Here is a 57,671-nt window from a genome sequence, read left to right as displayed (position 1 = left end):
TGTAAACTGGATCTGCTAAAACGTCTCTTTTAGTTACATGTCCTTTTCTAGGCATTATTTAACTCCTCCTTAATCTTTCTTAGCACCGTACTTAGAACGGCTTTGTTTTCTGCCATCAACACCAGCAGTATCAAGGGCACCACGGATAATATGGTAACGTACACCAGGAAGGTCCTTTACACGACCACCACGGATTAAAACAACCGAGTGCTCTTGCAAGTTGTGGCCTTCACCTGGGATGTAGGCAGTAACTTCGATTAAGTTAGAAAGACGAACACGAGCGTACTTACGCAAAGCTGAGTTTGGCTTCTTTGGTGTCATAGTACCAACACGAGTTGCAACACCACGCATTTGTGGAGCTGGGTTGAATACTAATTCTTTCTTCATACTGTTGTAGCCGTAGCTTAAAGCTGGTGACTTTGATTTAGTCGTCTTTGAGTGACGGCCTTTTCTTACCAATTGGTTAATAGTTGGCATTAACTTTTTCCTCCTAAAAAAACTGTTTATTCTGTTCACACATCCAGGAGTTTCTTTTTTAGATCCTGAACTATCATCAAAACATACAAAGACTATTGTACTCGCTTTTGCAGATAAATCAATCTTTATTTATTTAAAAAGTAGGATTTATCTTTTTCTGCGTACCTATTAATGAGGTAACAAAATGAACTGGATTTACACATTAACTAATTTTTTAATCGGGACTTGTCTTGCTTCCCACGCCGCTGTTGTTTATGAGCATTGGGAGACTTTCGACTTTTTCATAACCCGCTCGCGCTGCAACACCTGTCAAACTGAACTTAGCTTACTTGATGAATTACCCATAATTTCTTATCTTTGGCTGCGCGGCAAATGTCGCCACTGCAATAGTCAAATTCCGGTTAAATTACCAATTATTGAAATTTGTGGCGGCCTTGCCTTTATGCAAATTGACTTTAGCCAGCTTCAAGACTTGGCAACTGCCATTCTGATCTTTAGCATCTTACTGGCAGCAATCAGTGATTACGAACAGCAAGAATTTCACTTAGCAATGCTTTTCCCAGCGCTATGCCTAGCTCTATTTAAAAGTAATAACCTACTTCATTTTCAGCTTTTAGATTACGTTGAATTATTACCGATTTTGCTGCTATTAATTTTCTATGTTTGGCAAAACAAGCTAGGCAGCGGCGATTTACTTATTTATCTCATCCTAGCTCTCTACTTCAGTCCCCAGACGGCAAATTTTATTTTCCTAATAGGTGCATCTCTATTGATTGTTCATTTTTGTCTAAAACAGCAAAAGGGACAAAAGCAAACTACCATTGCCTTTGTCCCCTATCTTTTTCTGGGATTAACCATTCAACTTTTCTTTAAATAAAAATAGCGTTCCTACTCACGTAGAAACGCTATTTATTTTGAACTATTTTTGTGGTTCCTTAGCCTTGTCAGCTTCCTTCATCTTTTTCTCAATATCAGCAATTGAGTAAACAGATTGTGGTCGCTTAACGTCAGCTTCAGGTTCCATGTTACGGTAAACAGGAAGACCAGTACCAGCTGGAATAATCTTACCGATGATAACATTTTCTTTCAAACCAAGCAGTGGATCATTCTTGCCTCTGATTGATGCATCAGTCAGAACACGAGTTGTTTCCTGGAACGAAGCGGCAGACAAGAAACTGTTAGTTTCAAGGGCAGCCTTGGTAATTCCCAAGATAACACTTTGTGCAGTAGCTGGAATACCACCAGAAATAATGACTGACTTGTTTTGTTCCTTGAAGTCGCCAATATCCATTACGGCACCTGGCAATAAGTCAGTTTCACCTGGATCAAGAATCCGAACCTTTTGCAGCATTTGACGAGTTAAGACTTCGACGTGCTTGTCAGAAATGTCAACCCCCTGCATTCTGTAGGCTTTTTGAACTTCAACTAAGATGTATTCTTCAGTTGTCAAAGTATCAGTTACTTGAATTAATTCCTTAGGATCAACAGAACCTAAAGTCAACTTGTCACCACGGTTAACGAAGTCACCTTCAGCAACTGCAACAGAAGCAGTATAAGGAACACTGTAGCTTCTAGTATCAATCTTACCCTTAACAGTAATCTCACGAGTATGTTCAGCTGGGTTTTCTTGAATTGAATCAATTGTCCCATCAACTTCAGAAATGATTGCCCGACCTTTAGGGTTACGAGCTTCAAACAATTCTTGCACACGAGGAAGACCTTGAGTAATATCTTCGGCACCGGCAACCCCACCGTTGTGGAAAGTACGAAGAGTCAACTGAGTACCAGGTTCACCGATTGATTGTGCGGCAACAGTACCAACTGCTTCACCGACTTCAACTTCTTCACCAGTAGCCAAGTTCATACCGTAACACTTGCGACAAACACCGTGAGGTGTATCACAGATTAAGATTGAACGAATCTTGACGTCAGTAACACCAGCATCACAAATCTTATGAGCTAAGTCTTCATCCATCATTTCGTTTGGACCAGCAAGTACTTCACCAGTCTCTGGGTTCTTAACAGTTTCAGCAGTGAAACGACCAAGCAAACGATCGTATAATGGCTCGATTAATTCGTCACCTTCCATGATGGCGTGAACATGGATACCACGGTCGGTACCACAATCATCTTCACGGATGATAACATCCTGAGCAACATCAACTAACCGCCGTGTCAAGTAACCAGACTGAGCAGTCTTCAAGGCCGTATCAGTCATTCCCTTACGGGCACCGTGAGTGGACATGAACAATTCCAAAACTGACAAACCTTCCTTGAAGTTTGAAGTAACTGGAATTTCGAACAACCCACCGTTAGGGGTGGCCATCAAACCACGCATTCCGGCTAACTGAGTAAAGTTAGAAATGTTACCACGGGCACCGGAATCGGCCATGATTGTAATTGGGTTACGTGGATCATAGATCTGCGCAATTTCGTTTTGAACTTGATCCTTACATTCGTTCCAAATGCTGATAACACGATCGTGCCGCTCTTGCTCAGTAATCAAGCCGCGTCTAAATTGCTTAGAAACAACATCAACTTGCTTGTGGGCCTTAGCTACCTTTTCGTCCTTATCATTAATTTCTGGAACATCGGTCATCCCAATTGTAATACCAGAAGTAGTTGAACTGATGTAGCCTAACTTCTTCAAATCATCAAGGTATTCTGATGTTCTTTGAACCTTGTAATACTTGTAGATAGTCGCAATTGAATCAGATAAGAATGACTTCTTAAATGGTGTTGCAACTAAGTCATCGCCAACATTATCAATCTTTTCATGAATATCTTCACCAGGCTCTAAGAAGTACTTAGTATCTAGTGGATTATTCGAGTTTTCTTCAGTTGGCTCATTGATGTAGAAGTAATCTTCTGGTGCAATTTGATTGAAAATTACCCGACCATAGGTAGTAACAAAAATACCATGTTCGTAACCCTTAGGCCATGCCTTCTTTGGCATTGAATCAGCTGACATACCAATAATTGTGTGGTAGTGAATATCACCATTATTGTATGCGATTGTAGCTTCTTCAGGTGAATTGAAGATCATGCCTTCACCTTCACGGCCACGTTCAGCTTGAGTTAACCAGTAGTTACCCAAAACGACATCCTGTGATGGTGTAACGATTGGCTTACCATCCTTAGGAGCCAAAATATGATGCGCAGCAAGCATCAACAGCCGTGATTCAGCAACAGCTTCATCTGATAGTGGAACGTGGATAGCCATCTGGTCCCCATCGAAGTCGGCATTGTAAGCTTCACAAGCTAATGGGTGCAGCCGAATTGACTTACCAGGAACTAGAACTGGTTCAAAGGCTTGAATACTCAAACGGTGCAAAGTAGGGGCACGGTTTAACAGAACCGTTCTTTCCTTAATTACATCTTCAAGTACATCCCAGACATCATCGTCTTCACGATCAATCTTACGCTTAGCACTCTTGATATTAGAAGCAATCTTACGTTTAACCAATTCGTGCATTACAAATGGTTTGAATAATTCCAATGCCATTGGGCGCGGAACACCACATTGATATAATTTCAATTTTGGTGAAACGTCGATAACTGAACGACCTGAGTAATCAACACGCTTACCAAGCAAGTTTTGACGGAAACGTCCTTGCTTACCCTTAAGCATGTGTGACAGTGACTTCAATGGTCGGTTACCTGGTCCAACAACTGGACGGCCACGACGACCGTTATCAATCAAAGCATCAACGGCTTCTTGCAGCATCCGCTTTTCGTTTTGAACGATAATGTTTGGTGCGTTTAAGTCAAGCAGTCTCTTCAAACGGTTATTCCGGTTAATTACCCGGCGGTAAAGGTCATTCAAGTCAGAAGTGGCAAAACGACCACCTTCTAGTTGAACCATTGGCCGCAAGTCCGGTGGGATAACGGGAACAGCATCAATAACCATCCATTCAGGCTTATTACCTGAATCCTTGAAGGCATCTAAGATATCTAACCGTCTAATTGCCCGTGTCCGTTTTTGACCAGTTGCAGTTTCCAATTCTTTCTTTAAATCGGCAACTTCCTTGGCTAGGTCAACTTTCCGTAACAAATCACGGATTGCTTCGGCACCCATCTTGGCAGTAAAGCGATTACCGTATTTAGCTTTTTGCTCACGGTATTCAGCTTCGGTCATTAATTGTTTAAATTCAAGGTCAGTATCACCAGGATCGATTACGATGTAAGCCGCAAAATAAATTACTTCTTCCAGTAATCTTGGTGACATATCAAGAATTAATCCCATCCGAGATGGAATACCCTTGAAGTACCAGATATGAGTAACTGGAGCAGCCAACTCAATGTGACCCATCCGTTCTCTTCTGACTTTGGCAGAGGTAACTTCAACCCCACAGCGATCACAAACGATTCCGCGATAGCGAACGCCCTTGTATTTACCACATGCACAGGCCCAGTCTTTAGTTGGCCCGAAAATCCTTTCATCAAACAGACCGTCTTTTTCTGGCTTTAAAGTACGGTAGTTAATTGTTTCTGGCTTCTTAACTTCACCGTATGACCAGCTGCGGATCTTGTTAGGTGATGCAAGACCAATTTGCATGCTTTCAAACTTATTTACATCGATCAAAAGTTTAACCCCCTACTTATTTAGAAATCTTGTTATCGTCGTCAGATTCATCAACGGCAGTTTCGGTCTTCTTTGGTTCCGCAACTGATTCGTCTTGATCATCAGATTTGGCAGTTTCTTCGGCTAACTTCTTCTTTTGTTGTTCTTCAGCCATCTTCGACAAAGTATCAATATTCAAACGTTCATTTGAATCATCGTCCATGTCGCGTAATTCAATTTCATTATGATCCATGTCAAGTACGCGAATATCCAATCCTAATGATTGTAATTCTTTAACAAGAACACGGAATGATTCTGGAACACCTGGCTTAGGAATTCTTTCGCCCTTAACAATTGCTTCGTATGCCTTTACACGACCAACAACATCATCTGACTTATAAGTCAAAATTTCTTGCAGAGTATATGCGGCACCGTAAGCTTCAAGAGCCCAAACTTCCATTTCACCAAAACGCTGTCCACCAAATTGTGCTTTACCACCAAGAGGTTGTTGTGTAACAAGTGAGTAAGGCCCAATTGAACGAGCGTGGATCTTATCGTCAACCATGTGGGTCAACTTCAGATAGTGCATGATACCAACGGAAACCCGGTTATGGAACGGCTCACCTGTACGGCCATCGTAAAGAACAGTCTTACCGTCTTTATCGATACCGGCTTGGTGAACTGTGTCCCAAACGTCATCTTCACTAGCACCATCAAATACTGGTGTGGCAACATGGATACCCAAGCTATTTGCAGCCCAGCCCAAGTGCAATTCCAAAAGCTGTCCAATGTTCATACGTGAAGGAACACCCATTGGGTTCAAACAAATATCAACTGGAGTACCATCTGGCAAGTATGGCATATCTTCTTCTGGAACAACTGCGGCAACCGTACCCTTGTTACCATGACGACCAGACATCTTGTCCCCGACTTGAATCTTACGTTTTTGAGCGATGTAAACTCGAACTAAGGTATTAACACCTGGTGATAATTCATCGCCCTTTTCACGCGTATAAACCTTAACATCGCGAACAATTCCGCCGCCGCCGTGTGGTACACGCAAGGAAGTATCACGAACTTCACGTGCCTTTTCACCAAAGATAGCGTGCAGCAATCTTTCTTCAGCTGACAATTCTGTCACACCCTTAGGTGTAACTTTACCAACTAAAATGTCACCATCATGAACTTCAGCACCGATGCGAACAATTCCTTCTGCATCAAGATCCTTTAACGCATCCTCACCAACATTTGGCAATTCACGTGTAATTTCTTCTGGGCCCAATTTTGTGTCACGAGCTTCGGATTCGTAATCTTCAATACTGATTGAAGTGTAAACGTCATCCTTAACAAGCCGTTCTGACAACATAATCGAGTCTTCATAGTTGTACATGTTCCAAGTCATGAAGGCGATAACTGGGTTTTGACCCAAGGCCAATTCACCGTGACTCATTGTTGGACCGTTAGCAATTACTTCGCCTTCAGCAACTTCATCACCCAACTTAACATTTGGTGTTTGGTTGTATGACTTCGAGTTGTTTGACCGACGGTACTTTTCAAGAACATATTCATCTAAAGTACTGTCAGCACGTCTAATGCGGATAGTGTTGGCATCAACGTATTCAACTTTACCTGCAGCCTTAGCAATTAAAGCAGCACCAGAATCGTGAGCAGCACGGTATTCCATACCAGTTCCAACAAGAGAACTGTGTGGATTAATTAATGGTGCAGCCTGACGTTGCTGGTTAGCCCCCATCAAAGCACGGTTAGAGTCATCGTTTTCCAAAAATGGGATACATGCAGAAGCTACAGACACAACTTGCTTAGGAATAACGTCCATATAGTCAATCTTGTCTGGACTAACTTCGACGTTATCTTCCTTTGAACGAGCCAAGATCAATTCATCCTTAAATGAACCATCTGGATTAAGCGGTGTGTTAGCTCCGGCAATAATATAGTTATCCTCAACATCAGCTGTTAAGTAGTCAATCTTGTCAGTAACCTTGTGGGTCTTCCAAGAAACGCGACGGTATGGTGTTTCAATAAAACCATACTTGTTAATTACAGCGTATGTTGCCAAAGAGTTAATCAAACCAATGTTTGGACCTTCTGGTGTTTCGATTGGACATAGACGACCATATTGCGTATAGTGCACGTCACGAACTTCGTATCCAGCACGGTCACGAGTCAAACCACCAGGCCCTAAGGCAGACATCCGACGCTTATGCGTTAATTCACCCAGCGGGTTATGTTGGTCCATGAACTGTGACAGTTGTGAGGAACCAAAGAATTCCTTGATGCTGGCAACGATTGGACGAATGTTGATTAATTGTTGTGGGGTAACAGTTGATGGGTCTTGAATTGACATTCTTTCCCGAACAACACGTTCCATTCTTGCTAAACCAATTCTAAATTGATTTTGCAATAATTCACCAACTCGACGAATACGACGATTACCCAAGTGGTCAATATCGTCAACATTGCCGATTTCATCTTGCAATAATAAGAAGTAGTTGATTGAAGCCAAAACATCAGCAGGAGTCAAGTACTTAACGCTCTTGTCAATGTGACCATTGGACATCATCTTAACAACGCGTTCTGGATTTACTTTTGAGTAAACCTTGATTTCTTGAACACTGATTGGGTCTGGCAGAACCCCTTCCTTAGATGGTTCATAAGTAACCATCTTAAAGTCATCGCGGTCAAGGTACTTCTCTAGAGTATCCATTACTTCATGAGTAACAACAGTACCCTTCTTAGCGATAATTTCACCAGTGTCAGGATCAGCCAAAGTTTCAGCCAAAGTTTGACCGTATAAACGGTTCTTCAGTGACAACTTCTTGTTGACCTTGTAACGACCAACTGGTGCCAAGTCGTAACGACGTGGATCAAAGAACCGAGCATAAAGCAAGGACCGTGAAGAATCAGTCGTCTTCGGCTCACCTGGACGTAATCTTTCGTAAACATCCTTCAATGCTTCGGCAACTCTTGAGTCTGCAGGGTTCTTATGAACATCCTTGTCCAAAGTAAATTGTAAAGTATCACTTTGACCAAACATGTCTAAAATGTCGCTGTCAGAGCCAATACCCATTGCTCTAATTAATACAGTCAATGGCAATTTACGAGTCCGGTCAATCCGAACATATGAAACATTCTTCGCATCAGTTTCATATTCAAGCCAAGCCCCACGGTTAGGAATAACAGTCGTACCAAAAATTTGGCGGCCGTTCTTATCATAGTCACCTGAGTAATAAACACTTGGTGATCTAACTAACTGTGAAACAATAACTCTTTCAGCACCATTGATAATGAATGAACCAGATTCAGTCATTAATGGCAAATCGCCAAAGAAAACATCTTGAGTCTTAATTTCACCGGTTTTTTGGTTAGTTAACTTCAAAGTAACGTGCATTGGTGCGGAATAAGTCGCATCATGATCACGGGCTTCATCAACGGTATACTTCGGCTTTTGCAGTTTATAGCCCATGTATTCCAAAGAAAGCTTACCCGAGAAGTCACTAATTGGCATAATGTCGTCAAAGACTTCTTTAATACCTTCATCCAAAAACCACTTATATGATTCGGTTTGAACATCAGTCAAGTTAGGTAGTTTCAGTACTTCTTTAATCCGTGAAAAACTACGTCTTGTTCGGTGTTTACCATAGTTCACTACGTGTCCATTTAACAAGGAGAAAACATCCTTTCTGTCAGAGAAAGCAAATATTACATTTCGTTTACAAATTCAAAAGGCCGGAATTTTAAGCATAAAAAAGACAAAAACAACATTGTCGTTTTTGTCTTTTATTATTCTGCTGGACAATATATCAGCAAAATTCTGAACTTCAGCCTTTTTAATCAAGCTTCAATATACCAAAATTTATTAATATTGTCAATTAATTTAATTAGCCCCAACCAATTCTGAATCAGCTGCCTTGACAACTTCAAATTTTAGTTTGTCATGACTGCTGCCGATCTTAAGTAGGTCGCCAGACTGCAGCTCATCTTTAATCAGCATCGAAGCAATTTCATCTTCAATATCAGTTTGAATTGCCCGTTTTAACGGTCGTGCACCCATTTCTGGATTATAACCGTCCTTAGCAATCTTATCCATTGCCGCACGCGACAACTTAAGCTGGATGCCCTTCTTAGCCAGGCGATCAATCAACTTGCGCGTTAGCAGAGTAACAATTTGCCGTAATTGCGTCGCATTCAATTCATCAAAGATAATCGTTTCATCAATCCGGTTCAAAAATTCTGGGCGGAAGAATTGCTTAAGTGCTTGCTTAACCCGTTCACGCCGCATCTTAATTTGATTAGAACTATCAGCACTAAAGCCAACTGCCTGCGTCTCAAATAGTGAGCGTGAACCCAAGTTAGACGTCATAATGATAATTGTATTTCTAAAGTCAACTTTGCGACCCTTTGAATCCGTTAAAAAGCCGTCATCAAGAACCTGCAATAGCAAATTGAACACATCAGGATGTGCCTTTTCCACTTCATCAAGCAAGACAACTGAATATGGGTGACGTCTAACCTTTTCAGATAATTGTCCACCTTCATCATAGCCAACATAACCAGGAGCTGAACCAATCAGCTTGCTGCTGGCAACCTGATCCATGTATTCAGACATATCAATTCTGATTAAATTGTTTTCTGAGCCAAACATCGCAGCTGCAATTGCCTTGGCCAGTTCCGTCTTCCCAACACCAGTTGGACCTAGGAATAAGAATGAACCAATTGGACGTTTTTCATCCTTAATGCCGCTGCGGCTGCGGCGAACTGCCCGACTAACTGCCGACACGGCCTTCTCTTGACCAATAATCCGCTTATGTAAGTCACTTTCAAGATTTGCCAATTGCTTTGATTCATCACGGTTCATCTGCGTAACTGGGACACCAGTCCAATTAGACACAACCTTAGCAATATCTTCCGGTCTAACAACGGCTTTACTATCAACGCGTTCTTCCAGCCGATTAGCCAATTTATCCCGCTTTAACTGCAGACTATTTTGCCGTTCCTGCAGTTTAGCCGCTTCAACAAAGTTTTGGTTGACGGCTGCCTGATTCTTTTGATCAATTACTTGTTTAATTTGGTCATTGACCTGCATTAATTGGTTGTCAGGCGACTTATTCGTCTTAATCTTGACAGCAGCACCAGCCTCATCAATCAAGTCGATGGCCTTGTCTGGTAAGTAACGGTTAGAAATATAGCGACTAGATAGGTCGACTGCGTCTTCTAACGCTGCCTTAGTAAATTTAACGTGGTGGAATTTTTCATATTTAGCTTGCAATCCTGTCAAAATTGCCAGAGATTCCGCTCTTGATGGTTCATTGAGGCGAACCTGCTGGAAGCGGCGGGCTAAAGCCTGATCCTTTTCCACATACTTTTGGTATTCATCAAAGGTGGTTGCCCCAATCATTTGAATATCGCCGCGAGCAAGTGATGGTTTCAAAATATTAGCCGCATCAATTGAACCTTCGGCACCACCAGCGCCGATTAATGTATGCATTTCATCAACAAAAAGAATAATTTTACCGTCTTTGGTAATTTCTTTAATAATCTTTTTCATCCGGTCTTCAAACTCGCCGCGGTACTTGGTACCAGCCACTAGACCGCCTAAATCAAGCGAAATTACCCGCTTATTCAGTAAATCATGTGGTGCCTTCTTAGTCACAATTGCGGTTGCAATTGCTTCAGCCACCGCAGTTTTACCGACACCTGGTTCACCAATCAAAACCGGATTATTCTTAGTCCGCCGCGACAAAATTTCAATTACCCGGGCAATCTCCTGATCGCGACCAATTACGGGATCAATCTGACCATTTTCTGCCCGCTCATTTAAGTTAACCGACACTTGATCTAAGGTCGGCGTCGTACTTTTAGGTTTATTCGTATTTAAATCGGTTGGCGGCGCACCAATCCAATCACTGTCGGTTTCTGGATTATCTTCTTGGCCAAGGCTGCGCTGAGCATCATCTTGCAATCCCTGAATATTAATATTCAAATTACGCAAAATTGTAGCTGCCAAAACTTGCTCACTAGAAATTAACCCCAGCAAAATATGACTGGTTTTAACCTCAGTTGAGCCGCCACGCTCTGCTAGTGTCTCCGCATATGCGAGTGCCATACTCAGGCGTGGCGACATCTCCATATAACTGGTTTTAGCGGCAGAACCGTAACCGGTATAACGTTCAATTTCTTCACGAATGGCAGTAGGTGTAGCACCCCAAGCCCGCAAATCCTTGCCGGCTTCGCCATCTGATTCAATCACCATCGCCAAAAGTACATGCTCAGTACCAATTAGGCGATGATGGAAATTCTGTGCTTGTTCACGTGCAATTTCTAATACTTGATTTGCACTTTTACTGTAAGAGTTCTTCATCATAGCACCACCTTAAAATGACATGAATATTGCCAATCCCTTTATAGCCAATTGTAAGACCATTTACTGCAAATGGTTACTTTCATATCAAAAACATTGCAACCATTATAGCAAAGACATTATGCTTACGCTAATATTCCTTACTACCAATCATTTGCAGACAACAAAAAAACTGTCTGTTACCAGACAGTCAATCATCGGGAAAACAGGATTCGAACCTGCGACCTCTACGTCCCGAACGTAGCGCTCTACCAAGCTGAGCTATTTCCCGTTTCAATAAAAAGACTCACCTGAGCGGTGAGTCTTTTTATTATAGAGCGGAAGACGGGATTCGAACCCGCGACCCCCACCATGGCAAGGTGATGTTCTACCACTGAACTACTTCCGCAAGACATTTATTATTATAGCAAATGAATTTGATTTTGCAAACCTTTTTTGCAAGAAAAAAAGGAAATTCTTCAAAAAGAATTTCCTAATTGCCTAAAAAGCCTAATCTAACAGCTTATTCTGCTGAATTATTTTTTGCTTTTTTCTTTAAATCTGCTTGAACTTCGCGATCAATGTCTTCGACTTTTTCCGGACGCATGGTTGGGAAGAGCAAAACATCCCTAATTGCTGGTGCATCTGTTAACAGCATTACCAACCGGTCGATTCCGATTCCCAATCCACCTGTTGGCGGCATGCCGTATTCCATTGCCCGCAAATAATCTTCATCAATCATATCAGCTTCATCATTACCAGCTTCACGTTCAGCCATTTGGGCTTCAAACCGTTCACGTTGGTCATCTGGGTCATTTAATTCTGAGAAGGCATTACCATATTCCTCACCCATAATGTAAATTTCAAACCGATCAGTGAAACGTGGATCATCAGCATTCTTCTTAGCTAATGGTGAAATTTCAACGGGATGACCGTAAACAAAGGTTGGGTCAACAATGGTTTCTTCACAATACTTCTCAAAGAAAGCATTGATAATGTGACCAACTTTCCAGAAACTTTCGACCTTGATGTCGTGATCTTCAGCAATCTTAGTTGCTTCTTCAACACTCATCTTTTGCCAGAAGTCAACGCCAGTCTTTTCCTTGATTAAATCAACCATGTGAACACGGCGATATGGCTTGCCTAAGTCGATTTCTGTACCTTGGTAAGTAACCTTACCATCTGGTGAAACAACTTCAGCAGCAGCCCGAATAATGCCTTCTGCTTCATCCATTACATCGTGGAAGTCCCAGTATGCGGCATACGTTTCAAGTTCAGTAAATTCAGGGTTATGGTGGGTGTCCAAACCTTCATTTCTGAAGACCCGACCAATTTCATAGACGCGTTCCATATCACCAACGATTAACCGTTTAAGTGGCAATTCCAGCGCAATCCGCATGTAAAGATCGATATCTAACGCATTGTGGTGGGTAATAAATGGACGTGCTTCAGCACCACCAGGAATATTATGCAAAACTGGCGTTTCAACTTCTAAGAAATCCTTCTTATTCAAGAAGTCACGGATTGCCTGAATAATCTTAGTCCGGTTAACAAAGCGCTTGTAGCTGTCTTGATTAGTAATCAGGTCAAGATAACGTTGCCGGTAAATTTGTTCAACGTCCTTTAAACCATGGTACTTATCAGGTAGCGGACGCAGTGCTTTAGACAAGAAAGTAACGTGAGTTGCACGAATGGTCAATTCGCCGGTATCGGTCTTCATTACTTCGCCGTCGATACCTAAGAAGTCACCGATGTCAGACTTTTTGAAAATCTTGTAGTTGTCTTCACCGACAATATCCTTACGAACGTAAATTTGTACCTTACCAGTCCGATCATAAAGATCAGCAAAGCCAACTTTACCCTTACCACGTTTAGCAAGCATTCTGCCGGCTACCTTGGTCTTAGGCATATCGTTATTTAACTCATCTTTGTCATCATCACGATACTTTTCATTTAAAGTCTTCGCTAAATCTTGCCGGTGAAATTTACGCATGCCAAAGGGTTCAATCCCGTTCTCACGTAATTCCTCCATCTTTTGGCGACGAACAATTAATTGATCGTTCATTTCATTTTTTGCCAATTACTTTTCCTCCATTACTCTATAGTTGCGACACGTCGAGCCGTCTTTTGTGCCTGACGCTTCTCATAATCCTCAACAAAGTTATCCAGCAAGTCATAAACTTCTTGTGCTGTCGATACTTCATTTATTTTAGCACGAGTCCGTGCCGAACGGGGAACGCCCTTCAAATAGTAGGCTGCCTGCTGACGGAATTCTGGTACCGCAATTTTTTCACCCTTTAGGTCAACTAAGCCTTGTAGTTGGTGCTTAGCAGTTGCGACCTTTTCACGAACTGTCTGCGGCGTTAACCGTTCACCCGTTTCAAGATAATGAGTCATATCCTTTAAAATCCACGGATTACCTAGAGCAGCACGACCAACCATGACAGCAGTTGAGCCAATTTCTTTGAGCGCCTTTGCGGCTAATTCAGGCGTTTCAATATCGCCATTAGCAACAAAAGGTACGTCCAGTACTTGGGCAACATCATGCAATGTCTCCCAGTCCGCATGCCCTTGGTACATCTGTTTACGTGTTCTACCGTGCATGGCAATCATACTTGCACCGGCTTCTTGGGCAGCTAAGGCATTTTCAACCGCAAAAATATGCTTACGATCCCAGCCAATCCGCATTTTTACACTAACTGGCTTAGACACATTCTGGACAACTGCATGAACCATTTGATAAATCTTGTTTGAATCAAGCAGCCACTTAGAACCAGCGTCAGTTTTTGTGATTTTGGGTACTGGACAACCCATATTAATGTCAATAATATCAGCATCAGTATGCTGGTCAATGTACTGCGCTGCCTCAAGCAGAGTTTCTTCAGTTCCCCCAAAAATCTGAATACTCATTGGGTGTTCTTGCGGATCAACCTTCATCATTGACATTGTTTTTTTATTACGATAAATGATCCCATGATCCGAAATCATTTCACAGACAACCATTCCCGCGCCGAATTCTTTACAAATCATCCGAAATGCCGAATTAGAAACTCCAGCCATCGGTGCAACAACAACGCGATTAGGAATAGTAATATCCCGAATCTTCCAACTATTATCCACCAAATCATCCTTTCAAATACTTTAACATCATAACAAAAAAGACTAAATCAGCAAAATTTCACGGTGTCAACCACTTAAAAGAACGATTGTGGTTAATTACTTTTTCAAGAAAAACTTCCCGGGAGCAACCCGATTATAATAACGCAAGTATGCTTTTTTACTGCGATCATCAACAGAAAAGTTAATTACACCAGCATTTTGGATTTCGCCAATTAAGGCAATATTAGGAATCCCCAAAATATTCTGAACCATTGAGCGTGAAGCTGTCCCGTGAAAGACAAGTAATACTGCTTCATTTTCATGCTGCTGAATAAGGTCATGCCAAAAGTCCATGAGCCGTGCGCCTAACTGCTGATAGCTTTCACCAGTTGAGTAATCACTGTAATTTTCCTTAAAATAACCTAGTTCATCAAAGACCTGCGGATATTTATCACGAATTTCCTGTGTATCCTTACCGTCCCAATTACCATAATTCATCTCGGTCAGCCGCTTATCGGTAATAACCTCACGCTTGCCCTGCGCCAAGATTTCGGCAGTCTGCTGCGCCCGCTTCAAGGGACTAGCATAGACACAATCAATTTGATTAATATCAAAGCTATCCCGCAAGGTTTCAACTTGCTTAATACCTGTCTGATTTAACGGCAAATCAACTGAAGAACCGTTGATTGCCCCCATCTTGTTCGTATCAGTCTCACCATGACGCACAATATAGACGTTTAACATGTTGTCACACTCCTTTTCATCTTTGTTCAACCCTTACATTATAATCAAAATCGGTATTAACCGCACCTTGATTTTGGATAAATATTGGCTTGACATTAATAAGAACAAGTGTGGCTTCTACCATGCCAAAAGCAATTAATATTCTTTGTCTTCTTTTTTCTTCCCTAAAATAGCATTTAATTCAGCTTCTGTATAGTGATACTTACTGCCGCAAAAGTTGCACGTCAATTCAGCACCATGATCTTCATCAATCATGGACTGCAGTTGCTCGACTTTTAAAGTTTCTAAAATTTCAGCATACTTTTCCTTTGAACAATCACACTTCCAGGCTACTGGTTCTTTTGCCAAAATCTTGCAGTCAGTTCCTAAAATCTTGCGCGCCAAGTCCTCTGGTGTCATCCCTGCTAAAAATGATGTTGACAGTGCCGGCAAATCATCAATATGCTTAATCGTCTTAGTAATCAAACTCTCACTAGCACCCGGCAAAGCCTGCAGCATAAAGCCGCCAGCTTCGCCAATTGTATTATTCGGGTTAACAAAAACTGACAAACCAACTGCTGACGGAATTTGTTCAGACTTAGTCAGGTAATAGGCAACATCCTCAGCAATTTCACCAGATACAATTGGCACTTGTCCTGTGTAAGGCTCCTTTAAGCCCAAGTCTTTGGTTACTTCTAACCAGCCCTGACCAACTGCCTTTTTAACATCAATATGACCATCTTCGCGCGGCGGTAAGGCAATGTGGGGATTTTTAACGTAACCCTTCACTGTCAAGTCAGCTTGCGCTGTTATTACTGTGGGGCCAACCGGACCGTTGCCCAGTAAGCGCACCGTCAATTCTTCCTTATCGGTCAATTCAGCTCCCGCTAATAAGACACCGGCAACTAAACTCCGCCCTAAAACTGCAGAAGATGCTGACCAAGTGTCATGTCTAGTCTGGGCTTCTTGAACCAAGTCCTTAGCTGTAACGGTTAATAACCGTAAATTTTTTGTTTTATCAATTGCCTTAATTAAATAATCACTCATCTTAGTTCTCCTAAAAAAATAGAGCCTGTAACTAGGCCCTATTAATTATTAATCTTATTGATCATCTGAAAAATGGTCGTTATCCTTAGGTGTAGAATCTGCATCAGCTTTAGGAGCCTTTTCTGGATTTTCCGGATTGTGCTCTTCTACTTCTTCATTCTTCTCTAAAGGAGTTTCTGCCTTTTTTTCATCATGAACATGTTTATCTTCATTAGCTGTAGTAACTGCTTTTTGATTTTCCTTCTTTTCAGCAGCTGCCTTAGCCTCTTCATAAGTCAAAGCCTTAGATTCACTTGGGTATTCTGGCATTTTTTCTGGCATCTTACCCGTTGTATACAGTGACATAATTTGCTTTTCATCTAAAGTTTCATACTTCAACAATGCTTCCGCAATTACGCGGTGCTTGTCGCGGTTTTCTTTGACAATTTCTACAGCTTTAGCATGAGCTTCATCAAGCAATTCTTTAACTGCTTCGTCGATTTTGGCTGAAGTTGCTTCACTATACGGCTTAAAGCCATAAGGATTAGTTTCGCCTTCTTTTTCAAGCTCAACCATTCCTAGAGAATCAGTCATCCCGTAGTTAACAACCATACTGTGAGCAATTTGCGTTGCCTGTTCAAAGTCGTTAGAAGCACCAGTTGATTGGTCACCAACTACAACTTCTTCACCGGCACGACCACCCATTAACCCAACAATCTGTTCCATCAATTGCTTCTTGGTCAATAAGAACTGGTCGTCTTTTGGCAGCATCAAGTTATAACCACCAGTACGACCGTGTGGGACAATCGTAACCTTACGAACAGTCCGTGAATCACTTAAAACTAAACCACAGATTGAGTGACCTGCTTCGTGGAAGGCAACACGTTCTCTTTCTTTCTTAGAAATCATGGTGTTCCGCTTAGCTGGTCCAGCAATCACACGATCCTCAGCTTCATCAAGGTCTGTTGCCGTAATTTCAGTGCCGTTGCGCCGAGCAGCAAGCAATGCGGCTTCATTTAAGAGGTTAGCTAAATCAGCACCGACAAATCCCGGAGTTTGACGAGCAATCTCCTTTAAGTCAACGTCTGAAGCTAGTGGCATGTTCTTGGCATGAACCCGTAAAATAGCTTCACGACCACGAACATCCGGTGAACCAACTAAGATTTTCCGGTCAAATCGACCCGGACGCAATAGTGCTGGATCCAAAACATCAGACCGGTTAGTTGCGGCAATAACAATAACACCTTCGTTACCTTCAAAACCGTCCATTTCAACCAATAATTGGTTCAAAGTCTGCTCACGCTCATCATTACCGCCACCACTGGCATTACTGCCACGCTTACGGCCAATAGCATCAATTTCATCAATAAAGATAATACTTGGTGCGTTCTTCTTAGCGTTCGTGAACAAGTCCCGAACTCGACTAGCACCGACACCGACAAACATTTCAACAAAGTCGGAACCAGAAATTGAGAAGAACGGTACATTTGCTTCACCAGCAACTGCACGTGCAAGCAAAGTCTTACCAGTACCCGGAGGACCCTCAAGTAAAACACCTGATGGGATTTTTGCACCAAGTTTAGTAAATTTAGCCGGATTCTTCAAAAATTCAACGACTTCAACTAATTCTTGCTTTTCTTCTTCTTCACCAGCAACATCGGAGAAGCGTACCTTATTCTTTTTCGGATCTTCAGGCTTAACGTGTGAACGGCTAAAGTTCATAATGCCGCCGCTGCCAGAGCCGCCGCGACCGCCACCAGTCTGACTAATCATCATCCACAGCATGACGATAAAGAGAATTGTCGGCACTAACATGACAATTGTTGAAATCCAATTGCCTGACTGCGATTCTCCTTGAGTCGTCATCTTGGTGTCACTCTTTTGAGCTAAGTCTTGGACATTAGCGACGCTCGAATCATTCTGCAGCATCGTGGTTGAAAAACGCGTTACTCGTGAACCCGAATTACCATTAAAGAAGTCAAAACTATTTTTTGATTGGCTCTTATTTCCCTGTGCTGTTTTATAGCTGCCTGAAACGGTATAAACCCCGTTAGCAGGCTGAACATTAAAGTTCTTAACTTTGCCTTGACGTAAGTCTTTGACAAATTCAGAGTAGCTAATATTTTCACTGCCACCAGAATTATCAGAGCCGCCAAGAGCCCAGTTGATACCTCCCAATAACAGAAGGAAGACAACTATATAGAACAAGCCGTTCGATAACAGCCGATTCCGGTTATTCTTCATAAAAAACCTCCGCAAAGTTTCTAGAAATATACGAATAAAAGTTTAACACAAATTTCACTAATGCTCTAATATTTTAAAGGATCTTATCATTTAATGTTATAAACATAATATTGCTCAGCATCAGAGTCAGCTTCTTGATTGCTATAGGCATTTTCTACAAAAAGCACCTGCTTATTTTCAACTAAAGCTAAGCAATACGGTCGCAATACTACAGGAATGCCACTTTGAGCAAACTTTTTCTTGCTTTTAACATGTTGACCATTCTTCAACAGCAATTTTGCCCCTTGAGGCAAAGAGCAAGCTATTAATTGGCTCGCTGGCTTAACCTTAAACTGGCCTAATAACTGACCTGATACACAACTAGTCTTACTTACCACTAAGTGCCGCGTTCCCCAATTAAATTCGGTGTCGAGTTTAATTGGCTCTGACTTAGGGACTGGCGGCAGCTTAACCGGCATGATGTAGCAATATTTTTGATAATTTAATAGCTCAAAGCCAGCTAAATTTTCATTAACGCGAATATGCCACGTTTGCCAAATGAAGTTCTGCCAATAAGCAATCTGCTCTTGCTCAGAAAATTGGGCAAGGGCAGATTCCTGCTGCCGATAAGCAAAACCTAAAATCGGTTCAGGTGGTATAACTGCCGCAAAGGCTCTTGCTGCTAAGTCTGTTAAGATGCTCATCTGCTCGCTATAACGCAAGGCGTTAAGTCCAATTGCCTGATTTTCTTGCTTTAACAGCGGCACCACATGGTGGCGCAAACGATTTCGCAAAACATCATCAGCAGCATTGGTTGTATCTTCAACAAATGGCACTTGCTTACGACAATCATAGTCAAATAGCTGCTCCTTACTGTAAGTTAAGAGCGGCCGCAATAACAGAGACCCCTGCCAGCGGCTAACCGGCTGCAAACTATTCATTTCACTGGGATTACCCGAGCGAATAAATTTTAGCAGAATATTTTCCAGTAAGTCATCACCGTGATGAGCCGTTAGCAAATAATCGCCGTGTTCCTGCCGCATTACTTTTGCTAAAAAAGAATAGCGAAAACTTCGAGCAGCAGCCTCAATTCCCTTATGGGGGTGCAATTCAACTGGCCAAACAGCATTAAATATCTTAATCTGCTTATCAGAGCAATACTGCTTAATTACCCTAGCTTCCGCACTAGAATCGGGCCGCAGCTGGTGATCCAAATGAGCCGCAATTATCTTTAAATGATATTGGTCCTGCAAGTTATTAAGCATAGCCAATAACGCCATTGAATCTGGGCCGCCACTTGTCGCCACTACCAAGGTTTTAGTAGCTAGCGGCAATTTATTTTGCTTAAAAAAGTCCGCAATCTTAGTTGCCATAATTCGTTAATTCTTGGTGCAGCTTCTTAATTTCTGCTTCAGCATCCGTCACCGTTTTAGTCAGTACCTGCAAAAAATCTGCCTTCTCAACAGCAGAAAATTGGTTAGTGCGATCAACTAATGCAGGATCATTAACCCGCATCTTCGATAGACTGATTTTCCCCTTAAAATTGTGGATAATCACGGTGCGCACACTCTGACCCACCTGGTAATTATGCCGCTCACGATCCCAATTATTACCAAAATCGCTGTGGTGGATCAGGCCCGAATGCCTTTTAGGTAATGATACAAAAATGCCGAGGTCGGTTATATTGTTAACGACACCTGTTATTCGCTGTCCTACTTGATATTTCATTAATTATTATCTTTTTCTTCTGGAATATTGTAGATTGTTTCATTGGGTTTGGAATATAAAAACTTGAACCGCACCAATTTGGCTACGTAATCCGGATCCTTAAGATCATCCCGCTTAGCAGACAGAGCTTGCTTTTCCTTATTAATTGTACTTAGCGATCTTTTAGAAGTCTGCACCTGACTATTAATGCGGTTAGTCTGCGCGTGTGTAATTCCAATCTGCACACTCAAAAAAACAAAGATAATCGCAAAAACCGCAATTATCCGGTTGCGCCGCACCCGGTGTACCTCTTGTGCTCTTTTTTCCTGTTTACGTTTTAAACGTGCCATTCGCTCTTCTGGACTAAGCGAATTATAAATGCGTGGTCCTTTCATTTTTGATCCCCTATTATTAAAACAATACTATTTTAATTATAACAAGGCCACCTATAAAAGTCATTAATATCGAAAACGATTAATCAACTAGTTCATAAAGCTCACTTGCTTCAGCCTTTTTGGTAGTTTCGCGAATTGCGCACACCTTGGCCTTAACTTGTCTTGAACCATAACCGACTTCAATAACGTCACCGACTTTAACATCATAGCTGGACTTAACTACCCGGTCGTTAACCTTAATTCGCCCTTGATCTGCCATTTCCTTGGCAATCGGCCGTCTCTTAACTAACCGCGAAACTTTTAAAAATTTATCAATTCGCATTTTTAACCCTCTATTCTTGAATAATATCACTTGCCGCAGTCATAAACGTCATCAATTCATTCGTCAGCATGCGGCTATTCTCCTTATCTGGCAGTTCTAGCAGAACCACCAGCCGCTTTTGCGGCGATAAGCTTATTCTAGCCTTTAAATTAACGTGTTCCAAGGCTTTGAAAATATTTGGCCCTTCTAATTCCCGACTAGCATCAGGGGCAAATTCCACTTTAACCCGATTGGCTGTTTTAACAATATTTAAAACCTGAGCTAAATCAGTCTCAATCTTCAAGTTAGCCATTGCCAGCAGGTTCTCAACCGGCTGTGGATAATCGCCAAATCGGTCAATTAATTCATCCTGAATTTGGTCAAGCTCATCGGCATCAGCTGTTTTAATTTTCTTGTAGAACTCAATTTTTTCTTCTTGATCGCCAATATACGTGTCAGGAATATAGGCTTCTAAGCCTAAATCAATTTCCGCATTAGTCTTGTTAACGCGCTTTTTGCCCTTACGTTCACGAACCGCATCAGCCAGCATTTGTGAGTACAAGTCATAGCCGACGCTATCAATGAAGCCGTGCTGCTGGGAACCAAGCATATTGCCGGCACCTCTAATTGACAGATCACGCATTGCAATCTTAAAGCCGGAGCCTAATTCAGTAAAATCACGAATTGCATCCAACCGCTTTTCACCAATTTCGGTTAAGACCTTATTAGGCTGATACAAAAAGTAGGCATACGCCAATCGCGCGCTACGACCGATCCGGCCCCGCAACTGGTAAAGCTGGCTTAAACCATAATGATCCGCGTCTTCCACAATCATTGTGTTTACATTGGGCATATCAATCCCCGTTTCAATGATGGTTGTGGTTACCAAAATATCAAATTCCCGATTCAAAAAGCGGTACAAAATGTCTTCCATCTGGTTCTGACTCATACGCCCATGCACACTAGCAATGCGCGCCTGCGGAATCAAATTTTGCAATTGATTAACAACATCGTCGATATCACCAATCCGATTATGCAGGTAAAAGACCTGCCCTCCGCGCTGCATTTCACGTAAGCACGCATCCTTAATCACGCTTGGAATCTGTTCCATGACATAGGTTTGAATCGGATACCGATTAGACGGCGGCGTTTCCATAACCGATAGGTCACGGACACCGACCATTGACATATGGAGCGTTCGCGGAATTGGCGTTGCCGTCAAGGTCAGTACATCAATATTGGCCTTGAGCTCCTTCAGTTTTTCCTTGTGCTTAACGCCAAAGCGCTGTTCCTCATCGACGATTAACAGTCCCAGATTTTTAAACTTAACATCCTTAGACAAGATCCGGTGTGTACCGACTACTAAATCAACCTTACCATCTTTCAATCCGGCAACGATTTCCTTAGCTTCTGCTGGAGTTTGAAAACGTGACAGCATCGCAAAGTTAACCGGAAAATCTTTAAACCGATCCTGGATTGTCTCGTAGTGCTGCTGCGCCAAAATCGTTGTCGGTACCAAAAAGGCGACTTGCTTATTGTCTTGAATGGCCTTAAAAGCTGCCCGCAAGGCTACTTCCGTCTTACCAAAGCCAACATCCCCCACAAGCAGGCGGTCCATCGGCTTATCCTGCTCCATGTCATGCTTAATTTCCTTAATTGACCGCAACTGATCTGGCGTCTCCACATAAGGAAAGGAATCTTCAAATTGCCGCTGCAAGTCATCATCTGGTGAAAAGGCAAAGCCCTTTTCAGACTCACGCTTGGCATACAACTCAATGAGATCATCGGCAATATCCTCAACCTTTGACTGTACCTTGCGCTTCGTCTTCGCCCATTCACTGCCGCCTAACTTGTTAACGTGAGGAGATTTACCTTCCGAAGCAACATACTTTTGCACCAAGCTTAATTGATCGGCAGGCACAAATAATTGGTCGCCGTGCTGGTAGGTAATGGTAATGTAATCTCGTTTAACACCCTGATTTTCTAGTGTTTTAATTCCTTCAAAGCGGCCAATCCCGTGATTAACATGAACGACATAATCGCCCGGCTTCAGTTCAGTATAGTTACGCAAGCGCTGAGCATTTTCCAGCGTTTTTATTCGCCGTTTATGGTGCGTTGTCTTATTAAACAACTCGTGCTCGGTCAGATAAACCAAACTAATTCCAGGCAGTGTAAAGCCATTGGTAAACCCGCCAACAATAATCTGCGTTTGGTGCTCGCTAATTGCACCAGCATCAACTACCGGCACATCAAGACCAAATTCCGCCATTGTTTGACTGATCTGGCGTGCCCTTTTATCGTTGTCCGCCTGCAAAATCACCGTTTGCCGCGTCTTCTGGTAAGATTCAATTTCGGTCTTAATTAGTGGCATCTGACTAAAGAATTGCTGCGGCTCACGTGTCTGCCAGTCAAACAATTGCCCCAAGCGAATACGGCCCATACTCCGTTGAAAGAGTGAAAAATAAATGTGGTCGTGCTGATCCTTGGTCCAATTTTGATTAAAATTAGCACGCAATTCCTGTCCCGGCAGCATTGCTCCGGTCTTTAATTCATCATCAATAAAGCCGGCATTCTGCTGATCCACGGTTTTAACTGCCTGATCGATTAGCGGCCAATCATCTAGTAGCACCACACCACTTGGCGCGAGGTATTCCAATAGATTGCTCGGTTCTTTAATTAAAAAATCAACCAAAAAGGCGTAATTTTGTGGTAAAGTGCCGTCTTTGAGCTCATCTAGCGTTTGCGCAAAGTGATCCTTAACTGCTTCTACTGGCGCCGGCGCATCAGCCATCGCTTTAGCAATCGCAGCCCGTGCCCGTGCAAAATCATCAGCTGTAAAGACCCGATCCTGTGCGGCGGCAACGGTGACTTGGTCTAAGGTCTTTTGACTGCGCTGACTAGCCAAGTCAAATTCTTTAATCGTATCAATTTCATCACCAAAAAATTCCATTCGCAGCGGATTTTCGCGATCTAACGGATAAATATCTAAAATATCACCGCGTAAAGCAAATTCACCCGGACGCGCGACCAAGTTTTCCCGGCGATAGCCTGTCTGCACCAGCCAACTGGTTAACGCAGCCAAATCAAATTCTTTGCCTGGGGCAAACTCACGCCGAGCCTGTTTAAATGCAGCTGGATCTGACAGCTGATACTGCAAGCCTTGCGGGGTTGTTACTACAATTCCCGGCTGTTCACTTAATAATAAGTTAAGTGCTTGAATCCGGCCGCTCAATTCATCAGGTGAACTTACCGCGGTCTGCGTGGCAATTGTCGCGTCAACCGGAAAACTTTGCACCATGCCACTAGGCATAATGGCACTTAACTCACTGGTTAATTTTTGTGCCTTACTCTCATTTTCTTCAATTAACAGCAATGGCTGGTTTAATTCATGAACAATTTGTTTTAACAGCAGACTAAAAGCACCGGCAGTAGCGCCAGTGATCAAAGAATTATTAACTTGAGTAGTTTTTTTAATAAAATCTGATAAACCTTGATCTTGTTCAAGTAAATTTGTTAAACGCATTTTAGTTATATTTATTCATTAAATATTGGCTGCTTTGACCAGCAATAAAATCAGCGATAATCTGACTACTTTTAGCAAAGGCAGCTGACATTAACTCCTGTTGCTCCTTATTAAATGGCGACAATACCCAAGAAATTACACTTGCTTCTGTGACTTCTGCAGGGTGGCGAATACCAATCTTCAAGCGGTTAAAGTCACTTGTTCCTAAGTCGCGAATAATGCTTCTAATCCCATTATGACCTCCCGACTTACCATTGGCCCGGACCCGGATTTTGCCTAAAGCCATGTCCATGTCATCTTGAATAATTAAGATATCTTGTGGTGCCACTTTAAAAAAGTGGGCTACTTGGGCAACGGAGCGACCCGAATCATTCATGTATGTCTGCGGTTCAAGCAAGATAACATCTGCCCCATTGATTTTTTGTTTTGTAAATTTGCCTTCAAACTTATCACGTTCAAGCGTGAGGCCATTTTCTGACAAATAATGATCTAGTGCCATAAAGCCTGTATTATGCTTAGTACCATCGTATTTTTTGCCTGGATTTCCCAGACCTGCAATAATTTTCATTAAAATTCCCCTTATATTTAATCGTATTAATGATAGCACATTCGCGCCATTTATTTAGCTTAACAGCTATAATCCAGCAACTAGTTTTCAATTGAATTTATCAGTTTGACAATTTATTTTAATGTTTATTTAATCGTAAAACCATCTATGTTATAATTACTTGGATTATTATACAAATGGAGGCAATCTCATGCTTATTAAATCTTTAGTTATTAAAAAAGATTACCTAGTAACGGTTAACGAGCACGCCACACTCGAAGAAGCACTTAAAACTCTAGAAGATTCCGGGTTTCGGTGTGTGCCGATTCTTGATGACACTGGCACTATTTTCCGTGGTAATATTTACAAGATGCACATCTACCGGCACAAATCCCAAGGTAAGGATATGAGTCTGCCGGTCACTGAATTACTGAAAAATGCCACTAAAACAATTAAAGTAAACTCACCATTTTTTAAAGTTTTCTTCACGATTAAGGACTTACCTTATATTTCGGTTTTAGACGAAGGCGGCAAGTTTTACGGTATTCTGACCCACTCGCGCTTACTTGACATGTTGTCTAACGCTTGGAACATTAAGACTGGTTCTTATGTCTTTACGGTACTGACCGACAACGACCGCGGTAACTTGGCTAAGATGACCAAGGTCATTACTAAGTATTCAAATATTGCCGGTGTTATGAGTTTAGACGCAACCGCAGCTGAAAACGATGGAACTTTTGTCCGCCGAATTCTATTTACACTGCCAGCCGGTATCAGCGAAAGCACCTTGAAGACCATTGTCAGCAAGCTAGAACATAAAGGCTATGTTGTTTCTGAAATTGAAGACTTGCAAGCCGGAATGACCATCATGAGCGATGAAAATCCCGGAGTTTACATTGACAATGCAGAAAGCAATAATTAAAATTCACTAATCTAATAAAACCGTTACTAGGAATAATCTAGCAGCGGTTTTTAGTTTAATAAATTAATTATTCGTGATCGTAAATTCGTGGCAGGCGGTCATCAAGTAAACAGGCCACCTCATAGTGAATTGAATCAACGTAATCTGCAGCTGCCTTAATATTATTAGGTGCAGCAGGATCATTAGAAATTAATACCACTTTGGTGCCAGCTGGCATCTCATGCGGCAATAGCACCATCAACTGATCCATGCAGACGCGGCCAACAATGGGACAATATTCGTCTCCCACTTTAACTTTAAAACCCTGGAACTTCCGAATGAAGCCATCAGCATAACCAACAGGAACCGTACCAATGATTTGGTCCCGATCAGCAATATAAGTTGAACCATAGCCTACACCTTGACCTTGGTGAATTGTATGGACCTGCACTAATTCACTTTCAAATGACAAAGCTGGCTGCAGCTTAATCTTAGTAGATAAGTCCGCGCTATTTGGATTAGAGGACGGATTAAGTCCATAAAGACCAATCCCGAAGCGTACCAAATCGCTAGGGATTTTTTTATCAAAAACACTGGCTGCAGTATTATCAACATGAATCCATTTTGGCTTTACTTTAAGCAGGCTCTTCAGGTGGTTAAAGCGCACAACCTGCTGCTTGAAATAAGTATCATCACTGCTATCGGCAGATGCAAAGTGAGTGAACATTCCTTCAATGATAAAATGCTCATTAGCAAGCAAAAAGTCATTGGCAGCCACAAATTCATCATCACTGCTAAAACCAATGCGGCCCATACCAGAGTCAATTGCCAAGTGAATTTTCAACTGTAAATCGGTAGTCGCCAAGTTTTGTGCTGCTGCTTTTAGCCAAGCTAAATCCGGTACAGTCAAAGAGACACCATTAGCTGCTGCTAACGGGGCATATTCAGCTGGCGTCACGCCCAAAACCAAAATGGGTTGGACAATCCCAGCTCGCCGTAATTCTAGTGCTTCATCCAAAATTGCCACACAAAAGCCCGCAGCACCAGCTTTTGCAGCAACCTGCGCGACCTTGACTGCTCCGTGACCATAGGCATTAGCTTTAACTACCGCAAACAACTTCTGTCCCGGTTCTAAATGATTTAATTCTTGCTTGATATTTTGTCTGATTGCATTTAAGTCAACACGGACTGCTGCCGGACGATGTATTCCTGGAACCATTTTATTTCTCCAACACAATTAATGTAATAATTTCATGATTGTCGTGGGTAATACTAGGGAAAATTTTGCCATCGAATTTGGTTGAAGTCGTTACTGGATGCCCCAGATCATCCCATAGGGTCTCTACATCCTGTAAGCCAAGTGACTTGCCAAGTCCAGTACCCATTGCTTTAGAAAAGGCTTCTTTAATCGAAAACCGACCGCCAAGATATTCCACCTTGCGTTTACCCTGCATTTCCTGATATTGGGCAAACTCCTTAGGGGTCAGTGCCCTTTTAGCAAAATTATCGCCCTTAGCAACAATCTTGGCAACCCGTTCGACTTCAACTGCATCAATTCCCACGCCAACAATCATTTTTTGTACCTCACATTTCAAAATTATAATACAAAAAGTGAGTTGTTCATTAGAACAGCTCACTTTTAAATAAATCATTAATCTTTTTTATTCTTAATCACAAAATTGTGATCACCGCCGCTGCGACGTGAATGACCACCGCGGTAATTGCCGTGACCATGATCGCGATCGCCGCCGCGATGATTACGGTCACCACCACGGTAACCGCCGCGACCACCATGACCATTTCTTGAGCCGTGGCCATAATGACCACGTCCGCGGCCGCCGCCACGACGACCGCCACCCTTATATGGCAATGGCTTTTCAGAACTAATCTTAACTTCAACCTTTGAAGAATCTTTAGATAAATTCTTCAAGAAGGCAGAAACAAGATCAACTGCTGAATAGTTTTCCAAGAGTTCATCAGCATCTTGGGTATATTTAGTCAAGTCTTCCTTCATCAGGTCTTCAATCTTAGCCTTGGCAACCTTCAATTGGCCGCGCAAAGCTTGATCGTCTGATGGTGGACGAAGTGGTTCCATCTTCTTCTTGGTCAATTGTTCAATTGTCCGCATGTAACCAATTTCGTTTGGTGTTACAAAGGTAACAGACATCCCATTTTGACCCGCACGACCAGTCCGTCCGATACGGTGAACGTATGAATCTGGATCTTGTGGAATATCATAGTTATAAACGTGGGTCACACCAGAAATGTCAAGTCCCCGGGCAGCAACATCAGTTGCAACCAAAATATCAAGCTTGCCGCTGCGGAAACGTTTCAAGACGCTCATTCTGCGTGCTTGTGACAAGTCACCATGAATACCTGCAGCATTGTAGCCGCGAGCTTGCAGGCCGCGGTTAACTTCGTCAACCCGACGCTTGGTCCGCACAAAGATAACTGCTAAGTCAGGACTTTCAACATCAATCAACCGACACATAATGTCGAATTTTTCTGAATCTTTTGAGCGAACGAAATATTGGTCAATTAAGTCAGCAGTTAATTCCTTAGCCTTAATGCGAACAATCTCTGGGTTGTTCATGAATTTTTCGCTGATACGTAAAATTGGCTTCGGCATGGTTGCACTGAACAGTAAAGTTTGCTTACGGTTTTTAACGTAGCTCAAGATACTTTCAATATCTTGAATAAAACCCATGTCAAGCATTTCATCGGCTTCATCAAGCACAATCGTGTTGACATTTTCTAAGTCGATTGTCTTACGCTTTAAGTGGTCAAGAAGACGACCTGGAGTCCCAACTAAAATTGCTGGCACTTGCTTTTTAAGTGAGCGGATTTGCCGGCCAATGTCAGCTCCACCATAAACTACTTGTACACGTGCCTTTTCATCGCGGCCTAAGCGGAAAAGTTCTTCTTGTGTTTGAATAGCAAGTTCACGTGTTGGTTCAATAATTAAGGCTTGGATTGTCTTTTCGTGACGATCTAAGTTTTGTAAAATTGGCAAAGCAAAGGCAGCTGTCTTACCAGTACCGGTTTGTGCTTGACCAATTACATCTTTGCCTGCTAAGGCAAGTGGAATTGTTTGTTCCTGGATTGGAGTTGCTTCCTCGAAGCCTGAACGCTTAATCGCTTTTAGAAGCTCATCATTTAATCCTAATTCCGAAAATTTCACTAAATTCTCCTTATCTAAGCCGCTCTAATACTTTCTCAAGGTGCATCCCATGTGAACCTTTTAAGACTACAATGTCGTGCGGCTTAATATCATTCTTCAGTGCTACAATCATTTGCGGCATCTGATCTTCTTTATAATAATGTAAATTCTCTGGCGCGTATTTGCTCTTTAAAGCAGCAGCTAAGTTATTCATCTCAGCGCCAAATAAATATACTTCGTTAATCACTTGGGGATCAAGGCTATCGGCTAAATCCGCATGTAAACTTGCAGAACGCTTGCCAAGTTCCAGCATATCACCCAAGACGGCAATGCGGCGACTGCCTTCTGGAACCTGAATTTGACCAAAACTGGTTAAAACAGCCCGAACAGCGGTTGGATTGGAGTTATAGATATCACTCATGATATCTTCACCAACGTCGCCTTTTTCCCATTCCATTCTGTTGGCAGTCGGCGTAAAGTTAGCCAATGCCGCAGCAATTTCCTCATCACTTTCGCCAAAATGTCGACCAACGCAAAGAGCTGACATGGCATTAGAAACATTGTGCTTACCAATCATTGGGATTGAAAACTGCTTTTGCGAACCGTTAATTGTAAAGGTAGCGTGGTGCTTATAACTTCTAAAGCCTGTCGCATAAACTGTATCATCTTTTGCAAAACCAAAGGTAACTTTTGCTTGGTTAATTTTGGCACTGCGTTCACGTAAAAGCGGTTCATCCCCATTATAAATGAGTTCCCCGTCCTCACGCAAAAAGTCAGTAATTTCCATCTTGGCATCAGCAATACCTTCACGGGAACCCAAAAATTCAATGTGAGCTTCACCAATCATGGTAATGACAGTTACGTCAGGATGCGTTAACTCACTTAAATGATGCAATTGACCAGCATGATCCATACCCATTTCCAAAACCAAAATTTCTGTATTTGGCTTCATTTCCAAAATGGTCATCGGCACACCGATTTCATTATTAAAGTTAGCATCGGTCTTGTGCACGTTGAAACGTTTAGCAAGTACCGCAGCTGTCATATCCTTGGTTGTTGTCTTACCATTAGATCCGGTAATGCCAACAACAGTAGGGTTAACCTTGTTTAAGTAGTATTGCGCTAATTTTTGCATGCTTAACAGCGGATCATCGACTTCTAACACGGCAATAGCTGTCGGTTTGTCAGCATGGCCCTTCTGCCATAAAGTTGCGCAAGCACCATTAGCAATTGCACTATCAATGAAGTCGTGACCATCGCGTTCGCCCATTAATGGAACAAACAAGCCGCCGTCTGTAATTTTTCTTGAGTCAAAGGCAACCGAAGTAATAACTGTTTGTTCATCGCCTTCACAAGTTGAATTGATTGCTTTGGCAATCTCTGCCAGTTGCATTTTCATCTATATTCTGCTCCTAAAAAAGAAAGTCCGTACAGCAATTATTACACTTAATCTCGATTTGGTATAACAATTTAGCTTCACATAAAAAAACAGCCCCAATGGGACTGCTTCCACCAGATCAAAGGTATTACTTGTTGTTCATACCATACTTCTTGTTGAACTTTTCGATCCGACCATCTGCTTGAGCAAACTTTTGCTTGCCTGTGTAGAATGGGTGAGAATCTGAAGTGATTTCAACGCGAATTAATGGGTAAGTTTTACCTTCGTATTCTACTGTTTCCGTTGGCTTCAAAGTTGAACCTGCAACGAACTTAGCACCTGTAGCTGAGTCCATAAAGACAACTTCTTGGTAATCTGGATGAATGCCTTGTTTCATGTTTATTACTCCTTTTGCCATGACCTTATTTCAAGCCATAGATTAATCGATTAACGTTAACTACTCTAACATTTTTGTCAGTAAAATTCAAGCCTTAATCTTTTTTGGATCTAGGTTAATTTAAAACAATATCACTTGGCTTAATTTCGCTGCCAAAGTATGGCTTTAATTCTTGATTATAATCATTAACAAAGAACTTTTGTCCATTCAACTTAGTGATTTCCTTGTTAGTCCAAGTTAATAAAGACTTGTTGCCCTTCTTAACCGCTGGAGAAATAAATTGGTTCGGGCCAATGTTCTTAATGCCGACAGTATAACTTGGGTTCTTCTTAACCCAGGCATAAAGGTAAGAATTATCATCAGCTAAGGCTGCTGCCCGCTTATTCTTAATTGCATTAAATTGCTGGGTCTTGGAGTCAAACTTCAATAAGTTAACGCCGCTCTTCTTAGCAAAATAGTTTTCTGCAGTAGTCCCCTTAGTAACAATTAAGCTCTTGCCATTCAACTGGCTAACCTTAGTGATTGGCGCATTCTTAGGTGAAATCACCCCAACAGAGACTTTCATGTAAGGTTTGGCATAATCAACAACCTGCTTACGTTCCGGTGTAACCGTGAAGTTAGCCAAAACTAAGTCGGCCTTATTGGAATTTAAGGTGTCGACACGGTTGTTGGCGTTGACTTGAATAAACTTAATCTTTACGCCCATGTCCTTGGCCATTTGCCGCGCCAATCGCACATCATAACCTACCCGCTTACCATTGGCATTAACCCAGCCATATGGCGGCAAATCGCCAAAGACAGCTACACGTAATACCCCGCGCTTTTTAATGGCAGTCACGCTGCTATCATTATTGCCTGCCGAATGATTACTTGATGCTTTAATTCCAAAGAAAGCTGCAATTGCAATAATTACAACAATTATCACACCAATAATTGTATTTCTTGTCTTATTCTTCTTCATTGTTTCTCCTTAAAAATCCATACTTGTTAAAAATTCTTGCGCCCGATCAGTCTGTGGCTTGGTAAAGAACTGCTCTCCTGGCGTATTTTCAATAATTTTGCCGTCTTCTAAAAACAATACCTGATCCGCAATTTGCGCAGCAAAGTTCATTTCGTGCGTCACGATAATCATGGTCATGTGGTCTTTTTTCGCCAAAGTCGTCATGATTTGTAAAATACCACGCACCATTTCCGGATCAAGTGATGCTGTCACCTCATCAAAGAGCATCACTTCTGGATGCATTGCCAAGGCCCGGACAATCGCAATCCGCTGCTTTTGCCCACCGGACAATTCGCGCGGATAAGCATCAACGTACTTAACTAACCCAACACGATCGAGCAGCTTTAATGCTTCATCTTTAACTTCTTCTGCTGGACGTTTTTGTACCTTAGTTGGTGCCAGCAAAATGTTTTCCATCACTGTTAAATTAGGGAACAAGTCATAACTCTGAAAGACCATACCGATTTTTTGACGTAACTCTTGCCAGTTCTGATCGGTTGGGGTGATTTTTTGTCCCTTAAAATAAAGCGTACCTTCATTAAATTGCTCAAGCCCATTAAGACACCTGAGCAAGGTGCTTTTACCTGAACCTGATGGCCCAAGCAAGGTTAACACTTCGCCTTCTTCTAGCTTAAAGTTGATGTCATGCAATGCCTGACGGTCGCCGTAAAACTTGTTTAAATGTTCAACTCGTAAAATTTCTTTTGCCATTTATTTCACCTACTTTTTCGCAGCCAAGCGTTTGGCCCAAGCTGATAATGGATAATCAATTACAAAATATAAAATAAAGATCAAGCCATAAATCCAAAAGACAGCATTTGGATACTGCTGGTTGTTAGCTTCAATAATCTGCTGACCAACGGCAATCACATCAATGATACTAATTGTCATCAACAACGAGGTCGTCTTAATGACCCGCGTTGCCAAATTAATCGTTGCCGGCAATTCTAGTTTGACTGCTTGTGGCAATAAGACATAGCGGAATAACTGCAGGCGACTTAACCCTAATGCTAAACCGGATTCTTTCTGCGATACTGGTACCGATTCAATTGCTCCGCGCACGATATCACTAAATTCTGCGGCAACCCACAAGGCAAATGCCAAAACAGCCATCCAGCTCGCCGGCCAGTTGATGTGCAGCTGCCGCGGCAGGATGTAATAGACTAAATACAGCAAGACAATTGTTGGTACAATCCGGAAAAATTCAAGGTAGAGCCGTAAGATAAAACGGACAAACTTATTAGGCAGCGTCCTTAGAACACCAAAAATAGTTCCTAAGATTAAGCCCAAAACTAAGCTAACGGCCGCAATCCAGACAGAAGTCCACAATCCCTGCATAATCCGGGCAAAATTGTCCCCAGCAAAGAAAACATTAATCGCCGAATGTGCCATAACGAACTCTCCTTTCCAAATAATTGAGGAGCAAGATAACCGGAATTAAGATAATTGCATAGGCAATAACTAGCACCAACAAGTATTCGTTAGAACGGTAATACATCCCAATTAAATCTAGCGCCGTATTAGTCAATTCTGGAATTGCAATTACTGAGAAGATTGAAGTTTCCTTAATTAAAAAGATAATGTTCGCAGTCAAAGCCGGCATACTGAGTGCAAACCCTTGAGGGAAAACAACGTAGCGGGCTAACTGCAGCTTACTCATTCCTAGTGCCTTGCCGTTATCAATTTGATTAGCATTGACTCCCGTAAATCCGCCGGTAAAACCTTCTGCCATATAAGCGCCACCCAAGAAAATCAGCCCGATAATGCCACATGTCTCTGCCGACATTTTCAAACCAAAAACGGGAAACGCATAATATAAGAAAAATAATTGAATTAACAACGGCGTGTTCCGTGCCAATTCGACATAAGCTGTAAAAATTTGACACAGTATGGGGACCTTAAAATATTGCACTAAACTGCTAACTATACCGACAATAATCGAACCTACAATCCCGACTAGCGACAGCCAGAGAGTCAATTCAAAGGCTTTGCCGAAGACTGGTAAACTCTGAGAGATAATCTGCCAGCTCATCTTTTTCCCTCACTTCCTAACAAAAAAGGACCTGTCAATTACGCAAATTAACAGGTCCTTATTAAAAAACTGCGAATACATTTAAATTCGCAGCTTTCCAACTATTAACGATCATTAAAGCGAAATTAACTGCAAAAACAGACTGTGGCCATTGATTTTAGTTGAACATTCAGTGAGACAGTTTTGTAATTTTTGCATGATGTTAATTCCTTTCTTACTTATTATCTGTAAGTATCTTATATGCTAAACTTGTACTTACTTTTTGTCAATTGTTTAGTCTTACTTCAGCGAACAACTTTGCGCTAGAACGAAAAAACCACAGCTTCCTATGAGTTGTGGTTTTAATTTCTACTATTATGAATTTATTCTTGTTTATTTAATTAGATAAATTCTGTTACGGCAGCGGCAACCAAAATAATGATTAAGCCGACAACCGTCACAGCCATTTCCTTCTTCGTCTTTTTCTGACCTAAGAACCAGATACCGGTTAAGGTAGCCAAAATAACCGAAGTCTGTGATAAGACAAAGCCAGTTGCCAAGCCGTTCATGTTAGGCTGGGCTGAAATCAAATAGGTTAATGCCGCAAAAGCAAAGAAGAACCCCGCAAAAATCTGCTTGTAGGAAACAAGTTCCGTAAAAGGATTCTCCCGTTTATCCTTAATAGCAACATAGATGCCATACACAATCCCCGTCAATAACATCCCAATCGCTTGCGGTAAAAAGGCATGTTGGCCATTAACGTGGGCAGCTTGCGGTGCAGCAGAATATGCCCAGTAACCAATCTCACCAAATAACAGCCAAAGCGTTGCCTTTTTAAGCAAACTTGATTTTTGCGCAGTCTTCTTTTCTGACCAAACTGTCATATAGGCGCCAAGAATGATTGCTACTAAGGCAATTGCTCCAACTATTTTAGCTGGGATTCCCGGCCAATCACCAAGGGCAATTACGCCCCATAATGAAGCACCTAGCAATTGGAAGGCTGTCGTAATTGGCATCGCCCGCGAAGAACCGACTAAACCAAAGGACATGAACGTCACAATCTGAGCACTTGCCCAGCCAATTCCAGAAACAATGGACAATAAGAGTGCCGTTCCAGCCGGTAATGTGTAGCCGCCTGCAATTGCATAGACCAAACCAAAGATAAAGGTCCCAAGCGTGGTACCTAAAATCTGGTTAGCAGGCTTGCCGCCGATTTTAGATGCGATTGTCGGGAACAGTCCCCAGCCAAGGAGCGGACCCAAACCAACTAATAATGCAGTAGTATTCAATTTTTTCTCCTAGCGTTAAAAGACAACGTTACTTTCAAGCAAAATATTCGCAAATGGCGTCATTTCACCGGTTCTGACAAAGGCCTTGCAATCCTTCAAGCTTTCTTTTAATTCCTCATGCGTAATAAATTCAATTGGCATCTCTGGCAGACGCTCCTTGATTTGCGCTAGCATTTCCGGATTTTCCGTTTTAATTTCACTAGCCAAAAAAATCCGCTGAATCCCCAATTCTTCAAGAACGTTGTTGAGCACGGCCATGAAGCTAGGAATCCCATTAGTGACAGCCAAGTCAATCTTTTCTGTACCCTTAGGAACCGGCGTGCCGGCATCACCAATTGCCAACTTGTCAAAATGCCCCATGGTGGCAATCACGCGCGATAAATCTGAATTAATCACTTTTGTCTTTTTCATTTCAATCCACTTTCTACTACAAAGTTACTTAACTTGATCGATTTCCTTCTTGTACGGAATTGACGGCTGGGCACCATAGCGCTGCACCGTTAACGACGACGCTTTGTTAGCAAACACAATTGCCTCACGCAAATTAGAAAAGTCTGGCTTTAACAAACTCGACATCGCACCAATAAAGGTATCGCCGGCAGCAGTTGTATCAACAGCCTTAACTTTAAAAGCAGGAACCAGTTCGCTCTGCCCATTAAAGTCATAAAAAGCACCCTTGGAACCAATCGTAATAATTACTGCAGCTATTCCAAGGTCATGTAACTTAGCAGCAGCCTGCTTGGCGCTAAGTTCATCCGTAACATGAACCCCAGTAATCGTTTCAGCTTCAGTTTCATTTGGTGCAATCATATCCGTCAATTGCAGCAATTCTCTTGGGATTTCAGTCATTGCTGGTGCCGGATTCAAAATTGTTTTAATTCCGTGAGCGCGAGCAATCTCAAAGCCCTTAATTGTTGCCGCAATTGGCGTTTCAAATTGAGCAATCACAAAATCACTGTCTGAAATCAATGCACTCTTTTGCGCAATGTCATCAGCACCAAAGGCATAATTGGCACCAGCATAAATCGTAATTGAGTTCTGACCTTCATCGTCAATCGAAATAAAGGCTTGACCCGTTGACTCATTCTCAATTGTCGCAATTCCAGAAACATCAATGCCTTCTTCTTTAAGCAAATTCAGCATTTCTGTTCCCGGTGCATCAGCGCCAACGGCACCAATAAAGCGGGTCGCACAACCAGACCGTGCTGCCGCAACCGCTTGGTTAGCACCCTTACCTCCAGCAGCAGAATAGTGTTCCTTTGCATGGATTGTTTCGCCCGGCTTAACCATTCGCTCAACCCGCAAGTTGGTATCCAGGTTAATACTGCCGATAACCGTAACCTTATTCATCTTTCTCTCCTCTATAAACTGCCAAAGCCTTTCGGCTAATTAGTCTCCATCCAAATAATAGCATACTTGTAATTGCTTTCAAACATGCTAAATATATTTATAAACATGTTTATGAACCGCAATCTTAGTCTTTTGCGTTAATTTAACCTATAATGTTGAAGTTATTTTAAATTATTAAGGACTTGATTATGAAAAGACAACTCACATTATTCGCCGCATTAGCTACGGTCATGGGAACCATGATTGGCGGCGGAGCTTTTTTCAAAATTGCTAGTGTTTCCGCATTGACCCATAATGCTTGGCTGAGTATCCTTGTTTGGCCGCTGGCTGGGTTCATCACCCTAATGGCTGGGCTAAGTGTTGCCGAACTTGCCGCTATTTTTCCCGAAGACGGTGGACCGGTCAAATACTTGCAAGAAATTTACGGACCCAAGATTGCCTTTCTCTTTGGTTGGTCACTAATCATCATTTACTATCCAGCTAATATTGCCGCCCTTTCAATTGTCTTTGCAACGCAATTAAAGCAAATTCCCAGCTTTAGCAATTTTTCTACTACTGGTGTGGCACTTGTTGTTATGGCGACTATCCTGCTGGTTAATTGGCTCGGCTCTAAACTAAGCAGTGAGGTACAAAAGCTGGCATTAATTATCAAGTTGTTGCCGATTGCCGCAATCATTATCTTTGCCGTGTTCAGCGGCAGTCCTAACCAATTAGCTAGTGCACCATTGCCCCACCTTAACTCTGCTAACGGCGCTGCCTTCGGCCAAGCTCTATTGGCGGTTCTTTTTGCTTATGACGGCTGGCTCAGTATTGGTAATTTAGCCGGCGAAATTAAAAATCCGGCAAAGACCTTATCGCGGGCCATTACTTGGGGCGTCTTCGGTGTTACCATCATTTATACTCTGCTCAATTGGGGTTATCTTAGAATTACTCCGTGGTCTAAAATTGTAGGTAATCAAGGAGCTGCACTGCTTACTGCTCAGCGATTATTTGGTAATTTTGGTGGACTAATTATCAGTATTGGCATCCTAGTATCGGTCTTTGGCGCCATTAACGGCCACCTCATGGTCGGCTCCAGAATGCCTTATACCTTAGGTAAACAAAATAAATTACCAGCCGCAAATTTTTTCGCTAAATTAAATCGTAAAACCATCGTTCCAACTAACAGCATGCTTTTTGAATGTGCAATCGCGGCAATCATGATTTTTTCTGGTACCTTCGACAGCTTAACCGATATGCTAGTCTATGTTTCGTGGATTTTTTCAATTCTATTATTTGTTGGTGTCTTCGTTCTGCGCCAAAAGGAGCCCGAGTTAATGAGACCATACAAAGTGCCCCTCTTCCCGTGGCCGCCAATTCTCGCTATTATCGGCGCCTTGTTTATCGTGATTAACACAACCCTAACTCAGCCCGTTTTGTCAGTTATCGGTATCTTGCTAACATTAACTGGCTGGCCAGTGTATTTGTGGGTAGAGAAAAAATAAAATCAAATAAAAAGGCTAAAAACATGAAGTTTTTAGCCTTTTTTTACTATTTAATAATGATACTTTCATCGCTAGATTCAGCCTTAATTGTTCCTACTGGCTTAGCTACTTTCTTAGTAAAACTAGTATAGTTAGTGAAATTACGACGAATTCTCTTACCACGGAAAGTTATCCAACCTTCTCTTGGCGCAACTAAATCATAGTTAACATTTGTTGGACTGTGTTTTATCATTAATGAACTCTGTTTAAGATTATTTTTACCAATAAATTTGTCACGAGACATGTGCAAACCTCCATCTTTGATAGAGACTTTCGTTGTGTCAAGCTGACTGTTATTTATTGTGACATCACCTTCATTAGCATAAATTTTACCATGATGAAATTCTGATGAATAAGCTTCAAAGCCACCAATGGCATGAATCATTATTTGCTTTTTTGCAACTAACTTATTTATTTCTAGCATACCTGAACCTGAGCTAATATTACTCTTATCAAAAGTACAATTATCAATATCCATATCAGACATATCAGTACTAATTTGTGCTTGTTTTACTTGCAAATTATGCAGCTGTAAGTCATCTTGTTCATTGTAATCAGCAATACCAACTACTAATTTTTGCAAATTTAAATCCGCGACTTTTAAGCTTCCTTGCGTATTATTGTCCTCAATCTTAGTTAACGCTGTCTTAGTTGGTACCGTAATCTCAACTTCTGGACGTTGCTTATAAAACTTCCAATCAATAGTAATTGGATAGGTTTGGTGCCGTTGACCTATTACTATTTTATCCTTTACTTTGCTAACAACAAGTGAATGTTCTTTAGTATCAATCACCTTAATTTGATACTTATTGCCGCGATGAATCCGATAATCGACTTCACCAGTATTTAGTTCAACCTGACTAAATTTCTTGTAAGGCAAAGTCCGCTCATGTGAAAAGGTTTTGGCATCAAGTACCTGAAAGTTAGTCAAATCCGTCCCAACGACTGGCTGCAAACCACCATTAATATAACCAGCAATTGTTAAAATTAAACCAATTATTAAAGTTGCAGCTCCTATTTTATAAAATCGTTTCATCATTTGGCCTCCTTATCAGTTTTAGTTTGGTAGTAACGCTTCTTAAAGATTTTTTTACCCAAAAAGCGTGCAAATTGTGCACATTTGGCAGCTAAAAAACGAACAGTTTGGATAATCGCTGGGACGATAAACAGGCAAATACTGAAAATTATTAGGCCAGCACCCAAATAAAAGCAGCCTGCAGCCCAAGAACTCGCAAATAGCAAGTTCAAGCCAATAACAATTCCAACCACACCACCGACCAAAAGACCTAGAGCCAAACCAATGAAGCCAAGCAGAATTCCAAGAAAGGCACAGAATAAGCCAAGAAAAATTGCAGTTAATGTAATTCCAATAATTATTCCCGTAGGAATTGCACAAATACCAACAAAAATCCGCCAAATTGTGTGCAGGCTTTGTGAAGAAGATGCAGTATCTTCAGTCGCAGCAGTTGTCCCAGTTTCAGGCTGATCGTTAATTACGTAATCAGCCACAATTTTACGTGCTAATTGTTGTGGCGTGCCTAATTCTTTTTCAATTGCAGCCCGATTTTGAAAATCACCATCTAACAAAAACTCACGGTAAAATTCCAACACATCATTGCGATCTCCAAGAGGCAAGGATGACAAATTTTCTTCTACTTCCAAAATGTAGTCATTAATTATTTGTTCCATTTTTCTCTCCCAATATTTGATTAACCTTCGTGCTAAAGTTTAGCCATTCTTCTTGCACAGCTGCTAACAAGGTCAAGCCAGTTTCCGTCAACTGATAGTAGCGGCGATTACGGCCCTGATATGGCTGATCGTAAGTTGTTAGATAGCCGTTCTTCTTTAGTCGTCTTAACACAGGATAGATTGTTGACTCAGAGATATCGAAAGTTCCTTGAACCTTCTGCGTCAACGCATAACCATACAGGTCTTCATCTTTTAAAAACGCAAGAACAGCACCATCAAGTAGTCGTGTTGGTATTTGAATTGCCATATTGTTTCTCCTCTCTATATTATATTTCATATAATATTATCGTAAATTAAAAAAGTCAACAGATATTTAAATAAGTTGGCTTTTTTCTCAATAAAAATGTTTAGATTACAACAAATAAGCCACTAATGAACTAAATTTCATTAGTGGCTTTATCTATTTAAATATTATTCCCATTCAATCGTTGAAGGTGGCTTACTCGTGACATCATAGATCACGCGGTTAATATTCGGCACTTCATCAACAATGCGGGTGGAAATCTTCTGTAAGACATCCCACGGCAGATGGGCAAAATCCGCGGTCATGCCATCAATTGAAGTTACTGCCCTAATCCCAATTGTATAGTCATAAGTTCGCCCATCACCCATTACACCAACGGACTTAATCCCTGGCAGAACAGTAAAGTATTGCCAGACCTTTTCTTGCAGTCCAGCTTTTTTAATTTCATCCCGCAAAATGGCGTCACTCTCGCGTACCAACGTCAGCTTATCTTCAGTTACTTCACCCAAAACGCGAATCCCAAGTCCTGGACCCGGAAATGGCTGCCGCCAAACTAGATCATGCGGGATACCTAATTTTTCACCTAATTCACGCACCTCGTCCTTAAATAACTTGCGCAAAGGCTCGATTAATTTAAAGTGCATATCTTCCGGCAATCCGCCGACATTATGGTGTGACTTTATTGTTTGTGCAGTGTTAGTTCCACTCTCAATCACATCAGTGTAGAGTGTGCCTTGAGCCAAAAAGTCAGCATCAGGGATTTTTTGTGCCTCTTCATTAAAGACTTCGATGAACTCCTTACCGATAATTTTGCGCTTTTGTTCAGGATCCGTAACACCCTGGAGCTTATTTAAGAAGCGGTCTTTAGCGTTAACGCGGACGATATTCACACCTAAGTCGCGGCTAAGAGCTGCCATCACCTCGTCACCCTCATTTTTGCGTAACATACCATGATCTACAAAAATTGCGGTCATTTGATCGCCGATTGCCTTGTGGAGTAGCGTCGCGGTCACGCTAGAATCAACACCGCCAGACAGTCCCAGAATTACTTTTTTATCGCCAACTTCCGCACGAATATCGGCAATTTTCAATTCAATAAAGTCAGTCATTGACCAATCAGCTTTAGCTCCGCAAACCTTGAAGGCAAAGTTTTTCAAAATATCAAGGCCATACTGCGTGTTGCGCACCTCAGCATGGAACTGAATACCGTAAAATTTAGCCGAATTGTTGGCAATTGCGGAGATTGGGCAATTCTTACTTGAAGCTACTGTTGTGAAGCCATCCGGCGCCTGTGTAACCAAGTCACCGTGGCTCATCCAAACATACTCATCTTCTGGCAGGTCACTAAACAAAACGGCACTTGGGTCCTCAACCTTGATGTCAGCGCGGCCATATTCAGAATTATTCGCCGGCTCAACCTTGCCGCCCAAGTAGTACGACATCAGCTGCATCCCGTAACAAATTCCCAAGATAGGAATCCCCAACTTGAAAATTTCAGGATCAACTTTTAGCGCGTCTTCAGCGTAAATACTGTTTGGCCCACCAGAAAAAATAATCCCCTTAGGATTAATCTTTTTAATCTCTGCCATACTAATATCATGTGGCAATAATTCTGAATAAATACCAAAATCACGCAGCCGGCGCGTTATTAATTGATTATATTGACTGCCAAAATCTAAAACAATAATTTCATCAAAGTCACTGATTTTTTTCTTCACGGCCATCCCCAAATCCTTTGTAAAGCTATACTGTAAATTAGTTAAACCATACTAGGAATTATGATTGCGGTCAACCATTTTCTTCCCAAAATATTTTTAAAAGCGAATTATATCCTATATATGCAAAAAATAATTCGTTTTTAAAATAAAGTTTATTCTTGCATGCCCTGCCTAACTCTGTTAGAATTCATTCAATACATAAATATTAATCTATATATTGTCGTAATCAGGTCGACAGTTTCTACTCAGAACCAAAATTCTGAACTATGGATTAAGCAGCAACTTTTAGCGGTCACACTGACCCCTTTTAGGGACCTCTTTTACCATAGTTTTGGTAGAAGCGGCCCCTATTTTTTTCAAGGAGGAAAACGTGAAGTTACTAGAAGATCGCATTAGACGTGATGGTGAAGTTTTACCCGGAAATGTCCTGAAAATTAACTCGTTCTTGAATCATCAAGTTGATCCAGAATTGATGATTGCCTGCGGGCAGGAATTTGCCCGCCGCTTTCAAGATAGTGGCATTACCAAGGTCTTAACTTGTGAGGCTTCTGGCATTGCACCCGGCATTATGGCGGCATTCGAATTACGCGTGCCCATGATTTTTGCCCGCAAGAAAAAGCCATCAACACTTAATGATGCGGTCTACTGGGCCGACGTTTTTTCTTATACCAAAAAGGTCACCAACAAAATCTGTGTTGAACAAAAATTCCTGCATGAAGATGACACGCTACTAATTATCGACGACTTTTTAGCTCATGGTGAGGCTGTTAAAGGCATGATTAATATTGCCGAGCAGGCTCACGCCAAAATTGCCGGCGTTGGTGTTGTCGTTGCCAAAACTTTCCAAGGCGGTAGTGATTGGATTAATGACCACAATTATCGCTTAGAAACTCTGGCAAATATCACTAGCTTAGCTGATGGCAAAGTTCACTTTGCAGGTGAAGAATAATGCCCAAACAAGAAGTTAGTCACCAAAAAGCTGCAGTACTTGGTCTCCAGCATCTCTTAGCCATGTATTCCGGCGCCGTAGCCGTGCCATTATTAATCGGCAGTGCATTAAAATTCAATGCCGGACAGATGACTTATCTTGTTTCCATCGATATTTTTATGTGTGGTCTCGCCACACTCCTGCAATTAATAAGCAACAAGTTTTTTGGTATTGGCTTTCCCGTTATTTTGGGGTGTGCCGTTCAAGCCGTTGCTCCTTTGCAAATGATTGGCAAAAAATTCTCAATCAATGATATGTATGGCGCAATTATTGCCGCTGGGATTTTTGTTATTCTAATTGCTGGTATCTTTGCCAAAATCAAGAAATTTTTCCCGCCAGTCGTCACGGGCACGTTAATTACAACAATTGGTCTAACCCTAATCCCTGTTGCTATTCAAAACATGGGCGGGGGCAATAGCAGCGCCAAAAATTTCGGCAGTGGTCAGAATTTGCTTTTAGCATTTGTGACCTTGGTGGTTATTTTAGCCTTAGAAATTTGGGCAAAAGGATTTTTACATTCAATTTCCGTATTAGTCGGGTTAATTGTCGGTACGATACTTGCGGCCTGCATGGGACTAGTTTCCTTTGAACCCGTTTTGCAAGCTTCATGGTTCCACTTGCCGCAATTATTTTACTTCGGTGTGCCGCACTTTGAATGGTCATCAAGCCTGACGATGATTATCATCGCGCTGGTTTCTATGGTCGAATCCACTGGCGTCTTCTTTGCGACCGGCGATTTAATCCACCATAACGTCAGCGAAGAAGACCTCAAAAAGGGTTATCGTGCTGAAGGATTAGCGCAAATCTTTGGCGGTTTATTTAACGCCTTTCCATACACTACTTTTTCGCAAAATGTTGGTCTGTTGCAACTATCGGGAATTAAGACCAAACGGCCAATTTATTGGGCTGCAGGATTATTAATGGCAATGGGTCTGCTGCCGAAAATTGGCGCGCTTGTTACTATTATCCCCACTCCCGTTTTAGGTGGTGCGATGCTTGTGATGTTCACCATGATTGCCGTTCAGGGCATGAAAACTTTAACTAAGGTTGATTTGAACAACAATAACAACGTTTTAATTATTGCCATCTCAATTGGCTTAGGTCTCGGGGTTACCATTTACCCGCAGATTTTCCAGAATTTGCCGGCAACTATCCAATTATTCCTATCCAACGGAATTGTGATTACCAGTCTATCAGCAACTATTCTTAACTTGCTGCTTAAGGGAAAAGCTGCCAAACAATAATCTTCTATATATAAGTAAATTTTCTTTTCTTAGAAAATACTTACCTGCACCCAAAAAGGAGCTACTTCAAATTGAAGTGGCTCCTTTTATTTGCTATACACTATTTATTTTTAATTATATTATTTGTTATAATTAATTGTCACTGCCAGCCCTCCTGTATTACCAGAAGGGAGGTGAGAAAATGAATTCATTTTTCATGGCTTTTGTGGTTGCTTTTATTCAAAAATTGGCCACATGGTCTTTTGAAGAAATAATAAAGTTAATATCACACTTTATTCGCAACCATGGTGGTGACAAGAAGTGATATATCTGCTCTTAAGTAGCAAAAAAGCATTACTAACTTCTACTTAGTAATGCTTTTTATTTTGCTTTGAGAAAACAAATTCATTTTTCTGGTACGCTTTTATTTTAGCACAGATTACTTAAGTTGTTAACATTATCGTTATTTGCAAGACTTCCCAGATTTTAACTACCTGCACTTTTTATTTACTATACACTATTTATTTTATATTATATTATTTGTTATAATTAATTATCACTGCCAACCCTCCTGTCTCACCAGGAAGGGAGGTGAGAAAATGAACTGGTCTATTAAAGCGTTTGTGATTGCACTTATTCAAAAATTGGCCATATGGTCTTTTGAAGAGATAATAAAGTTAATATCACGCTTTATTCGCAATCATGGCAGTGGTCAAAAGTGATAGTGTTATTCTTTCTGAATAACAAAAAAGCATTACTAAGTAGAAGTTAGTAATGCTTTTATTTTTGAGAAAATGTACTGGTTTATTCTCGCGTATCTATATTCTAGCACAGATTTGCTTAAGTTGTTAACATTATTGTTATTTGCAAAATTTTCTAGATTTTAACTACCTGCACCTTTTATTTACTATACGCTATTTATTTCCTGTTACATTATTTGTTATAATTAATTGTCACTGTCAACCCTCCTGTTTCACCAGGAAGGGAGGTGAGATAATGATCTGGCTTATTAAGGTTTTCGTGATTGCTCTTGTTCAAAAATTGGCTGTATGGTCTTTTGAACAAATACTAAGGTTAATATCACACTTTATTCGCAATCATGGCAGTGACCATAAGTGATAGTGTTATTCTTTCTGAATAACAAAAAAGCATTACTAAGTAACAGTTAGTAATGCTTTTATTTTTGAGAAAATGATCTGGATCTCTCTAGGTTTTCCTTATTTTAACACAAATTTGCTTAAGTTGTTAATAGACACATCAAATTTTCATTAGCATCTGTTGTCTAATTAATACCTTCTTTGCTTACAAAATAACACTAATTATTAATTTGAACTTATTTAGATTGCCAGATAGCCCTTACTTTTAATACAATAGTAGGTAAAGCAAACAGAAAGGATTTATTTATGAAACAAACAGAATGTACCACAATTTTAGTTGGTAAAGATGCTTCACTCGATGGCTCAACCATGATCGCACGTAGCGAAGATGGTGGCAGAACCATTATCCCTGAAGGATTCGAAGTTATTACACCAGACAAGCAACCTAAGCACTACGAAAGTGTCATCAGCCACCAAAAGATTGACGATGAAGACCTATTGGCTAACCCGTTACGTTACACCAGTGCTCCTGATGTCTCTGGCGAAAGCGGTATTTGGGCAGCTGCCGGAATTAATTCTGACAACGTTGCTATGACTGCTACTGAAACAATTACTACCAATTCCCGAATTCAAGGAATTGACCCATTAACTGCAGAAGGCGGCCTTGGTGAAGAAGACTTTGTCACTTTGACATTACCATATTTGCATTCAGCACTTGATGGTGTTAAGCGTGTCAGCTACTTACTTGAAAAATACGGCACTTACGAAATGAACGGTATGGCTTTTGCCGACAAGGATGAGATCTGGTACCTAGAAACTATCGGCGGCCACCACTGGATCGCACGGCGGATTCCAGACGATGCTTACGTAATTGCACCTAACCGCTTAAACATTGACGAATTTCACTTTGGTCAAGAAGGCTTCATGGCCTCAAACGATTTAGAAGATTTAATCGCTGAATACCACTTGAACCCTGACCGTGAAGGCTACAACATGCGTCACATCTTTGGCAGCTCAACTATTAAGGATGCCCATTATAACAACCCACGTGCATGGTTTGTTCACAACTACTTTGATCCTGAATTTGGCGGCAAGCCAAGCGACCAAGACCAACCATTCATCTGTCATGCTAACCGCAAGATTAGTATCGAAGATATTGAATGGGTTGAAAGTTCTCACTACCAAGATACACCTTACGACCCTTATGGCACTGGAACAGATGCCGAAAAGAAAACTTTCCGGTCAATCGCACTTAACCGTAACTTTGAAACCCATATTTTGCAAGTCAGAAATGATGTTCCTGCAGAAATTGCGGGTGTCCAATGGCTTGCCTTTGGACCAAACAGCTTCAACTGCATGGTGCCATTCTACACTAACATTTCAACCACTCCTGCTAGCTACCAAACTGGTGCTAAGTTCGACTTAAACAAGATTTTCTGGTTGAACAAGTTAACTGCACAACTCGGCGATACTAACTTTAAAGTTTACGGCGAATTGGAAACTGACTTTGAACAAAAATCGCAGTCTGAATGTCACATGATCCAACATGAAACTGACAAGAAAGCCAAAGATTTATCCGGTCAAGAATTAACTGACTTATTAGATCAAGCTAACCAAAAGATGGCTGACCAAGTGTACAACAACACGATTGAACTCCTTGGCAACATGGTTGACGAGGGGCACAGTCTAATGACTTTGAAGTATGACTTACTTGACTAATTATTTAACAATTTAACAGGCAGCAGAGTAATTACTCTGCTGTTTTTTGAACAAAAAAGCTTGAAGCAAATTGCTTCAAGCTCTTTTGATTAACTTATTTTTCTGGTACATCTTGAATGGTGACATCAGCACCAAGCAAGCGAAGTTTTTCCTGAACACGGTCATAACCACGTAAGATATTGCCCGCATTATTAATAACGGTCGTTCCGTCAGCCATCAAGCCAGCAATCATCAGGCAAGCGCCAGCGCGAATTTCGCCAGCGGCTACTGTTGCCCCATGCAGCTGCTTAGTTGGATGAACTAAAATAATATCATCCTCGGCTTTAATATCTGCACCCATCTTGCGCAATTGCTCGATGTGACCAATCCGTTTAGGATAAATGCGGTCGATAATGACACCCTCACCATTTTTAGCTGTTAATAAGAGCGGCGTTACCGGCTGCTGCAAATCTGTTGCAAATCCCGGATAAGCTGCCGTCTTAATCTGCGTCATTCTGAGTTCGCCAGCTGGATAAACAAACAGTGAATCTTCATCTGCATCGATGACTACGCCCATTTCTTCAACCTTAGCCAGGTATGAATCAAGGTGTTCTTCAATAATATTATGGATACGAATACCATTACCCATACAACCGGCTAATGATATGTAAGTGCCAGCCTCAATTCGGTCGGGAATAATTGTGTGCGGCGTTTGCGCACGCAATTGCTCTACTCCTTCAATCCGAATCGTGTCAGTCCCAGCACCGCGAATAATGGCCCCCATATTATTGAGAAAAGTTGCTAAATCAATAATTTCCGGTTCTTTAGCAGCATTATCAATTACTGTTTGACCATGCGCAGTTACGCTAGCCATAATAATATTCATCGTTGCCCCCACTGATGGCATCTTCAGGTGAATTGTTGCACCATGAAGGCCATTTTCGGGAGATTTAATTGTTATTTGATCGTTTTCATTTTTTACACATGCGCCTAAGGCTTCAAAGCCCTTAATATGCTGGTCGATGGGACGCGGCCCAATATCATCCCCACCGGGAAAGCCCACAACAGCCTTACCAAAACGGCCAAGCAACGCGCCCATAAAATAATATGAAGCGCGCAAGCTTTTGATTTTACCGCTTGGTAATGGGCTCATCTTAATGTTCACTGGGTTAATGTGCAATGTTGTTTCGTTAAAATCACTCTCAACATCCATTTCACTCAATAAATCCATTAAGTTGTCAACGTCAGCAATCCTTGGAACACCTTCCAAAGTTACCGGAGTACGCGACAAAATCGATGCTGGAATTAGTGCGACAGTTGAGTTTTTAGCGCCACCAATCCAGACATCACCCTGCAGGGGCTTTCCACCATGAATTATCATTTGCTTCATTGGCGAAAAAATCCTTTTCTATTTTCGATTAATCATAATAATGTTAAAGGAATTTTACAGAAAAAACAAGAGAAGACCTCTGTCTTCTCTGTTCAAAAATCAGATTTTTGTATTATTCAAACCGATTAAAATTTTTCTGCTGGCAAACCACTGGCAGCACCAATGAATGCTTGGTAAAGTCCTTCAGGTCTTTGTGGTCTACTCAAAAATTCTGGGTGGTATTGAGCAGCAACAAAGAACTTGTTCTTAGTAATTTCAACAACTTCAACCAAATGATTATCAGGTGAAACACCAGCAATCGTCATACCGGCCTTTTCAAAGGCATCACGATATTCGTTGTTAAATTCGTAACGGTGACGGTGACGTTCTTGGATGACATCTTGATTGTCGTAAGCAGCAGCAGTCTTAGTACCCTTCTTCAAGGCAGCTGGATACAGACCTAAACGCAATGTTCCACCAATGTTTTCTTCATCGCGCTTGTCAGCCATAATGTCAATCACGTTATGTTTGCCGTCAGGAGTTACTTCACCAGTATTAGCGTCCTTAATTCCTAAAACATTGCGGGCAAACTCAATTGTGGTTAATTGCATTCCTAGACAAACACCAAGGAATGGGATGTCATTTTCACGAGCATACTTAATTGCCGTAATCATTCCTTCATAACCGCGGCTGCCAAAGCCACCAGGAACAATTAAACCGTCTGAATCTTTCATGAAGTCAGCAATGTTATCTTCAGTTACATCTTCAGCTTGAACCTTGTCAACTTCAATCTTAGTGTTGTACAGGTAACCAGCATGTTGCAAAGCATCAGTAACTGAAATATAAGCATCTTCAAGTTCAACGTACTTACCAACTAATGTAATCTTAGTTGTGTACTTCAAATTCTTAGCACGTTCGTCGAGCTTCTTCCATTCTTCCATATCAGCTTCTTGCTTAGGGCTGTCTAAATGTAAGAAGTCACATACCTTTTGGTCCATGCCTTGCTTTTGGAAATCAAGCGGCAAGTCAAATAATGAAGGTGCATTAATTGATTCGATAATCCGGTCAACTGGAACATCAGTAAAGTTGGAAATCTTGTCCTTGTGTTCTTGATCAATTGGCATTTCAGCACGTAAAACCAACATGTTAGGTTGAATCCCAATACTGCGCAATTCAGCTACTGAATGTTGAGTTGGCTTAGTCTTCATTTCCTTAGCAGCATGTAAGTATGGTACTAATGTACAGTGAATGTACATGACATTGTCTTCGCCAACTTCACGACGCATTTGACGAATTGCTTCCATGAATGGTGTTGACTCAATATCGCCAACTGTACCACCGATTTCAGAAATAACAACGTCAGAATCAGTTGTAATTCCGGCACGCATAATCTTTTCCTTAATCATGTCGGTAATATGTGGAATTACTTGAACTGTTGCACCATGGTAGTCACCACGACGTTCTTTTTCCAAAACTTCCTTGTAGATCTTACCAGTTGTAACGTTGGAATACTTGCTAGTGCGCACATCTACAATTCGTTCGTAGTGGCCTAAGTCAAGGTCGGCTTCTGTACCATCATCGGTAACAAAGACCTCACCGTGTTGGTATGGGTTCATTGTTCCCGGGTCAATATTGATGTAGGGATCGAATTTTTGCATGGTTACTTTCAAACCACGGTTCTTAAGCAGACGTCCGAGACTTGAAGCGGTTATTCCTTTACCAAGGGATGAAACAACGCCACCAGTAACGAAGATATATTTTGTCATTAGCCAAACTCCTTCTTAAATAATATCCAGAAAAATAATTAATAAATAAAAAAGCTCCCAACAAAGGGAGCATAAACGCACATAAGGTGCCCAAATAAAATACTATCTATTTTGACCAGAGAAGTCAAGAAAATTATTCTTCTTCCTCGTCTTCATCTTCATCATCGTCAAGTTCTGACAATTGACCTTCAATGCCATCTGGCAATTCTTCTTCCTCGTCATCAGTTGTGGTGCCGAAGTCTTCGTCGTCATCACCAAAGTCGTCAGTATCATCAGCGGCAGTGGCATCTAAGTCTTCGTCTTCTGGATCATCGTTATCGTAGTCAATAATATCATCGCTACCAGTTGCGCTAGCCAAGAAGGCGTTAACCTTTTTATGGTGTGAACGAGTATCTTCCTCGTCCTCATCTTCTGGGTGGTTAACCTCTTCATCAACAGATTCGTATGGGAACCATGATCTTAATGCCCAAACATTCTCACCCATTGAGATGAATTCACCATTAGTGTTCATATCCGTATAAAATTGCGGCAGACGTTCACGAATTTCTTCGTCACTTTCACCTAAGAATTTTTGTACGGCATTTACTATATCGGCAAAAGCCATTCTCTTATTATTATCTTCTAAAATTGCGCGAGCAACTTCAATCATTGATAGTTCGTTACGATTTTTGTCTTTAAAGTCGTTTAATCCCACAATTGCATTCCTCTCTTTTACCAATCTTTATTATTTTACTAGGCGTTTAAGTAAAAATCAACGTGACAGTATAATTACCTACTAAGTATAGACCACTAAAGAGGTCATATTCAATTCGAAGTTCCTGGGAACCGTCATTTTTAGAGAAAAATTTAATTTGGTTGGTAGTACTGGTTAAGTCCATCTGGTAACCCGCGGCAACATAGCGACAGGCTTGCTGCTCACCCAAGCGAAAATGCAGCTGCGAATAATTCTGCTCGTCAGGTTGCCGGCGGATAATCACATCGCCGGTCTTAATCAAGATTTTAACCGGAATCTTGTCATCTTCAAGATAAGAGACTCTGGTAATTGCACCATCTTGCCTCAGTTCACCCACTGCTTTTTTAGTAAATGATTCTGTCTCCTGCTCCTGCCTAATTGTACTTGTAAACGTCACCGCTACTTTAGCCATCCTGCTAAAACCCCATCTATTCTTAAAACATCGCCTAATTTTTGCTATAATTTAGTCAGTTAAAACTATTCTAAACGATATTTACCCAAAAATTAATAGTCAAGCTTGAGGAATTTTGTGATGGCAGAATTTAGTAGTAAAAAATTAGCCAAAGAAGTGGTACTGCGTGACCCCGTCCACGGTTATATCCACATTGAAGACCAGGTTATTCTTGACCTGTTAAAAACCAAAGAATTTCAGCGCATGCGGCGAATTAAGCAGCTGGGACCCACGGCATTTGTCTTCCCGGGAGCAACGCATACTCGTTTTGAACACAATTTAGGCGTTTATGAATTAACCAGACGAATTTGTGACATTTTCGCTAAAAAATACCCTACTCAGCGCCCAGGAGACGGGCTATGGGACGATAATAATCGCCTGCTGGTAGAGTGTGCCGGCATGCTGCACGACATCGGTCACGGACCTTATTCGCATACTTTTGAGCACTTATTTGGCACTAACCACGAAAAGATCGGCCAAAAGATTATTACCGATCCTAATACCGAAATTAACCACGCCCTAAAGCAGGTTGCACCTAACTTTCCCGAACTAGTTGCTAGTGTCATTGCCAAGACTTACCCAAACCCACAAGTGGTGAAAATGATCTCTAGTCAAGCAGATGCCGACCGCATGGATTACCTTGAACGGGATGCCTACTTTACTGGTGTCACATACGGTGAATTTGACTTATCACGGATTTTGCAAGAAATCAGACCTTACCAAGACGGAATCTGTTTTACCGCGGGCGGGATGCATGCCGTTGAAGATTATATCGCCTCGCGTTATCAGATGTACCAGCAAGTTTACTTTCACCGGGTCGGTCGCTCAATGGAAGTCTTACTGCAACATCTGCTTGAGCGTGCTAAGACAATTTATCAACAGGGGCATTTGCAAGTAACGCCGAGTTTAGCCCACTTTTTAGCTGGCAGTTGGTCGCTTGATGATTATTTGAAATTAGATGACGGCGTAATGGAAACCAACTTCTCCATGTGGACTAAGTCTGGCGACCCCATCCTAGCTGATCTTGCTGGTCGCTACCTTTACCGCAAGCCGCTGGCAAGTGTCCGCATTAACCACGAAACTAAAAACCTGCTGCCAAAATTAAAGGACTTAATCAAGCAGGCAGGATTTGACCCGACTTATTACACAGCCACCAATTCCGCATTCGACGAACCCTATGATGCTTATAAGCCATCCGGCAAAAACGCCAATAGTCAAATTGAAATTATGCAGGATGACGGCCAGCTTATTGAATTATCGCAATTAAGTCCGCTGGTTCGGGCATTAAATGGCACTATCCAAGGTGATGAAAGGTTCTTCTTCCCGAAAACAATGCTGTCAGTTAGTGATGAACCCCAAATCTTTGATCCCTTATACGAACAATTTCAACGTTATATCAAAAACGGCGAGTTACGCTATTTAAGACGACCAAAAAGAACTACTGAATAAAAAACTGAGCTTTAATGGCTCAGTTTTTTTATTTGGTCACATCCACCCATTCACATGGCTGCGTGTATTCTTCTAATTCCGTTAACGTCAACTTAATTGCCGAATTGGGTAATCCAGCTGCCGGATATATCACGTCATGCTTTTTCAAACTTTCATCAAGGTAAACTTTAACTCCTGGCTTAAGTGCAAACGGACAAACGCCACCAGCTGGGTGACCGATTGCCTCCTCTAATTCATCAAATTTAATCATCTTCGCCTTCTGACCAAAGGCAGCCTTATATTTAGCATTAGCAATTCTGGCACCACCCTCAGTTACGACCACAATTGGTCCCGTTTTAAGCGTAAAGGCCATCGTCTTAGCAATCTGGTTAGGGTCGACATTTAAGACTGCCGCCGCTTCAGCAACAGTTGCCGTTGACTCTTCAAAAACATGGATGCGGTTCTCTAAATGGTACTTTTTAAAATAATTTACAACATTCTCATAGGACATTAATAATTGCCTCCTTGAATTATCTTAAATTATTATGAATTATTATTTAAAATAAGTAAAATAACTTTTTGAGGCAGCTAAGATAAATTTTAGATAAACAAAAACAGCCTGTCTCTAACTGCAAACAGGCTGTTTTAATTTTATTTATTTTCTTGGTATCTTGTATTAAACAAGGGACTCAGTGGTTCATGACGTTGAATACACTTAATAGCATCCCCCATCAATGGTCCAACTGAAACTAATAATGTCTTATCCAGTTTCTTTTCAACTGGTTGATTAATTGAATCAGTCAAAACCAAGTTCTTAATTGGTGAGTCATTCAATCGCTTGATAGCTGGTCCTGACAAAACAGCGTGAGTAGCACTAGCGTAAACTTCTGTTGCACCAGCATCAATCAATGCTTGCGCTGCTAAGGTAATAGTTCCCGCAGTATCAATCATATCGTCAATGATAATCGCACGCTTGCCCTTAACGTCACCGATAATGTTCATGACTTCAGCAACATTGGCACGTGGACGCCGCTTATCAACAATCGCAATCGGTGTACCCAAAAATTCAGCTAACTTCCGTGCTCGTGTAACACCACCGTGGTCAGGAGAAACAACAACTGCATCCTTCTCCAAGTGATTACTTAAGAAGTAATCAGCTAAAAGTGGTGCACCCATCAAATTATCAACCGGAATATCAAAGAAACCTTGAATTTGCGGTGCGTGCAGGTCAAGCGACAATACTCTTGTTGCCCCTGCTACTTGCAGCATATCAGCAACTAACTTAGCTGTAATTGGCTCCCGCGGCCGAGTTTTACGGTCTTGACGCGCATAACCATAGTAAGGCATAACGATATTGATCGTCTGTGCACTAGCCCGGCGAACGGCATCAATCATAATCAACAATTCCATCAAGTTATTATTGACTGGTGCACTCGTTGATTGAATCAAATAAACATCTTTGCCACGAACAGATTCATCAATATTAATTTGAATTTCACCATCGCTAAAACGTTGAACACTTGACTTACTGAGTGGTACACCAACGCGCTCAGCAATTTTTTCAGCAAGTGGAACATTCGAATTAAGGGCAAACAACATCATATTGTCTTTATAAGACATAATTTCCTCCGTAAAAACATGCTAACAACTTATTATTTTACCAAAAGTTGCCTGAAAAAGTGACTATCCATACTTTATTATTCAACTTTAATCCACAACATTCAAGTCTCTAAAATTAGAATAGCGCTTAATTGGGCAATTCTTATTATTTTTGCAGATATTAATTAATCACAATTTTCGCTAAAAAAAGCTTTATCCCTCCAGCTGAAGGATAAAACTTTTTTATTATTTATTTTGCAAAACTTGCCCAACATTACCATGATGCGCAGCTAATAATTTGGCTGCTCCAGCCTTATAAGTTCCTGTCTTAATCATGACAATTGCTAGAGCGACATTATTGTCTGTCTTCTTTAAAGCTGCCAAAGCTTCGTCAGTTGAAGCACCAGTAGTAATGTTAATAATCCGGCACGCACGATCAACCAGCTTAGAATTAGTCGGCTGCACGTCAATCATGACATTTTGGTAGACTTTGCCCTGCCGAATCATTACACCAGTTGACAGCATATTCAAAATCATCTTTTGCGCTGTCCCAGACTTCATCCGCGTTGACCCGGTAATAACCTCAGGACCAACAACTGCCTCAATGGTAATGTCAGCATGACGACCAATCACGGAATCAGGAACACAAGCAATCGCAACTCCAAGAGCACCAACTTGCTTGGCATAATCTAGGCAGCCAACCACATACGGCGTTCTGCCGCTGGCAGCTAACCCGATAACTGTATCAGCTGCCGTCAAATTTAGTTTGCGCAAATCCTGCTCACCAAGTTCAGATGAATCTTCAGCTCCCTCGACAGCATGATACATTGCTTCTTGACCGCCAGCAATTAAGCCAACAGCTCTTTCGGGCTTAATACCATAAGTTGGCACCAATTCAGCAGCATCTAAAACGCCAAGCCGGCCGCTAGTCCCCGCACCAACGTATACCAAGCGGCCACCACGCCCATAACGTTTAGCAGCCTCATCAATTGCCTTAGCAATTGGTTCAACTTGAGTTCCTACTGCTTCAGCAACTTTTTGGTCCTCACTATTGATCGTCTTCACCATCTCAATAGTTGACATCGTATCAATATGCATTGTTGCAGGATTACGTGTTTCGGTTACCAGATTCTTGATTTCCATAATTACCTACTTAGTTTTTACCGTAATAACATTTTGATCTGCACTAACCTTGCCAGGTGTAATGGCAGATATTTGTTCAACGTGATCCATATTGGTCACAATCGTCATCACAACGGGATCTTTACCAGCTGCCTTGACGGCTGCAATATCCATTTGTGCTAAAACAGTCCCGCGTTTAACAGTTTGCCCTTCTTTGACTTTGATTTCAAAAGGAGCACCCTTTAAGTCTACAGTATCTATTCCGAAATGTAACAAGATTTCCAAATCGCCAGCAGTTGTTGTCATTGTAATCGCATGTTTAGTAGCCATTACCGTAACAATTGTACCGTCAACTGGTGCTACAATCTTGCCATCTTCTGGGATAACAGCATAGCCGTCCCCAACCATTTTTTGTGAAAAAACATCATCGTTAACAGTAGTTAATTCTTCAAGTTCACCACTTACTGGGCTAACAAAGTTAACCGTTGCACTCTGAGATTGACTTACAACTGGCGTTTCTTTAACTGGTTCAACAAGTGAACCATCTTCATTTTTAGCAACCATCGCAGTCTTAGGAACACCGAAGAAGTAAGTCGCAATAAAACCACCAAGATAAGCGGCAAGAAGACCAATCACGTATTTTAACCACATGTTGTGGGCAATAAGTGGAATTAAGGCAACGCCTGAAGTTCCAATCGCAATTGCGCCAACATTGCCAAAGGCACCTAAGACGGCACCACCGATACCACCACCGATGCAGGCAGTAATGAATGGTCGTCCTAAAGGAAGTGAAACACCATAAATTAATGGCTCACCAACACCCAAGATTCCAACTGGCAAAGCACCCTTGATTAACTTAGTTAATTGCTTGTTCTTACGGCATTTAACCCATAGAGCAATAGCTGCACCAACTTGGCCGCCGCCAGCCATTGCCAAAATTGGCAGCAGCGGTGTGTAACCCATCTTTTGAATCATCTGTAAGTGAATTGGCGTTAGGATCTGGTGCAAGCCCAACATAACCATTGGCAAGAAAACCAATCCTAAAATGAAACCAGCAATTGGTCCACCAACTTTTAATACCCAGTTGATACTGCCAACTAATGAGTTAGAGATCCAACCGGCAATTGGCATGGTAATAAAAATGGTAAACAAGCCCATGATTAGTAATGTCAAAAACGGAGTGAAGATAATATCAACCGAATCGGCAATGTGGCGGTGGAAGTATTTTTCAACATAAGATAATAGCCACACTGACAGCAAAACACCGATAATTCCACCTTGTCCCGCGGCAAGAGGTTGTTTATCAAAGATGTTGGGAATTGTCACCGGCGGAATAATCCCTGGCAGCATTACAATCCCACCGATAATTCCACCAAGACCTGGTGTTGCGCCAAATTCTTTGGCAGCATTAATCCCAACAAAGATGTTTAGATAAGTAAATAAACCACTAGACAAAACACCTAACACGGTAATTGCCAATGTCCAGCATACCGGCAGCATCTTAGCTGTCAGCATATTCTTCATAATGCCCGATAAACCAGAAATCAGCCCAGCGCCGATAAATGCCGGAATTAGCGGAATAAAGATAGCCGAAATATGTTGCAGTGCAACACGCCACCACGTCTTCTTCAGACTTGCCTTATGGGCAGCATGAACTTCATTAGCCTTAGCCATGACATCGCTTTTGTCCTGTTCGTAAGAACTAACTTTGCTGGAAGTTGCATTTTGAGGAAACGGATCATTTTCCTTTACTCCTGCTGCATCAACCATGCTTTGTGCAACCTTAGTGTTAACTCCCGGTCCCAGAACAATCTCCAATGTTTCGCTTTTGACAACGCCGAGCACACCATCAATCTTCTTTAACCCAGCAAGATCGACCTTATTCATATCTCTAATCGCAATTCGAATTCGCGTCATACAATGATATAAGGTTGCGACATTCTCAATGCCACCAATATGAGCATATATTTCTTTACCCATTTCGGTATATTTATCTGAACTCATTTTTTGCCTCCCTATTAAATCAAAATCAGTATAAACTTATTTAGACCAATTTACAATTTTATTTTTCAATTGGTATATATCGGCAATCTATTGGATTATACCAGTTTCAAGAATTACTTGATTTTGAAAATTTTGCGGTAATTTTCTACCTCTTGGCTCGAAGTCTTGATAGCCTTTAAGCTGCGGGCAAAATCTCGACTAAAATGCAGATAAAACAGCACGTCAATTATATAAAATTGACCGGTAATTGAGTTGGTTGCCCCGACACGCACATCCGGCTCAATTGGCTTGCATGTCGTTAACGCTAACTTAGTTTTTTTGACCAAACTATTCTGCCCAAACATCGTTAACGAAATCGTAAAAATATTATTCTGATGAGCATAATCAGCCAAATAAATGCATTCTGGGGTTTCGCCAGAATTGGAAATTAACCACAAAGTATCCGCCTTAGTTGCATTGGCCAATTGCGCCAGCAAAACATTAATATCCTCTTCGTAAACCACGTTATAGCCAATGCGTGACCATTTTTG

The 57,671-nt window shown here is 41.5% G+C and carries 50 protein-coding genes, 2 tRNA genes and 1 riboswitch (2 of these 53 only partly in view); of the genes, 9 read left to right on the top strand and 43 right to left on the bottom strand.

The genetic code is table 11. The features are described from left to right. Together rpsG and rpsL are read right to left on the bottom strand one after the other, a co-directional pair. A protein-coding gene (gene rpsG / locus PT278_RS04375; RefSeq protein WP_277130567.1) for a 30S ribosomal protein S7 crosses the window boundary here: on the bottom strand, positions 1-55 show its 5' end (the start). 416 nt of this gene lie to the left of the window's left edge; 55 of the gene's 471 nt are visible here — the first part of the coding sequence; its start codon is at positions 53-55; its stop codon lies off the left edge, out of view. Between the two features lie 14 nt (positions 56-69). Beyond that, the gene (gene rpsL / locus PT278_RS04370) at positions 70-477 is read right to left on the bottom strand and encodes a 30S ribosomal protein S12 (protein ID WP_277130565.1); all 408 of its coding nucleotides are present in this window, start codon (positions 475-477) and stop codon (positions 70-72) included. 184 nt (positions 478-661) lie between these two features. On the opposite strand from rpsL, the gene PT278_RS04365 reads away from it, so the two are divergent. After that, positions 662-1,354, top strand: coding sequence for an A24 family peptidase (locus PT278_RS04365; RefSeq protein ID WP_277130563.1), 693 nt, complete (start codon positions 662-664; stop codon positions 1,352-1,354). Between the two features lie 42 nt (positions 1,355-1,396). On the opposite strand, the gene rpoC is transcribed toward PT278_RS04365, so the two are convergent. The 16 genes from rpoC to pth all read right to left on the bottom strand — a co-directional run bounded on the left by rpoC (position 1,397) and on the right by pth (position 24,964). Next, positions 1,397-5,062, bottom strand: coding sequence for a DNA-directed RNA polymerase subunit beta' (rpoC, locus tag PT278_RS04360; protein ID WP_277130562.1), 3,666 nt, complete (start codon positions 5,060-5,062; stop codon positions 1,397-1,399). A 16-nt stretch (positions 5,063-5,078) separates the two neighbouring features. Then, entirely contained in the window at positions 5,079-8,726 is a 3,648-nt protein-coding gene (gene rpoB, locus PT278_RS04355; protein WP_277130561.1) for a DNA-directed RNA polymerase subunit beta, read from the bottom strand. A 210-nt stretch (positions 8,727-8,936) separates the two neighbouring features. After that, positions 8,937-11,420, bottom strand: coding sequence for an ATP-dependent Clp protease ATP-binding subunit (locus PT278_RS04350; RefSeq protein ID WP_277130704.1), 2,484 nt, complete (start codon positions 11,418-11,420; stop codon positions 8,937-8,939). A 197-nt stretch (positions 11,421-11,617) separates the two neighbouring features. Next, positions 11,618-11,691, bottom strand: a tRNA-Pro gene (locus PT278_RS04345). Between the two features lie 45 nt (positions 11,692-11,736). Further along, positions 11,737-11,808, bottom strand: a tRNA-Gly gene (locus PT278_RS04340). 114 nt (positions 11,809-11,922) lie between these two features. Beyond that, positions 11,923-13,479, bottom strand: a complete 1,557-nt coding sequence (lysS, locus tag PT278_RS04335; RefSeq protein ID WP_277130560.1) for a lysine--tRNA ligase — start codon at positions 13,477-13,479, stop codon at positions 11,923-11,925. A 14-nt stretch (positions 13,480-13,493) separates the two neighbouring features. Then, the gene (gene dusB / locus PT278_RS04330) at positions 13,494-14,519 is read right to left on the bottom strand and encodes a tRNA dihydrouridine synthase DusB (RefSeq protein ID WP_277130558.1); all 1,026 of its coding nucleotides are present in this window, start codon (positions 14,517-14,519) and stop codon (positions 13,494-13,496) included. Positions 14,520-14,615: 96 nt separating this feature from the next. Further along, positions 14,616-15,242, bottom strand: a complete 627-nt coding sequence (locus PT278_RS04325; RefSeq protein WP_277130556.1) for a histidine phosphatase family protein — start codon at positions 15,240-15,242, stop codon at positions 14,616-14,618. A 135-nt stretch (positions 15,243-15,377) separates the two neighbouring features. Further along, a complete protein-coding gene (hslO, locus tag PT278_RS04320; protein WP_277130554.1) occupies positions 15,378-16,268 on the bottom strand; it encodes an Hsp33 family molecular chaperone HslO in 891 nt (296 codons plus the stop codon). 54 nt (positions 16,269-16,322) lie between these two features. After that, positions 16,323-18,491 carry an ATP-dependent zinc metalloprotease FtsH gene (gene ftsH, locus PT278_RS04315; RefSeq protein ID WP_277130552.1) on the bottom strand — a complete coding sequence of 723 codons (2,169 nt, stop codon included), beginning with the start codon at positions 18,489-18,491 and terminating at the stop codon, positions 16,323-16,325. Between the two features lie 86 nt (positions 18,492-18,577). Continuing rightward, positions 18,578-19,843: a tRNA lysidine(34) synthetase TilS gene (tilS, locus tag PT278_RS04310; RefSeq protein WP_277130550.1), complete on the bottom strand. Its 1,266-nt coding sequence runs from the start codon at positions 19,841-19,843 to the stop codon at positions 18,578-18,580. Continuing rightward, positions 19,833-20,198, bottom strand: a complete 366-nt coding sequence (locus PT278_RS04305; protein WP_277130549.1) for a S1 RNA-binding domain-containing protein — start codon at positions 20,196-20,198, stop codon at positions 19,833-19,835. The genes tilS and PT278_RS04305 overlap by 11 nt, the downstream gene beginning before the upstream one ends. Next, positions 20,198-20,572, bottom strand: coding sequence for a septum formation initiator family protein (locus tag PT278_RS04300; protein ID WP_277130547.1), 375 nt, complete (start codon positions 20,570-20,572; stop codon positions 20,198-20,200). Before PT278_RS04300 ends, PT278_RS04305 begins: the two co-directional genes overlap by 1 nt. A 79-nt stretch (positions 20,573-20,651) precedes the next feature. Continuing rightward, positions 20,652-20,894 (bottom strand): RNA-binding S4 domain-containing protein, encoded by a 243-nt coding sequence (locus PT278_RS04295; protein ID WP_277130546.1) that lies wholly within the window; start codon positions 20,892-20,894, stop codon positions 20,652-20,654. 10 nt (positions 20,895-20,904) lie between these two features. Beyond that, entirely contained in the window at positions 20,905-24,396 is a 3,492-nt protein-coding gene (gene mfd / locus PT278_RS04290; protein ID WP_277130545.1) for a transcription-repair coupling factor, read from the bottom strand. 1 nt (position 24,397) lies between these two features. Continuing rightward, complete coding sequence (gene pth / locus PT278_RS04285) at positions 24,398-24,964, bottom strand: aminoacyl-tRNA hydrolase (protein WP_277130544.1); 567 nt, start codon at positions 24,962-24,964, stop codon at positions 24,398-24,400. A 190-nt stretch (positions 24,965-25,154) separates the two neighbouring features. Here pth and cbpA point away from each other — a divergent pair, with 190 nt between their 5' ends. Continuing rightward, complete coding sequence (gene cbpA, locus PT278_RS04280) at positions 25,155-25,865, top strand: cyclic di-AMP binding protein CbpA (RefSeq protein WP_277130543.1); 711 nt, start codon at positions 25,155-25,157, stop codon at positions 25,863-25,865. A gap of 67 nt (positions 25,866-25,932) precedes the next feature. Here cbpA and alr read toward each other — a convergent pair whose 3' ends face one another. From alr to rbsK, 12 genes are all read right to left on the bottom strand, one after another. Then, positions 25,933-27,063, bottom strand: a complete 1,131-nt coding sequence (gene alr / locus PT278_RS04275) for an alanine racemase (RefSeq protein ID WP_277130541.1) — start codon at positions 27,061-27,063, stop codon at positions 25,933-25,935. Between the two features lies 1 nt (position 27,064). Beyond that, positions 27,065-27,418 (bottom strand): holo-ACP synthase, encoded by a 354-nt coding sequence (acpS, locus tag PT278_RS04270; protein WP_277130539.1) that lies wholly within the window; start codon positions 27,416-27,418, stop codon positions 27,065-27,067. Between the two features lie 77 nt (positions 27,419-27,495). Further along, complete coding sequence (locus PT278_RS04265; RefSeq protein WP_277130537.1) at positions 27,496-29,025, bottom strand: DEAD/DEAH box helicase; 1,530 nt, start codon at positions 29,023-29,025, stop codon at positions 27,496-27,498. A gap of 10 nt (positions 29,026-29,035) precedes the next feature. Further along, positions 29,036-30,403 carry a UDP-N-acetylmuramoyl-tripeptide--D-alanyl-D-alanine ligase gene (gene murF, locus PT278_RS04260; protein ID WP_277130535.1) on the bottom strand — a complete coding sequence of 456 codons (1,368 nt, stop codon included), beginning with the start codon at positions 30,401-30,403 and terminating at the stop codon, positions 29,036-29,038. Positions 30,404-30,530: 127 nt separating this feature from the next. Further along, positions 30,531-30,779 carry a type B 50S ribosomal protein L31 gene (locus PT278_RS04255; RefSeq protein WP_277130533.1) on the bottom strand — a complete coding sequence of 83 codons (249 nt, stop codon included), beginning with the start codon at positions 30,777-30,779 and terminating at the stop codon, positions 30,531-30,533. A gap of 115 nt (positions 30,780-30,894) precedes the next feature. Next, positions 30,895-31,740 (bottom strand): transporter substrate-binding domain-containing protein, encoded by an 846-nt coding sequence (locus tag PT278_RS04250; protein WP_277130531.1) that lies wholly within the window; start codon positions 31,738-31,740, stop codon positions 30,895-30,897. A gap of 9 nt (positions 31,741-31,749) precedes the next feature. Beyond that, positions 31,750-32,490 carry an amino acid ABC transporter ATP-binding protein gene (locus PT278_RS04245; RefSeq protein WP_277130529.1) on the bottom strand — a complete coding sequence of 247 codons (741 nt, stop codon included), beginning with the start codon at positions 32,488-32,490 and terminating at the stop codon, positions 31,750-31,752. 9 nt (positions 32,491-32,499) lie between these two features. Beyond that, positions 32,500-33,171 (bottom strand): amino acid ABC transporter permease, encoded by a 672-nt coding sequence (locus PT278_RS04240; protein ID WP_277130527.1) that lies wholly within the window; start codon positions 33,169-33,171, stop codon positions 32,500-32,502. Further along, positions 33,152-33,811, bottom strand: coding sequence for an amino acid ABC transporter permease (locus PT278_RS04235; protein ID WP_277130525.1), 660 nt, complete (start codon positions 33,809-33,811; stop codon positions 33,152-33,154). The genes PT278_RS04240 and PT278_RS04235 overlap by 20 nt, the downstream gene beginning before the upstream one ends. 380 nt (positions 33,812-34,191) lie before the next feature. After that, positions 34,192-35,079: a GRP family sugar transporter gene (locus PT278_RS04230; RefSeq protein ID WP_277130524.1), complete on the bottom strand. Its 888-nt coding sequence runs from the start codon at positions 35,077-35,079 to the stop codon at positions 34,192-34,194. 15 nt (positions 35,080-35,094) lie between these two features. Further along, the gene (gene rbsD / locus PT278_RS04225) at positions 35,095-35,490 is read right to left on the bottom strand and encodes a D-ribose pyranase (RefSeq protein ID WP_277130522.1); all 396 of its coding nucleotides are present in this window, start codon (positions 35,488-35,490) and stop codon (positions 35,095-35,097) included. Positions 35,491-35,514: 24 nt separating this feature from the next. After that, positions 35,515-36,429 carry a ribokinase gene (gene rbsK, locus PT278_RS04220; RefSeq protein WP_277130520.1) on the bottom strand — a complete coding sequence of 305 codons (915 nt, stop codon included), beginning with the start codon at positions 36,427-36,429 and terminating at the stop codon, positions 35,515-35,517. A 188-nt stretch (positions 36,430-36,617) separates the two neighbouring features. On the opposite strand from rbsK, the gene PT278_RS04215 reads away from it, so the two are divergent. Next, the gene (locus PT278_RS04215; RefSeq protein WP_277130518.1) at positions 36,618-37,913 is read left to right on the top strand and encodes an amino acid permease; all 1,296 of its coding nucleotides are present in this window, start codon (positions 36,618-36,620) and stop codon (positions 37,911-37,913) included. A gap of 46 nt (positions 37,914-37,959) precedes the next feature. Here the strand turns inward: PT278_RS04215 and PT278_RS04210 are convergent, their stop codons facing one another. The 4 genes from PT278_RS04210 to guaA all read right to left on the bottom strand — a co-directional run bounded on the left by PT278_RS04210 (position 37,960) and on the right by guaA (position 41,669). Beyond that, the gene (locus PT278_RS04210; protein WP_277130516.1) at positions 37,960-38,988 is read right to left on the bottom strand and encodes a DUF4097 family beta strand repeat-containing protein; all 1,029 of its coding nucleotides are present in this window, start codon (positions 38,986-38,988) and stop codon (positions 37,960-37,962) included. Beyond that, positions 38,988-39,641 (bottom strand): DUF1700 domain-containing protein, encoded by a 654-nt coding sequence (locus tag PT278_RS04205; RefSeq protein ID WP_277130515.1) that lies wholly within the window; start codon positions 39,639-39,641, stop codon positions 38,988-38,990. The genes PT278_RS04210 and PT278_RS04205 overlap by 1 nt, the downstream gene beginning before the upstream one ends. Next, complete coding sequence (locus PT278_RS04200; protein ID WP_277130514.1) at positions 39,625-39,948, bottom strand: PadR family transcriptional regulator; 324 nt, start codon at positions 39,946-39,948, stop codon at positions 39,625-39,627. Before PT278_RS04200 ends, PT278_RS04205 begins: the two co-directional genes overlap by 17 nt. 164 nt (positions 39,949-40,112) lie before the next feature. After that, on the bottom strand, positions 40,113-41,669 hold the full coding sequence (guaA, locus tag PT278_RS04195; RefSeq protein ID WP_280927555.1) for a glutamine-hydrolyzing GMP synthase: 1,557 nt from the start codon (positions 41,667-41,669) through the stop codon (positions 40,113-40,115). 184 nt (positions 41,670-41,853) lie between these two features. Then, positions 41,854-41,950: riboswitch (purine riboswitch) on the top strand. 83 nt (positions 41,951-42,033) lie between these two features. Here guaA and PT278_RS04190 point away from each other — a divergent pair. The 5 genes from PT278_RS04190 to PT278_RS04170 all read left to right on the top strand — a co-directional run bounded on the left by PT278_RS04190 (position 42,034) and on the right by PT278_RS04170 (position 46,690). Further along, positions 42,034-42,612, top strand: coding sequence for a xanthine phosphoribosyltransferase (locus tag PT278_RS04190; RefSeq protein WP_277130510.1), 579 nt, complete (start codon positions 42,034-42,036; stop codon positions 42,610-42,612). After that, positions 42,612-43,895, top strand: a complete 1,284-nt coding sequence (locus PT278_RS04185; protein WP_277130508.1) for a nucleobase:cation symporter-2 family protein — start codon at positions 42,612-42,614, stop codon at positions 43,893-43,895. The genes PT278_RS04190 and PT278_RS04185 overlap by 1 nt, the downstream gene beginning before the upstream one ends. A 181-nt stretch (positions 43,896-44,076) precedes the next feature. Further along, positions 44,077-44,199: a hypothetical protein gene (locus PT278_RS04180; RefSeq protein ID WP_277130507.1), complete on the top strand. Its 123-nt coding sequence runs from the start codon at positions 44,077-44,079 to the stop codon at positions 44,197-44,199. A 274-nt stretch (positions 44,200-44,473) separates the two neighbouring features. Continuing rightward, positions 44,474-44,596 carry a hypothetical protein gene (locus PT278_RS04175; protein ID WP_277130505.1) on the top strand — a complete coding sequence of 41 codons (123 nt, stop codon included), beginning with the start codon at positions 44,474-44,476 and terminating at the stop codon, positions 44,594-44,596. 681 nt (positions 44,597-45,277) lie between these two features. Further along, positions 45,278-46,690: a C69 family dipeptidase gene (locus PT278_RS04170; RefSeq protein WP_277130504.1), complete on the top strand. Its 1,413-nt coding sequence runs from the start codon at positions 45,278-45,280 to the stop codon at positions 46,688-46,690. Between the two features lie 94 nt (positions 46,691-46,784). On the opposite strand, the gene PT278_RS04165 is transcribed toward PT278_RS04170, so the two are convergent. The 4 genes from PT278_RS04165 to PT278_RS04150 form a co-directional block, all read right to left on the bottom strand. Next, positions 46,785-48,059, bottom strand: coding sequence for a UDP-N-acetylglucosamine 1-carboxyvinyltransferase (locus PT278_RS04165; RefSeq protein ID WP_277130502.1), 1,275 nt, complete (start codon positions 48,057-48,059; stop codon positions 46,785-46,787). Positions 48,060-48,184: 125 nt separating this feature from the next. Next, a complete protein-coding gene (locus tag PT278_RS04160; protein WP_277130501.1) occupies positions 48,185-49,804 on the bottom strand; it encodes a CTP synthase in 1,620 nt (539 codons plus the stop codon). Positions 49,805-49,937: 133 nt separating this feature from the next. Beyond that, positions 49,938-50,498 carry a DNA-directed RNA polymerase subunit delta gene (rpoE, locus tag PT278_RS04155; RefSeq protein ID WP_277130500.1) on the bottom strand — a complete coding sequence of 187 codons (561 nt, stop codon included), beginning with the start codon at positions 50,496-50,498 and terminating at the stop codon, positions 49,938-49,940. A gap of 46 nt (positions 50,499-50,544) precedes the next feature. Then, entirely contained in the window at positions 50,545-50,949 is a 405-nt protein-coding gene (locus tag PT278_RS04150; RefSeq protein ID WP_277130499.1) for a DUF1934 domain-containing protein, read from the bottom strand. Between the two features lie 120 nt (positions 50,950-51,069). Here PT278_RS04150 and PT278_RS04145 point away from each other — a divergent pair, with 120 nt between their 5' ends. Further along, a complete protein-coding gene (locus PT278_RS04145) occupies positions 51,070-52,437 on the top strand; it encodes an HD domain-containing protein (protein ID WP_277130498.1) in 1,368 nt (455 codons plus the stop codon). A gap of 28 nt (positions 52,438-52,465) precedes the next feature. Here the strand turns inward: PT278_RS04145 and PT278_RS04140 are convergent, their stop codons facing one another. From PT278_RS04140 to PT278_RS04120, 5 genes are all read right to left on the bottom strand, one after another. After that, positions 52,466-52,927, bottom strand: a complete 462-nt coding sequence (locus PT278_RS04140) for a YbaK/EbsC family protein (protein ID WP_277130497.1) — start codon at positions 52,925-52,927, stop codon at positions 52,466-52,468. Between the two features lie 140 nt (positions 52,928-53,067). After that, entirely contained in the window at positions 53,068-54,036 is a 969-nt protein-coding gene (locus tag PT278_RS04135) for a ribose-phosphate diphosphokinase (protein ID WP_277130496.1), read from the bottom strand. A 225-nt stretch (positions 54,037-54,261) separates the two neighbouring features. Beyond that, complete coding sequence (murQ, locus tag PT278_RS04130) at positions 54,262-55,158, bottom strand: N-acetylmuramic acid 6-phosphate etherase (RefSeq protein ID WP_277130495.1); 897 nt, start codon at positions 55,156-55,158, stop codon at positions 54,262-54,264. A 6-nt stretch (positions 55,159-55,164) separates the two neighbouring features. Beyond that, a complete protein-coding gene (locus PT278_RS04125) occupies positions 55,165-57,141 on the bottom strand; it encodes a glucose PTS transporter subunit IIA (protein WP_277130494.1) in 1,977 nt (658 codons plus the stop codon). A gap of 113 nt (positions 57,142-57,254) precedes the next feature. After that, a protein-coding gene (locus tag PT278_RS04120; RefSeq protein ID WP_277130493.1) for a MurR/RpiR family transcriptional regulator crosses the window boundary here: on the bottom strand, positions 57,255-57,671 show its end. 450 nt of this gene lie beyond the right edge of the window; the window shows 417 of its 867 coding nt (coding positions 451-867); the start codon falls outside the window, past its right edge; it ends in the stop codon at positions 57,255-57,257.

Origin of the sequence: Lactobacillus sp. ESL0703, from assembly GCF_029433435.1 — a bacterium.
GTDB lineage: Bacteria > Bacillota > Bacilli > Lactobacillales > Lactobacillaceae > Lactobacillus.
The sequence above is the reverse complement of the archived record's forward strand: the minus strand, read 5'-3'. Positions and strand labels throughout refer to the sequence as shown.

Bases quoted from the DNA above. Each gene is read 5' to 3' on its own strand.
- rpsL (WP_277130565.1), bottom strand. From the start codon at position 477: ATGCCAACTATTAACCAATTGGTAAGAAAAGGCCGTCACTCAAAGACG.
- PT278_RS04365 (WP_277130563.1), top strand. From the start codon at position 662: ATGAACTGGATTTACACATTAACTAATTTTTTAATCGGGACTTGTCTT.
- PT278_RS04350 (WP_277130704.1), bottom strand. From the start codon at position 11,420: ATGAAGAACTCTTACAGTAAAAGTGCAAATCAAGTATTAGAAATTGCA.
- PT278_RS04325 (WP_277130556.1), bottom strand. From the start codon at position 15,242: ATGTTAAACGTCTATATTGTGCGTCATGGTGAGACTGATACGAACAAG.
- hslO (WP_277130554.1), bottom strand. From the start codon at position 16,268: ATGAGTGATTATTTAATTAAGGCAATTGATAAAACAAAAAATTTACGG.
- ftsH (WP_277130552.1), bottom strand. From the start codon at position 18,491: ATGAAGAATAACCGGAATCGGCTGTTATCGAACGGCTTGTTCTATATA.
- tilS (WP_277130550.1), bottom strand. From the start codon at position 19,843: ATGGCAACTAAGATTGCGGACTTTTTTAAGCAAAATAAATTGCCGCTA.
- PT278_RS04305 (WP_277130549.1), bottom strand. From the start codon at position 20,198: ATGAAATATCAAGTAGGACAGCGAATAACAGGTGTCGTTAACAATATA.
- PT278_RS04300 (WP_277130547.1), bottom strand. From the start codon at position 20,572: ATGAAAGGACCACGCATTTATAATTCGCTTAGTCCAGAAGAGCGAATG.
- PT278_RS04295 (WP_277130546.1), bottom strand. From the start codon at position 20,894: ATGCGAATTGATAAATTTTTAAAAGTTTCGCGGTTAGTTAAGAGACGG.
- mfd (WP_277130545.1), bottom strand. From the start codon at position 24,396: ATGCGTTTAACAAATTTACTTGAACAAGATCAAGGTTTATCAGATTTT.
- pth (WP_277130544.1), bottom strand. From the start codon at position 24,964: ATGAAAATTATTGCAGGTCTGGGAAATCCAGGCAAAAAATACGATGGT.
- cbpA (WP_277130543.1), top strand. From the start codon at position 25,155: ATGCTTATTAAATCTTTAGTTATTAAAAAAGATTACCTAGTAACGGTT.
- alr (WP_277130541.1), bottom strand. From the start codon at position 27,063: ATGGTTCCAGGAATACATCGTCCGGCAGCAGTCCGTGTTGACTTAAAT.
- acpS (WP_277130539.1), bottom strand. From the start codon at position 27,418: ATGATTGTTGGCGTGGGAATTGATGCAGTTGAAGTCGAACGGGTTGCC.
- murF (WP_277130535.1), bottom strand. From the start codon at position 30,403: ATGAAAATGCAACTGGCAGAGATTGCCAAAGCAATCAATTCAACTTGT.
- PT278_RS04255 (WP_277130533.1), bottom strand. From the start codon at position 30,779: ATGAAACAAGGCATTCATCCAGATTACCAAGAAGTTGTCTTTATGGAC.
- PT278_RS04250 (WP_277130531.1), bottom strand. From the start codon at position 31,740: ATGAAGAAGAATAAGACAAGAAATACAATTATTGGTGTGATAATTGTT.
- PT278_RS04245 (WP_277130529.1), bottom strand. From the start codon at position 32,490: ATGGCAAAAGAAATTTTACGAGTTGAACATTTAAACAAGTTTTACGGC.
- PT278_RS04240 (WP_277130527.1), bottom strand. From the start codon at position 33,171: ATGGCACATTCGGCGATTAATGTTTTCTTTGCTGGGGACAATTTTGCC.
- PT278_RS04235 (WP_277130525.1), bottom strand. From the start codon at position 33,811: ATGAGCTGGCAGATTATCTCTCAGAGTTTACCAGTCTTCGGCAAAGCC.
- rbsD (WP_277130522.1), bottom strand. From the start codon at position 35,490: ATGAAAAAGACAAAAGTGATTAATTCAGATTTATCGCGCGTGATTGCC.
- rbsK (WP_277130520.1), bottom strand. From the start codon at position 36,429: ATGAATAAGGTTACGGTTATCGGCAGTATTAACCTGGATACCAACTTG.
- PT278_RS04215 (WP_277130518.1), top strand. From the start codon at position 36,618: ATGAAAAGACAACTCACATTATTCGCCGCATTAGCTACGGTCATGGGA.
- PT278_RS04210 (WP_277130516.1), bottom strand. From the start codon at position 38,988: ATGAAACGATTTTATAAAATAGGAGCTGCAACTTTAATAATTGGTTTA.
- PT278_RS04205 (WP_277130515.1), bottom strand. From the start codon at position 39,641: ATGGAACAAATAATTAATGACTACATTTTGGAAGTAGAAGAAAATTTG.
- PT278_RS04200 (WP_277130514.1), bottom strand. From the start codon at position 39,948: ATGGCAATTCAAATACCAACACGACTACTTGATGGTGCTGTTCTTGCG.
- guaA (WP_280927555.1), bottom strand. From the start codon at position 41,669: ATGGCCGTGAAGAAAAAAATCAGTGACTTTGATGAAATTATTGTTTTA.
- PT278_RS04185 (WP_277130508.1), top strand. From the start codon at position 42,612: ATGCCCAAACAAGAAGTTAGTCACCAAAAAGCTGCAGTACTTGGTCTC.
- PT278_RS04180 (WP_277130507.1), top strand. From the start codon at position 44,077: ATGAATTCATTTTTCATGGCTTTTGTGGTTGCTTTTATTCAAAAATTG.
- PT278_RS04175 (WP_277130505.1), top strand. From the start codon at position 44,474: ATGAACTGGTCTATTAAAGCGTTTGTGATTGCACTTATTCAAAAATTG.
- PT278_RS04170 (WP_277130504.1), top strand. From the start codon at position 45,278: ATGAAACAAACAGAATGTACCACAATTTTAGTTGGTAAAGATGCTTCA.
- PT278_RS04165 (WP_277130502.1), bottom strand. From the start codon at position 48,059: ATGAAGCAAATGATAATTCATGGTGGAAAGCCCCTGCAGGGTGATGTC.
- PT278_RS04160 (WP_277130501.1), bottom strand. From the start codon at position 49,804: ATGACAAAATATATCTTCGTTACTGGTGGCGTTGTTTCATCCCTTGGT.
- PT278_RS04150 (WP_277130499.1), bottom strand. From the start codon at position 50,949: ATGGCTAAAGTAGCGGTGACGTTTACAAGTACAATTAGGCAGGAGCAG.
- PT278_RS04145 (WP_277130498.1), top strand. From the start codon at position 51,070: ATGGCAGAATTTAGTAGTAAAAAATTAGCCAAAGAAGTGGTACTGCGT.
- PT278_RS04140 (WP_277130497.1), bottom strand. From the start codon at position 52,927: ATGTCCTATGAGAATGTTGTAAATTATTTTAAAAAGTACCATTTAGAG.
- PT278_RS04135 (WP_277130496.1), bottom strand. From the start codon at position 54,036: ATGTCTTATAAAGACAATATGATGTTGTTTGCCCTTAATTCGAATGTT.
- murQ (WP_277130495.1), bottom strand. From the start codon at position 55,158: ATGGAAATCAAGAATCTGGTAACCGAAACACGTAATCCTGCAACAATG.
- PT278_RS04125 (WP_277130494.1), bottom strand. From the start codon at position 57,141: ATGAGTTCAGATAAATATACCGAAATGGGTAAAGAAATATATGCTCAT.